The 56095-nt window shown below is 69.3% G+C and carries 51 protein-coding genes, 2 pseudogenes and 1 riboswitch (2 of these 54 only partly in view); of the genes and pseudogenes, 24 read left to right on the top strand and 29 right to left on the bottom strand.

The features are described from left to right. From BLQ76_RS10265 to BLQ76_RS10280, 4 genes are all read left to right on the top strand, one after another. Positions 1-775, top strand: partial view of an efflux RND transporter periplasmic adaptor subunit gene (locus BLQ76_RS10265; protein ID WP_090673328.1) — the end only. The gene continues 917 nt to the left of window position 1, outside the view; only the last 775 of its 1692 coding nucleotides appear in the window; its start codon lies beyond the left edge, outside the window; it ends in the stop codon at positions 773-775. Between the two features lie 10 nt (positions 776-785). Further along, positions 786-3932 (top strand): efflux RND transporter permease subunit, encoded by a 3147-nt coding sequence (locus tag BLQ76_RS10270; RefSeq protein ID WP_090672820.1) that lies wholly within the window; start codon positions 786-788, stop codon positions 3930-3932. 19 nt (positions 3933-3951) lie between these two features. Beyond that, positions 3952-4317, top strand: a complete 366-nt coding sequence (locus BLQ76_RS10275; RefSeq protein ID WP_090672821.1) for a hypothetical protein — start codon at positions 3952-3954, stop codon at positions 4315-4317. Between the two features lie 74 nt (positions 4318-4391). After that, on the top strand, positions 4392-4841 hold the full coding sequence (locus BLQ76_RS10280; RefSeq protein WP_061934877.1) for a DUF305 domain-containing protein: 450 nt from the start codon (positions 4392-4394) through the stop codon (positions 4839-4841). Between the two features lie 63 nt (positions 4842-4904). On the opposite strand, the gene BLQ76_RS21700 is transcribed toward BLQ76_RS10280, so the two are convergent. The 7 genes from BLQ76_RS21700 to BLQ76_RS10315 all read right to left on the bottom strand — a co-directional run bounded on the left by BLQ76_RS21700 (position 4905) and on the right by BLQ76_RS10315 (position 9765). After that, on the bottom strand, positions 4905-5213 hold the full coding sequence (locus BLQ76_RS21700) for a hypothetical protein (protein ID WP_061934878.1): 309 nt from the start codon (positions 5211-5213) through the stop codon (positions 4905-4907). A gap of 127 nt (positions 5214-5340) precedes the next feature. Beyond that, positions 5341-6501, bottom strand: coding sequence for an MFS transporter (locus tag BLQ76_RS10290; RefSeq protein ID WP_090672825.1), 1161 nt, complete (start codon positions 6499-6501; stop codon positions 5341-5343). A 17-nt stretch (positions 6502-6518) separates the two neighbouring features. Further along, positions 6519-7823 carry an arsenic transporter gene (locus BLQ76_RS10295; protein ID WP_061934880.1) on the bottom strand — a complete coding sequence of 435 codons (1305 nt, stop codon included), beginning with the start codon at positions 7821-7823 and terminating at the stop codon, positions 6519-6521. Positions 7824-7845: 22 nt separating this feature from the next. Next, entirely contained in the window at positions 7846-8571 is a 726-nt protein-coding gene (gene arsH / locus BLQ76_RS10300) for an arsenical resistance protein ArsH (RefSeq protein ID WP_061934882.1), read from the bottom strand. Continuing rightward, positions 8568-9011: a GNAT family N-acetyltransferase gene (locus BLQ76_RS10305; RefSeq protein ID WP_061934884.1), complete on the bottom strand. Its 444-nt coding sequence runs from the start codon at positions 9009-9011 to the stop codon at positions 8568-8570. The genes arsH and BLQ76_RS10305 overlap by 4 nt, the downstream gene beginning before the upstream one ends. After that, the gene (arsC, locus tag BLQ76_RS10310) at positions 9008-9415 is read right to left on the bottom strand and encodes an arsenate reductase (glutaredoxin) (RefSeq protein WP_061934971.1); all 408 of its coding nucleotides are present in this window, start codon (positions 9413-9415) and stop codon (positions 9008-9010) included. The genes BLQ76_RS10305 and arsC overlap by 4 nt, the downstream gene beginning before the upstream one ends. Further along, positions 9412-9765: an ArsR/SmtB family transcription factor gene (locus BLQ76_RS10315; protein ID WP_061934886.1), complete on the bottom strand. Its 354-nt coding sequence runs from the start codon at positions 9763-9765 to the stop codon at positions 9412-9414. The genes arsC and BLQ76_RS10315 overlap by 4 nt, the downstream gene beginning before the upstream one ends. Positions 9766-10050: 285 nt before the next feature. Here BLQ76_RS10315 and BLQ76_RS10320 point away from each other — a divergent pair. Then, positions 10051-10601 (top strand): annotated as a pseudogene (locus BLQ76_RS10320) (HAD-IC family P-type ATPase); the annotation flags it as partial. 102 nt (positions 10602-10703) lie between these two features. Here BLQ76_RS10320 and BLQ76_RS10325 read toward each other — a convergent pair. The 3 genes from BLQ76_RS10325 to BLQ76_RS10335 form a co-directional block, all read right to left on the bottom strand. Next, on the bottom strand, positions 10704-11306 hold the full coding sequence (locus tag BLQ76_RS10325; RefSeq protein ID WP_244519575.1) for a hypothetical protein: 603 nt from the start codon (positions 11304-11306) through the stop codon (positions 10704-10706). Between the two features lie 200 nt (positions 11307-11506). Next, positions 11507-11944, bottom strand: a complete 438-nt coding sequence (locus tag BLQ76_RS10330) for an EamA family transporter (RefSeq protein WP_061934890.1) — start codon at positions 11942-11944, stop codon at positions 11507-11509. An 88-nt stretch (positions 11945-12032) separates the two neighbouring features. Further along, positions 12033-13868, bottom strand: coding sequence for a DUF190 domain-containing protein (locus tag BLQ76_RS10335; RefSeq protein WP_090672826.1), 1836 nt, complete (start codon positions 13866-13868; stop codon positions 12033-12035). 88 nt (positions 13869-13956) lie between these two features. Beyond that, a riboswitch (Fluoride riboswitch) is annotated at positions 13957-14031 on the bottom strand. 244 nt (positions 14032-14275) lie between these two features. Here BLQ76_RS10335 and BLQ76_RS10340 point away from each other — a divergent pair. Both BLQ76_RS10340 and BLQ76_RS10345 read left to right on the top strand, forming a co-directional pair. Beyond that, positions 14276-15337 carry a molybdopterin-dependent oxidoreductase gene (locus BLQ76_RS10340; RefSeq protein ID WP_061934975.1) on the top strand — a complete coding sequence of 354 codons (1062 nt, stop codon included), beginning with the start codon at positions 14276-14278 and terminating at the stop codon, positions 15335-15337. Between the two features lie 112 nt (positions 15338-15449). Further along, on the top strand, positions 15450-15632 hold the full coding sequence (locus BLQ76_RS10345; RefSeq protein ID WP_139183988.1) for a hypothetical protein: 183 nt from the start codon (positions 15450-15452) through the stop codon (positions 15630-15632). A gap of 26 nt (positions 15633-15658) precedes the next feature. Here the strand turns inward: BLQ76_RS10345 and BLQ76_RS10350 are convergent, their stop codons facing one another. Beyond that, positions 15659-17041 (bottom strand): YncE family protein, encoded by a 1383-nt coding sequence (locus tag BLQ76_RS10350; protein ID WP_061934897.1) that lies wholly within the window; start codon positions 17039-17041, stop codon positions 15659-15661. Beyond that, positions 17038-17442 (bottom strand): DUF305 domain-containing protein, encoded by a 405-nt coding sequence (locus BLQ76_RS10355; RefSeq protein ID WP_090672828.1) that lies wholly within the window; start codon positions 17440-17442, stop codon positions 17038-17040. Before BLQ76_RS10355 ends, BLQ76_RS10350 begins: the two co-directional genes overlap by 4 nt. A gap of 195 nt (positions 17443-17637) precedes the next feature. Between BLQ76_RS10355 and BLQ76_RS10360 the strand changes: the two genes are divergently transcribed. Beyond that, positions 17638-18789 carry a TDT family transporter gene (locus BLQ76_RS10360; protein WP_061934901.1) on the top strand — a complete coding sequence of 384 codons (1152 nt, stop codon included), beginning with the start codon at positions 17638-17640 and terminating at the stop codon, positions 18787-18789. Between the two features lie 25 nt (positions 18790-18814). Here BLQ76_RS10360 and BLQ76_RS10365 read toward each other — a convergent pair whose 3' ends face one another. The 10 genes from BLQ76_RS10365 to BLQ76_RS10410 all read right to left on the bottom strand — a co-directional run bounded on the left by BLQ76_RS10365 (position 18815) and on the right by BLQ76_RS10410 (position 29197). After that, positions 18815-19480, bottom strand: a complete 666-nt coding sequence (locus BLQ76_RS10365; RefSeq protein WP_061934903.1) for a uracil-DNA glycosylase family protein — start codon at positions 19478-19480, stop codon at positions 18815-18817. Beyond that, the gene (locus BLQ76_RS10370) at positions 19477-20370 is read right to left on the bottom strand and encodes a LysR family transcriptional regulator (RefSeq protein WP_061934905.1); all 894 of its coding nucleotides are present in this window, start codon (positions 20368-20370) and stop codon (positions 19477-19479) included. The genes BLQ76_RS10365 and BLQ76_RS10370 overlap by 4 nt, the downstream gene beginning before the upstream one ends. Next, entirely contained in the window at positions 20367-21176 is an 810-nt protein-coding gene (locus BLQ76_RS10375; RefSeq protein WP_061934907.1) for an anti-sigma factor family protein, read from the bottom strand. The genes BLQ76_RS10370 and BLQ76_RS10375 overlap by 4 nt, the downstream gene beginning before the upstream one ends. Next, complete coding sequence (locus tag BLQ76_RS10380; RefSeq protein ID WP_055851749.1) at positions 21173-21688, bottom strand: RNA polymerase sigma factor; 516 nt, start codon at positions 21686-21688, stop codon at positions 21173-21175. The genes BLQ76_RS10375 and BLQ76_RS10380 overlap by 4 nt, the downstream gene beginning before the upstream one ends. A gap of 3 nt (positions 21689-21691) precedes the next feature. Further along, the gene (locus BLQ76_RS10385; RefSeq protein ID WP_061934909.1) at positions 21692-22108 is read right to left on the bottom strand and encodes a nuclear transport factor 2 family protein; all 417 of its coding nucleotides are present in this window, start codon (positions 22106-22108) and stop codon (positions 21692-21694) included. 350 nt (positions 22109-22458) lie between these two features. Continuing rightward, the gene (locus BLQ76_RS10390) at positions 22459-23859 is read right to left on the bottom strand and encodes a UvrD-helicase domain-containing protein (protein ID WP_061934911.1); all 1401 of its coding nucleotides are present in this window, start codon (positions 23857-23859) and stop codon (positions 22459-22461) included. Between the two features lie 6 nt (positions 23860-23865). Beyond that, positions 23866-25761 (bottom strand): ATP-dependent nuclease, encoded by a 1896-nt coding sequence (locus BLQ76_RS10395; protein ID WP_202814956.1) that lies wholly within the window; start codon positions 25759-25761, stop codon positions 23866-23868. Between the two features lie 317 nt (positions 25762-26078). Continuing rightward, positions 26079-27692, bottom strand: coding sequence for an AAA family ATPase (locus BLQ76_RS10400; RefSeq protein ID WP_244519576.1), 1614 nt, complete (start codon positions 27690-27692; stop codon positions 26079-26081). A gap of 349 nt (positions 27693-28041) precedes the next feature. Beyond that, positions 28042-28377 carry a hypothetical protein gene (locus BLQ76_RS10405; protein ID WP_061934917.1) on the bottom strand — a complete coding sequence of 112 codons (336 nt, stop codon included), beginning with the start codon at positions 28375-28377 and terminating at the stop codon, positions 28042-28044. A gap of 202 nt (positions 28378-28579) precedes the next feature. Next, the gene (locus tag BLQ76_RS10410) at positions 28580-29197 is read right to left on the bottom strand and encodes a hypothetical protein (protein WP_061934919.1); all 618 of its coding nucleotides are present in this window, start codon (positions 29195-29197) and stop codon (positions 28580-28582) included. 230 nt (positions 29198-29427) lie between these two features. Between BLQ76_RS10410 and BLQ76_RS10415 the strand changes: the two genes are divergently transcribed. Beyond that, positions 29428-29757, top strand: a complete 330-nt coding sequence (locus BLQ76_RS10415; protein WP_061934921.1) for a helix-turn-helix domain-containing protein — start codon at positions 29428-29430, stop codon at positions 29755-29757. 456 nt (positions 29758-30213) lie between these two features. Here BLQ76_RS10415 and dinB read toward each other — a convergent pair whose 3' ends face one another. After that, on the bottom strand, positions 30214-31359 hold the full coding sequence (dinB, locus tag BLQ76_RS10420; RefSeq protein ID WP_061934923.1) for a DNA polymerase IV: 1146 nt from the start codon (positions 31357-31359) through the stop codon (positions 30214-30216). Positions 31360-31625: 266 nt separating this feature from the next. Between dinB and BLQ76_RS10425 the strand changes: the two are divergent. The 9 genes and pseudogenes from BLQ76_RS10425 to BLQ76_RS10465 form a co-directional block, all read left to right on the top strand. After that, positions 31626-32270, top strand: a pseudogene (locus BLQ76_RS10425) (DinB/UmuC family translesion DNA polymerase); the annotation flags it as partial. A 72-nt stretch (positions 32271-32342) separates the two neighbouring features. Beyond that, positions 32343-33110: a LamB/YcsF family protein gene (locus BLQ76_RS10430; protein ID WP_090672830.1), complete on the top strand. Its 768-nt coding sequence runs from the start codon at positions 32343-32345 to the stop codon at positions 33108-33110. Then, positions 33107-34726, top strand: coding sequence for a 5-oxoprolinase subunit PxpB (pxpB, locus tag BLQ76_RS10435; RefSeq protein ID WP_090672832.1), 1620 nt, complete (start codon positions 33107-33109; stop codon positions 34724-34726). The genes BLQ76_RS10430 and pxpB overlap by 4 nt, the downstream gene beginning before the upstream one ends. Continuing rightward, the gene (locus tag BLQ76_RS10440; RefSeq protein ID WP_090672834.1) at positions 34723-36444 is read left to right on the top strand and encodes an acetyl/propionyl/methylcrotonyl-CoA carboxylase subunit alpha; all 1722 of its coding nucleotides are present in this window, start codon (positions 34723-34725) and stop codon (positions 36442-36444) included. The genes pxpB and BLQ76_RS10440 overlap by 4 nt, the downstream gene beginning before the upstream one ends. Before the next feature lie 14 nt (positions 36445-36458). Beyond that, a complete protein-coding gene (locus tag BLQ76_RS10445; protein WP_210285855.1) occupies positions 36459-38159 on the top strand; it encodes a peptidase M14 in 1701 nt (566 codons plus the stop codon). Positions 38160-38255: 96 nt separating this feature from the next. Then, positions 38256-38777 carry a (2Fe-2S)-binding protein gene (locus BLQ76_RS10450; RefSeq protein ID WP_090672838.1) on the top strand — a complete coding sequence of 174 codons (522 nt, stop codon included), beginning with the start codon at positions 38256-38258 and terminating at the stop codon, positions 38775-38777. Beyond that, the gene (locus tag BLQ76_RS10455) at positions 38774-39760 is read left to right on the top strand and encodes an FAD binding domain-containing protein (protein ID WP_090672840.1); all 987 of its coding nucleotides are present in this window, start codon (positions 38774-38776) and stop codon (positions 39758-39760) included. The genes BLQ76_RS10450 and BLQ76_RS10455 overlap by 4 nt, the downstream gene beginning before the upstream one ends. After that, entirely contained in the window at positions 39757-42054 is a 2298-nt protein-coding gene (locus BLQ76_RS10460; protein ID WP_090672843.1) for a xanthine dehydrogenase family protein molybdopterin-binding subunit, read from the top strand. Before BLQ76_RS10455 ends, BLQ76_RS10460 begins: the two co-directional genes overlap by 4 nt. Before the next feature lie 86 nt (positions 42055-42140). Then, a complete protein-coding gene (locus BLQ76_RS10465) occupies positions 42141-42974 on the top strand; it encodes an aldo/keto reductase (protein WP_090672845.1) in 834 nt (277 codons plus the stop codon). 34 nt (positions 42975-43008) lie between these two features. Here the strand turns inward: BLQ76_RS10465 and BLQ76_RS10470 are convergent, their stop codons facing one another. The 6 genes from BLQ76_RS10470 to BLQ76_RS10495 form a co-directional block, all read right to left on the bottom strand. Beyond that, complete coding sequence (locus BLQ76_RS10470) at positions 43009-44841, bottom strand: ABC transporter ATP-binding protein (RefSeq protein ID WP_090672847.1); 1833 nt, start codon at positions 44839-44841, stop codon at positions 43009-43011. A 147-nt stretch (positions 44842-44988) separates the two neighbouring features. Continuing rightward, the gene (locus BLQ76_RS10475) at positions 44989-45912 is read right to left on the bottom strand and encodes an isoaspartyl peptidase/L-asparaginase family protein (RefSeq protein WP_090672849.1); all 924 of its coding nucleotides are present in this window, start codon (positions 45910-45912) and stop codon (positions 44989-44991) included. A gap of 24 nt (positions 45913-45936) precedes the next feature. Further along, a complete protein-coding gene (locus tag BLQ76_RS10480) occupies positions 45937-46695 on the bottom strand; it encodes an SDR family NAD(P)-dependent oxidoreductase (RefSeq protein WP_090672851.1) in 759 nt (252 codons plus the stop codon). Beyond that, complete coding sequence (locus BLQ76_RS10485; protein ID WP_244519577.1) at positions 46686-47708, bottom strand: ketopantoate reductase family protein; 1023 nt, start codon at positions 47706-47708, stop codon at positions 46686-46688. The genes BLQ76_RS10480 and BLQ76_RS10485 overlap by 10 nt, the downstream gene beginning before the upstream one ends. Beyond that, the gene (locus BLQ76_RS10490; RefSeq protein ID WP_090672853.1) at positions 47705-48406 is read right to left on the bottom strand and encodes a creatininase family protein; all 702 of its coding nucleotides are present in this window, start codon (positions 48404-48406) and stop codon (positions 47705-47707) included. Before BLQ76_RS10490 ends, BLQ76_RS10485 begins: the two co-directional genes overlap by 4 nt. After that, a complete protein-coding gene (locus BLQ76_RS10495) occupies positions 48372-49403 on the bottom strand; it encodes a GntR family transcriptional regulator (protein WP_090672855.1) in 1032 nt (343 codons plus the stop codon). Before BLQ76_RS10495 ends, BLQ76_RS10490 begins: the two co-directional genes overlap by 35 nt. A 158-nt stretch (positions 49404-49561) precedes the next feature. On the opposite strand from BLQ76_RS10495, the gene BLQ76_RS10500 reads away from it, so the two are divergent. The 6 genes from BLQ76_RS10500 to BLQ76_RS10525 form a co-directional block, all read left to right on the top strand. After that, on the top strand, positions 49562-51136 hold the full coding sequence (locus BLQ76_RS10500) for an ABC transporter substrate-binding protein (protein WP_244519578.1): 1575 nt from the start codon (positions 49562-49564) through the stop codon (positions 51134-51136). Between the two features lie 69 nt (positions 51137-51205). Further along, the gene (locus BLQ76_RS10505; protein WP_090672857.1) at positions 51206-52186 is read left to right on the top strand and encodes an ABC transporter permease; all 981 of its coding nucleotides are present in this window, start codon (positions 51206-51208) and stop codon (positions 52184-52186) included. Beyond that, positions 52183-53091 (top strand): ABC transporter permease, encoded by a 909-nt coding sequence (locus BLQ76_RS10510; protein WP_090672859.1) that lies wholly within the window; start codon positions 52183-52185, stop codon positions 53089-53091. The genes BLQ76_RS10505 and BLQ76_RS10510 overlap by 4 nt, the downstream gene beginning before the upstream one ends. Then, positions 53088-54074 carry an ABC transporter ATP-binding protein gene (locus BLQ76_RS10515; protein WP_090672861.1) on the top strand — a complete coding sequence of 329 codons (987 nt, stop codon included), beginning with the start codon at positions 53088-53090 and terminating at the stop codon, positions 54072-54074. The genes BLQ76_RS10510 and BLQ76_RS10515 overlap by 4 nt, the downstream gene beginning before the upstream one ends. Beyond that, complete coding sequence (locus tag BLQ76_RS10520) at positions 54071-55090, top strand: ABC transporter ATP-binding protein (protein ID WP_090672863.1); 1020 nt, start codon at positions 54071-54073, stop codon at positions 55088-55090. The genes BLQ76_RS10515 and BLQ76_RS10520 overlap by 4 nt, the downstream gene beginning before the upstream one ends. Then, positions 55087-56095, top strand: the 5' portion of a protein-coding gene (locus BLQ76_RS10525; RefSeq protein WP_090672865.1) for a carboxypeptidase M32. It continues 500 nt past the right edge of the window; 1009 of the gene's 1509 nt are visible here — the first part of the coding sequence; its start codon is at positions 55087-55089; the stop codon falls past the right edge of the window. The genes BLQ76_RS10520 and BLQ76_RS10525 overlap by 4 nt, the downstream gene beginning before the upstream one ends.

The raw sequence follows: 56095 nt of genomic DNA on the forward strand, positions 1-56095 counted from the left end.
GGTCGAGGCGGGGGATATCCTTGCCTACGTCGCGTCGGCGATCCAGACGATCGATCAGTCGGACCTCCAACAGCGTCTCAGCGAACTCGACCAGGCGATCTCGATCGCCGAGCAGAGGGTCCGCCGGTCCGAGACGCTGGTGAGGAGCGGGGCGGTCGCCAAGACGACGCTCGACGAGACGAGGATCGAGCTCCAGGGCCTTCGCGACCGCCGCGCCGCGATCGACCACGTCCAGGTGAGGCCGGAGCCTCTCGTCGCCCCCGTCTCAGGCGTCGTCGCCGCGGCCAACGCCGTCGCCGGCCAGATGGCGGAGAGCAACGCCGTCGTCTTCCACATCGTCGATCCCGCCCGGCTCTGGGTCGAGGCACTGGCCTACGGCTCCTCCGGGGCGTTCTCGGCGGCCTCGGCGACGGGCGCGGGCACGGAAGGCCTCTCGCTGAGGTTCGAGGGCGCAGGGTTCGCGGACCGCTCGCAGGCGCTTCCGGTGCACTTCAGCATCGAGCGCGGCGCCAAGGGCCTCCGTCTCGGCCAGATGCTGACGGTCCTTGCTGAGACCGAGGAGACGCGGACGGGCGTGGCGCTGCCGCGCACGAGCGTCCTCCGCGGCTCGAACGGCCAGGACATCGTCTTCCTTCACACCGGGGCCGAGCGCTTCGAGCCGAGGGAGGTGCGTGTCCAGCCGCTCGACGCCGAGCGCGTCCTCGTCGCCGCGGGCATCGAGGCGGGCAGCCGCGTCGTGACCGAGGGCGCCGAGCTCCTCAACCAGATCCGTTGAGGCCGCGCCCATGTTCACGTTCCTCGTCACGCAGTCCCTGCGCAACCGCATGCTCGTGCTCGCGATCGCGGCGGTCCTCGTCCTCTACGGCGCGTTCGTCTCCTCGCGGCTTCCCGTCGATGTCTTCCCCGACCTGAACAGGCCGACCGTCACGCTGATGACGGAAGCCGAGGGTCTCGCCCCGCCGGAGGTGGAGCAGCTCGTCACCTACCCGATCGAGACGCAGATGAACGGCCTGCCGGGCGTCAGCCGCGTGCGGTCGGTTTCGGGCGTCGGCCTGTCGATCGTCTACGTCGAGTTCGACTGGGACACCGACATCTACATGAACCGCCAGCAGATCGCCGAGAAGCTGGCCCTCGTGCGCTCCCAGCTCCCGGCCGGGGTGACCCCGCAGATGGGGCCGATCTCCTCGATCATGGGGCAGGTCATGCTGGTCGCCATGACGGCGCCCGAGGGGGTCTCGCCGATGGCGCTGCGCGAGGCCGCGGACGCGGTCGTGCGTCCGCGACTCCTCTCCGTCCCCGGCGTCGCGCAGGTGATCCCGATCGGCGGCGAGGTGCGGCAGTACCGCGTCGCGCCGAACCCGGCGGCGCTCCGCGCCCTCGGGGTCACGCTGGAGCAGGTCGAGGCGGCCCTGACCTCCTTCGGCGCGAACACGGGCGGCGGCTTCACCGACCAGTACGCGCGCGAGTTCCTGATCCGGAACGTCGGCCGGAGCCTCAGCCTCGACGACCTCAGAAGCCTCGTCGTCGCGACCGTGGGCACCCAGCCTGTCCTCCTCGCCCAAGTGGCCGACGTCTCGTTCGGGGCGCGCCAGAAGCGTGGCGAGGCGGGGTACATGGGCAAGCCCGCCGTCGTCGTCTCGATCGAGAAGCAGCCGAACGTCGACACGGTCACCCTGACCCGGCAGTTGGAGGCGGCCCTCGGCGAGGTCACCGCCTCGCTCCCCGACGGCATCAAGGCCGACCAGGTCCTGTTCCGCCAGGCCGACTTCATCGAGACCTCGGTCAAGAACGTCGAGACCGTGCTCCTCGAGGCCATCGCCGTCGTGGCGGTCGTCCTGTTCGCCTTCCTCCTCAACGTGCGCACGACCGTCATCTCGCTGACGGCCATCCCCGTCTCGATCCTTGCGACCGGGATCGTCTTCCACCTCATGGGCCTGTCCATCAACACGATGACGCTCGGGGGACTGGCGATCGCCATCGGCGAGCTTGTCGACGACGCGGTGGTGGACGTCGAGAACATCTTCCGCCGCCTCCGGGAGAACCGCGAGCTCGGCAACCCGCGCTCCGTTTTTGACGTCGTCGTCTCCGCCTCGCAGGAGGTGCGCTCCGGCATCGTCTACGCGACGGTCATCATCGTCCTCGTCTTCGTGCCACTCTTCGCCCTATCGGGGATCGAGGGCCGGCTCTTCGCCCCGCTGGGGCAGGCCTACATCGTCTCGATCCTGGCCAGCCTCGTGGTTTCCATCACGCTGACCCCGGTGATGGCCTACTACCTCCTGCCGAGCCTCAAGCGCCTCGAGGAGCACGAGAGTTTCCTCGTGCGCTGGCTGAAGGCGGGCAACCGCGTGCTCCTCGACCGGGCCTTCCGCTGGCCGCGGCTCCTGATGGCGTGCGCGGTGCTGGCGGTCGGCGTCGCGGCGGTGGCGGCGACCGCGCTGCCACGCGCGTTCCTGCCGCCATTCAACGAGGGCACGCTCACCATCAGCATGGCCTTCAACCCCGGCATCTCGCTGGCGGAGTCGCACCGCGTCGGGCTGATCGCCGAACGCCTCATCATGGAGGTGCCGGAGGTCTCCGTCGTCGGGCGCCGGACGGGACGCGCCGAACTCGACGAGCACGCCGAGGGCGTGCACTCGTCCGAGATCGAGGTCGACCTCGAGCCGGGGCGGCCGAAGGCGGCGATCGAGGCGGACATACGCTCGCGCCTGTCCGTCCTGCCGGTCTCGGTCAACGTCGGCCAGCCGATCTCGCACCGCCTCGACCACATGCTGTCCGGCGTCCGGGCGCAGATCGCCCTGAAGGTGTTCGGTGAGGACATCGACACGCTGCGCAGCGTCGCCGAGAGCCTGAGGGCGCGGCTCGCGACCGTCCCCGGCGTCGTCGACCTCCAGGTCGAGAAGCAGGTCCGCATCCCGCAGCTCGAGATCAGGGTCGACTACGCCCGGGCCGCGCTGTTCGGGATCCAGCCGGCCAAGGTGACGGAGGAGCTGGAGCAACTCTCCAACGGGCGCGTCGTCTCGCGCCTCGTCGACGGCAACCGGACCTACGACGTCGTCATGCGGCTCGGGGACGCGGAGCGCACGACGGGCGCGCTCGGCGACCTCCTGATCGAGACGCCGGCCGGCTGGGTTCCCGTCCGCGAACTGGCGGAGGTCAGGGAGACGGACGGGCCGAACCAGATCCTGCGCGAGAACGGGCAGCGCCGCGTCGTGGTGCTGGCGAACGCGTCCGGCGACGCGGACATGGCCGGGATCATCGAGCGCATCCGGGCCGAGGTCGCCGCGGCGGCCCTGCCGCCCGGCTTCTCCACCAGCCTCGAGGGCACCTTCCAGGCGCAGGAGGAGGCGAGCCGCACGATCGGGCTCCTGTCCTTGGTCTCGCTCGCGATGATCTTCGCGATCCTTTACAGCCGCTACCGCTCGGCGGTCTTCACGCTGATCATCCTCGGCAGCATCCCGCTTGCCCTGATCGGCTCGGTCGCGGCGCTGTGGATCTCGGGGCAGCCGCTCTCGGTCGCCTCGATGATCGGCTTCATCACCCTGACCGGCATCGCGGCCCGGAACGGGATCCTGAAGATCAGTCACTACATCAACCTGTCGATCCACGAGGGGATGCCCTTCGGGCCGGGCCTCGTGATGCGCGGCAGCCTGGAGCGGCTCACCCCGGTCCTGATGACCGCGCTGTCGGCGGGCGTCGCGCTGGTACCGCTGATGATCGATGCCTCGGCACCGGGCAAGGAGATCCTCCACCCGGTCGCGGTGACGATCTTCGGCGGCCTCGTCTCCTCGACGCTGCTCGACACCTTCCTGACCCCCGTCCTCTTCCTTCGCTACGGCAGGAAGCCGCTGGAGCGACTGGTCGAGGCCGCCCGCCAAGCCGTGCCGGAGGAAGCCGACGCGGCTTCCGGCCCGGCCTCCGCACATTCCTTCTGACCCAACGGAGATCCCGACCATGACCATCCGCGCACTTGCCGTCGCCGCCGCCTTGCTGGCCGCCGGGGCGGCCCAGGCCCACGAACCCCGCAAGGGCCCGAACGGCGGCACGCTCGTCGACGCGGGCTCGCACCACGTCGAGCTCGTGGCCGCCGGGACGGAGGTGAAGGTGTTCGTCAGCGACATCTCGGACGCCCCCCTCGCACCCGACGGGTTCAAGGGCACCGCCGTCGTCCTCGTCGGCGGCAAGCCGACCCGCGTCACGCTCGCGCCGGCCGGCGGCTTCCTCTCGGGGACGCTCGCCGCCCCCACCGAGGGCCCGGTGAAGGGCGCCGTCCAGCTCACGGGCCCCGACGGGAAGACCTCGCAGGCCAAGTTCGACTGAACCTCCGGGGCGGCGAGCCGCCGTCCCGCGACAGACACCCCCAACGGCCCGAGGGCCAACCAAGGAGAACCACCATGCGCAAGATCCTCATCGCCGCCGCCGTCGCCGCGTTCCCGCTCGCCGCGGCCGCCCAGGATAGCCACTCGATGGCCGGGCACGGCGACGCCGCCATGGCGCTGCCGGCGGCCTGCGAGGCCGCGGCCGGCTCGATGGACATGTCCAAGATGATGGAGGGCATGCAGGCCTCGATGTCGGGCGGCCAGATGGACGAGGTCCAGAAGGCCAACCACGAGGTCATGATGCAGATGCACGGCCCGATGATGAAGGCGGCCATGATCAAGGACCCGGACCTCGCCTTCAACTGCGGGATGATCGCCCATCACATGGGGGCCATCGCCATGTCCGAGGTCGAGCTGAAGATGGGCAAGGACGAGAAGTCCAAGGAGATGGCCCGGATGATCATCGACGCCCAGAGACAAGAGATCGAGGAGATGACGACCCGCGTCGAGGCGCTCGCCAAGTAGGCCGGGTACGCGTCATCCGAGGGAGCGGCCCTCGGGCCGCTCCCGAATGCGCTCCGGCGCTGTCTACTGGCCGTTGGCCGGGGGTGTCGCGGGCATGTCCATGCCGGGCATGGCGTCGCCCTTCGTTTCCGGCATCTTCATCGATGCCATCTTCGCGCAGCAGGGGCATCCGCCCGCGCCCTCGGCGGACTGGCCGGGCGTCGACTGCGGTGCCGCCTCCGCGGACTTGCCGCACATCATTCCCTCGGCGGCCGGCGCGGCCTGGGACATGCCCGGCGCAGCGGCCTGCTCCATCATGCCGCATCCGGCCGCGGCGGCCGGGAACGTGCCGATCGCCGTGAATGCGGCGGCGGCGAAGACCAGGTTTCTCATGGGTATGCCCTCTCGTTTCGGTCGTGCGACCATGCCGACATTCCCGATGATCCGCCAGCGTCCCCGATGACGCGGACGATGCCGGGGAAGGAAGTCGGGCCCATTCGCCGTATGGCTCGATGCGAGGCTAGATGTGCCTCCCGCTGTGCGGGTCGATCCCACGCTCTCTTAGAAGCGGCACGACGCCCAAGGCGGCCATCGACAGCACGGCCAAGGTGACGAGCGTCGCATGGGGTCCCATCCGGGCGAGGAGCACTGCCCCGACGGTCGGCGCCAGCGCCTGCGCGACCTGGGCCGGGCGCGCCAGCCGACCCATGACGCTCGCGTAGCCGTCCGGTCCGAACAGCGCCAGCGGCACCGTCCCGCGGGCGATGGACAGGATCCCGTTGCCCGCCCCGTAGAACACCATCGCCGCGGCGACGGGGAGGATGTCGAAGGCAAGCGCGCACACGCCGACGGCGGTGAGCGCGACGGCGGCCCGCAGCGTCCACAGCGGGTGGTGTCGCCCGCGCCCGGCCATCTCAATGACACGAGCACCGACCTGCGAGGGGCCGACCATCGCGCCGAACGCCACCGCCGCCGCGAGCGTCTCGCCGCGGGCCTGGAGGAGCGTCAGGAGGTGGACCGAAACCAGCCCGAAGATCGTGCTGCACAGGACGAGGACGCCGACGAGCAGCAGGAAGTCGCGGCGTTCCCCGGCCGACTGAGACAGGGGTTCGTCGCGCCGTGCGGACGGGAGGGCCAAGCCCGCGCCGCTGGGGACGAAGAGCAGAGCCAGCGGAAGCGTGACGCAGACATGGAGCGCGGCATAGGCGAGGCAGGCGCCGCGCCAGCCGACGTGCTCGACCATGAACGCGGACAGCGGCCAGCAGACCGTGCTGGCGAACCCGCCCCAGAGGGTCAGCGTCGTGATGGCGGACCGGGCATCGGCCCCGTAGAGCCGCCCGAGCGTCGCGAAGGCCGGATCGTAGAGGCCCATCCCCATGCCGAGGCCGACGACGACCCACCCGGCGAGGAATACGGGCAGGTTCGGTGACAGGCCGAGGACGGCAAGGCCGAGCGCCAGCAGCACGGCGCCGAGTGCCAGCACGGGACGCCCGCCGCGCGCGGAGATGGTCGCGCCGACCCGGGGCGAGGCCGCGGCCGAGACGAGAAGACCGACGCTGACCCCGCCGACGACCCACGGAAGGGGCCAGCCCGTGTCCCGCGAGATCGGGAGCGCCAGCACGGCAGGGAGATAGACCGACGATCCCCAGGCCAGGATCTCGAAGACCCCGAGCGCCGAGATGACCTGCTAGCGCGGCCTCACGACACGACCGGAAGCCAGACCCAAAGGGCGACGAGCGTCGCCAGCAGCACGGGCGGGGTCAGGACGAGGCCGACCCGCATGTACTGGCCCCAGGTGATCCGCTGCCCCTTGCCCGCGAGGACGTGGAGCCACAGGAGGGTCGCGAGCGAACCGATGGGCGTGAACTTCGGCCCGAGGTCGTTCCCGACGACGTTGGCGTAGACCATGAGCTCGCGGGTCAGGGGCGCGACGTCCGCCCGGTCGATGGCGAGCGCCCCGACGAGCGTGGCAGGCATGTTGTTCATGACGGAGGCGAGCGCCGCCACCACGAAGCCCGTGCCGACTGTGGCGACGAGCGCGCCCTGCTGGCCGAGCCAGACAAGGACCCCGGCGGCGATGTCGGTCAGCCCCGCGTTCCCGAGGCCGTAGACGACGAGGTACATGCCGATCGAGAACAGGACGATCTGCCACGGCGCCCCGCGCAGGACCTTCGGCAGGTCGACCACCGCCCCCTGTCCGCCGGAGAACCAGCGTCCAGCGATGGCCATCAGGACAAGGGCGGCGGCCCCGGTGACGAAGGCGATCGGCACGCCGAGCGGCCCTGTCACGAAGTAGGCAACGAGCAGGAGCGCGAGGAGCGGGAAGGCCGCGCGGAATACGGCCGGGTCGCGGATCGCGCTGCGCGGCTCCTCGAGCTGGCGCACGTCGTAGGTCGCCGGGATGTCCTTCCGGAAGTACGCCCACAGGACGAGGAGCGTCGCCGCCAGCGAGACGAGGTTCACAGGCACCATGACCGCGGCGTAGCGGCCGAAGGACACGTCGAAGAAATTCGCGGTGACGATGTTCACGAGGTTCGACACCACGAGCGGCAGGCTGGTCGTGTCGGCGACGAACCCGCAGGCGACCACGAAGGCGAGCGCCCCGGCGGGCGGGAAGTCGAGGCGCAGGAGGATGGCGAGCACGATCGGGGTGAGGAGCAGCGCGGCCCCGTCGTTCGCGAAGACGGCGGCGATCGCCGCGCCCAGAAGGACGACGAGCGGGAACAGCCGCCGCCCGTTGCCTCCGCCCCAGCGGGCGACGTGGAGCGCGGCCCAGGCGAAGAACCCGGCCTCGTCGAGGACGAGCGAGATGACGATCAGCGCAACGAAGGTGAATGTCGCGTCCCAGACGATCTCCCAGACCGTGCCGACGTCGCCCCAGCCGACGACGCCGGTCGCCAGCGCGACGGCGGCGCCGGCGAGCGCCGACCATCCGATGCCGAGGCCCCGAGGCTGCCAGATGACGAGGACGAGGGTGGCGACGAAGATCGCGAGGGCGAGCATGGACGGTCCGGGGACAAGAGGATCAGAGGGTGCGCTGGTTGACGCGCGTCGCGAGTTGCTCGGCGCTCTCGACGCGCTCGGAGTAGCGATCCGTCAGGTAGTCCGAGCGACCGCGCACCAGCCAGGTGAACTTCACCAGTTCCTCGCAGACGTCAACGACGCGGCTGTAGAGAGCCGACGGCTTCATGCGTCCCGCCTCGTCGAACTCGAGGAACGCCTTCGGTACCGACGACTGGTTCGGGATCGTCACCATGCGCATCCAGCGGCCGAGGATGCGCATCTGGTTCACGGCGTTGAAGGACTGCGAGCCGCCCGACACCTCCATGACGGCCAGCGTCTTGCCCTGCGTCGGGCGCTTGGCGCCGAGAGCCAGCGGGATCCAGTCGATCTGCGCCTTCATAATCCCGGTCATGGCGCCGTGGCGCTCAGGAGTGACCCAGACCATGCCCTCGGACCAGTCGGCGAGGTCACGCAGCTCCTTGACCTTCGGGTGATCGGGTTCCGCCCCGTCGGGGAGCGGCAGGCCGCGGGGATCGAAGGTGCGCACCTCGCAGCCGAACCAGCGCAGGAGGCGACCAGCCTCCTCGGATAGAAGGCGCGAATAGGATCGCTCTCGGATCGAGCCATAGAGGACAAGGATGCGCGGCGAGTGCGTCGGGGCGCCGGGGCCGGCGAGCGCATCGACATCGATCGCCTGGAGCTGGTTGAGGTCGACGGAGGGCAGGTCGAGGGCAGCGGGGTCCGTCATCGTCCGGTCTTCTTCCACCAAAGCACGGCCGAGGCCGCACAAAGGCCCGTGGCCTGCCGGGTCGCAAGGACTGCGGCGGGTGCCTTCGTCCGTTCGACGCGCTGGAAGCCGAGCGCCGCGAGGAAGGTCCGTTCCCCTGTCGTGAAGGCGAACGCGTCGGCCGCGCCCTGGACGCGGCCGCGCTCCATCAGGTCCGCCGTGATCGCGCCGCCGACGCCGCGCCCGCGGTGTTCGGGGACGACGGCTATGGATCGCAGGAGGACGGCGGAGCCGAGGGGTTCGAAGCCGCCGATCCCGACAAACTCGCCGTCCTCGGTGGCGTAGCGCAGGAACACTCGGCCGGGCTCGGTCACGTCCTCGGTCGGCAACCCTGCCGTGGACAGGAGGCCGACGAGACCGGCCGAATCGTCGACGGCGGTCGTGACGAGCGCTGGGGTCATGCCCGGGTGCCTCCGACGGTCTCCCCGTCCTCCTTCGTGAAGGTGGCAACGGGGTTCGCAAGGAGCGGCAGCACCTTCTCGGACGGGCGGCAAAGCGTGGCACCCTTGTCCGTGACGACGATCGGGCGGTTGATGAGGATCGGGTGCTTGATCATCGCCGCGAGCAGTTCCTCGTCTGTCAGCTTGGGGTCGGCAAGCCCGAGTTCGGCGTAGGGCGTGCCCTTCTCGCGCAGGATGTCCCGCGGCTTCATGCCCATCATGTCGAGGAGTTCGGCCAGGACCTCGCGGCTCGGTGGATTCTTTAGGTACTCGATCACCTGCGGATCCTCGCCGGACTGGCGGATCATCTCCAGCGTGTTGCGCGACGTGCCGCAGGCGGGGTTGTGGTAGATCGTAACGGTCACGAACAGGTCTCCGACGAGCATGAGGGGGCGAGGAGGTCGGCGCTGAGGTTCCCGCAGATCTCCGGGTTCCCCGAACAGCAGTCCTCTGTCAGGAAGGCGAGAAGCTGGCGCATGTCGTCGTAGCTCGCCGCATAAAGGATGCGGCGTCCGTCGCGCCATGAGCGCAGGAGCTTGGCGCGCTCCAGTGTCGCGAGGTGGAAGCTCATGCGCGTCGGCGGGATGGACAGCGCCTCGGCGATTTCCCCCGACGCCATGCCGTTCGGGCCGGCGCGGACGAGCATCCGAAAGGCCGAGAGACGGTCGGCGTGGGCAAGGGCAGACAGGGCAGCAACGGCTGAGTCGTCGTTCATCGCTACGATATTGCAAACATCATTGTAGTGTTCAAGCTGGGCGTCTCGGATGTCCGCTGCAAGGTCGGACGCGAGCTACGCTAGACGTCTCTTACGCCAGACGTCTCTAAAGGGTGGATAGCTGTCAGTCCGCTCTGGAGACGCAGGTACGGACAGCCGACATTGTCGGTCTTACTGAAGCTGTACTCAGTGAGCTCCGGCAGCGCATTGGATGCTCGCCCGCCCGCCGCCCGCGGCGACGTCGTCCAGCATCTCGCCGACGAGAAAGAGGAGCACGACCGTCGCGGCCTCTTCCTCGGCGTCGATGAAGACGGTGCCTATGGCGGCAATGCTCATCAACGTCTGAGGGCGTCCGGCACCCGATCCGCCAAGCTAACGGGCGACAACAGGCGCACCGCGGAGGCGGTCGCCGCAGGCCTCGGCATCGAAGGGCGCGCCGACCTCTTACCGCAGAACAAACAGCGCATCGTGCGCGAGCTTCAAGCGGATGGCTTCACGGTCGCCAAGATCTGCGACGCCATCAACGACGCACCGGCGCTGGCTGCCGCCGAAACGGTATCGCAATGGGCGGCGGAACCGACTTCGCGTTGCAGGCGGCCGGCGCGGCCGTCCCGCACGGACGGCTTCAAGACATCCACGACATGATCGCACGGTGGAAGAGCATCATGGGCAACATTCGGACGAACATCGCCATCGCGCTGGGCCTGGAGATGGTGTTCCTCGTCACCACCGTCGTCGGCATCACGCGCCTCTGGCCGGCCATCCTAGCCGACACGGGCGCGATCGTCCTTGCCACCGCGAAGGCCATGCGCCTTCTCGGCTGTAGGCCCGGTTAGCCACGCCAACCAAACCCTGCGGTCGCTCCGTTTGTGGGTCAAGGCCTTCGCTGGGCGCTGACACCAGCGGAGAGGGCATTGCCTCTACGGCCGATTTGAGGACTAGGCAGGGTCGTCCTCGACGGCAGCGGTCGATCCGACGGCGGAACCGCCGCCCCCGCCCATGCCACCCCCTGCGCTGCCACCTCCGCCACCGCCGCGCGCGCCATCACCCCTCTCCCGATCTCCTTTGCTCCGTCCGCCCGAACCCGACGGGTGGGCCGGACCTTGCCGCGGCAGGACAAGACCGACCGGGACCGGATCGAGATCGAGCGCTTCACGGATGAAGTCGCGCAGCGATGCCACGAGCCTGTGCGTATGGGCGGGGCGCCCGGCAACCAACTCGCGGGCCGCCTTCTCGGCGAGCCTGACATGCTCTTCCGTCCCGAGCAGGATGATGTCGGCGAGCGAAGCCTCCACCGCGTCCCGGATCCGACGTCCGCGGTCCCATGCTGTCGGGTCCACGATAACGACGTCGGCCGTTCCGGCACCCATGGCTTCTCCTGCTGAAGCGCTCTGGCGCATCAAGTCGCAGAGATGCCGGGGATCGACCGTCAGGGTACCCGTGAAGGATCCTCCGAGCACCTTGTAGGCCGCAATCAGGGTGCGCAGGCGCTCGTTGATCTGGCGGTTCAGGCGCTCGCGCTTCTGCTGAACCGTCAGCATGACCAGCAGTCGGATGCCGACACCGACGAGCGTGACAAGCGCCAGACCGAGGAGAGAGACGAACAGGCCCTGCCGAACAAGAGGTCGACGTTGCGCAAGGAATTCTCCTGTCAGCTTTCTGGTGCAATGCACGAACGGCTGACGAGACGTTTATGGGCCGGCTCAGGCACAATCTTTTGGTCGCCAGGGCGTTCATCCGTTCACCCTCGATAGGCAACGAGGATCGCTCCCGCGGCTATGAAGGCAACGCCCAACCAGTTCGGCGCGGACAGTCGCTCGCCGAGGAAGACGACGCCGAACACCGCGACAAGGACGACGCTCAGCTTGTCGATCGGCGCGACCCGGGCGGCGTCGCCGAGCTTCAGGGCACGGAAGTAGCAGAGCCAGGATCCTCCCGTCGCGATCCCCGAGAGCACCAGGAACAGGTACGTTCGCCCCGAGATGGATCCCGGCGACTGGAACTGGCCCGTCATCGCGAGGATCGCGCCGAGCACGATAAGGATGACGACTGTCCGGATGAAGGTGGCGAAGTCGGAGTTGACGTTCTCGATCCCGATCTTCGCGAAGATCGCCGTGAGGGCCGCGAAGGCCGCGGACGAGAGTGCCCAGAACTGCCAGGAGGCGACGGCGAACTTCATCGGGATTGCTCCATTTTGAGAGGCGACAGCGGCGGAGGTGGTTGCCGCCGGTCGCGTCCGGGAATGCCAGTGGACTTCGTCATCCGATCTACGGAATGGGGCCGGCTGCCCCATCTTCTGCGACGGTGGTCTCCTCAAGGGACTCGTCACCCTCTCCGACCGTCCAGTGCTCGATGTGCTTGAACACGATCACCTTGTCGCGGAGGAGCGAGCCATGCTCGCGGCAGAAGGTCTCGAGCACCGGACGGTGCCCGACCAGTTCGACACACATCGTCAGCTCCGGATTGGAATACTCCCCGCTCGGCTCCTGCGCGACGCCGTGGTTGCTGTAGCCGTAGTGGGTGTGGTGGGCGATGGCGTTCATGATCCCGGCCTTCTTGGCGAGGAGCACGAGCTCGCGGTAGAGGGGCTTGCCGCCCCACAACGCGAACCGCCCCGACCCCGACGCCTTGTCGCCGGGCTTCAAGTAGATCCGGAGCATCCCGATGTCGCTCGGGCTGAGGTGGTGCGAATGGGTCATGTCGGTTCCTGTCGAGGGAGTGAAGGAGAGTGGTTCGGCAACCCGGGCTGCCCGACGGCGGCCAGGCAGGGAGAAGTCGGGCGTCGGCCTGCCGATGGTGCGCACCTCCCGCAGCGAGACGTCGGGCGGCAGGAAGCCGTGGTCGATCTTCGGCACGCCGACGCGCTGGGATAGGTAGATGCCGGAGTGGCCGCTGAAGACGTAGGCGAGGAAACAGGCCGTCGCGATGTAGACGGCGTTCTCCGCGCCGAAGAGCTCGATGCCCATGATGGTGCAGGCGATCGGCGTGTTCGAGGCGCCGGCGAAGACGGCGACGAAGCCGATCCCGGCGAAGAGGTCGACGGGCGCGCCGATCGCATGGCCGATCGCGCTGCCGAGGCCGGCTCCGATGAAGAAGAGCGGGGTGACCTCGCCGCCCTTGAAGCCGCAGCCCAGCGTCACGACGGTGAAGAGCAGCTTCCACGCCCAGGCCCACTCGTTGGACCGGGCAGGATCGAAGAAGCCGGAGATCGTCGCGTCCGCCGGGTTGGGGGACCAGACGCCGAGGCCAAGATACTCGCGGGTCCCGAGGACGTAGACGAGACCGATGAGGAGGAGGCCGCCGAGGACGGGACGCAAGGGGGCGAAGGGCAGGATGCGCTTCACGAGGCCCTGCACGGCGTGGAGGCTCTCGGCGAAGAACTGGCTGACGAGGCCGAAGGCGACGCCCGCCAGCGCGACCTGGGCGAATAGGAGGATGTCAAGCCTGAAGCCTTGCATCCCGTCCCCGAAGCCAATGAGGAAGTGGGTGTGCTCGATGCCCCATTGCAGGCAGACCCAGTCGCCGACGACGGCCGCGACGAGGCAGGGCACCAATGCCTCGTACTGGATGCGACCGACCGTCAGGACCTCAAGCGCGAAGATCGCGCCGGCGATTGGTGTTCCGAAGACCGCGCCGAAGCCTGCGGCGATGCCGGCCATGAGGAGGAGGCGGACCTCCTTCTGTCCCAGCCGCATCGCCTTGCCGAAGGCGGACGCAAGGCTGCCGCCGAGCTGGACCGCCGTCCCCTCGCGTCCCGCCGATCCGCCGAAGAGGTGGGTGACCACCGTTGAGACCAGGATCAGCGGCGCCATGCGCAAGGGCACGCCGCCGCCCGGCTCGTGGATCTGTTCGACGATCAGGTTGTTGCCGCCCTCGGCCGACCGACCGAACCAATGGTAGGCAAGGCCAACGGCGAGACCGGCGACGGGAAGCCAGTAGAAGAGGTCGGGGGTCTCGAACCTTGCTTTGGTGGCGACGTCGAGAGCCCAAAGGAACAGGGCGCAGGCCGAGCCGACGGCAGCGGCCATCGGCAGGACGAGCAGCACCCACTTGGCGAGGACGATCGCCTGGAGGGTTCGGGTGGCAAGGGCATTCGGCGGCATGATCTGGCTCCGGTGCGGGCGGAGCGATCAGGCAGTCTGCATCGGGTGGGATGCGGGCCGGACATCACTACTCGCCCGCCATGTTGCGGGTGGAGTAGGAGTCATCAGCCCATCGGAAGGCGGTTCGGCACGAGGCCCGGCAGAATCCATTGCCGTCCCGGACGTCTACGCGATCGTCGCGAGCGCTGTCAACTAGGGTTTCATGTGCCGTCGGACACGCCTTCAGGGAACTGGTGATCGAAGGGAATGTTGCTCTGTTTCATGCAACTTACTGCCTTGGAGATGTCACGATGCCCACAAGACGGACCGTGCTCCAAGGAGCGAGTTGCCTCTTGGTGACTCATACGACATGGTCCACTTTGGCTGCTTCGGCGGCCACCGCTGCACCGACCGAGCCCGCCAGCGACCTGCTCGTCCACAGCAAGCTTCCTTTGAACGCCGAGACGCCGATCGCCAAGCTCCGGTCCTCCTTCGTCACGCCCCAGGCCGATTTCTACATCCGCGACCACGGCACCGTGCCGAAGATCGACGAGACGGGCTACAGGCTGAAGATCGGCGGCAAGGTGGAGACGCCCGTCGAACTGTCGCTTTCGGATCTCAAGTCACGCTTCCCCGAGCGGAATGTCATGGCCGTCATGCAGTGCGCCGGCAACCGCCGGGCAGACATGGTCGATGTCGGGTATGTCGAGGGTGACCTCTGGGGCCCCGGCGCGATCGGCAATGCGGAATGGACCGGCGTCTCGCTAGCTGACGTCCTCAGCGCCGCAGGCGCCGAAGACGGCACAGGGCTCCATGTGGCGTTCTTCGCGCATGACGAGGTCGTCATGAAGGATGATCGTTTCGACTACGGCGTCTCGATCCCGCTCGAGAAGGCGATGACCCCGGATGTTCTCCTCGCCTGGGCCATGAACGGCGAGCCCTTGATGGCCGAGCACGGCTTTCCCCTACGCGTCGTGGTGCCCGGCTACGCCGGAACTCGCAGCCCCAAATGGTTGGCCTCGATCATGGTGCAGGACGAAGAGGCCGATACCCCGATCCAGCGAAAGGAGTATCGGCTCTTTCCTCCGACGACGACGAAGGAGTCGGCCGACAAGGATCCGAACGTCGTCATCAACGACATGCCCTCGAACGCTGCGATCTGCATTCCGGCTGCCGGGGCGACGTTGAAGCCGGGAACGACGAAGATTGAGGGCTACGCGATCGGGACGCAAAATGGCGTCGCCAAGGTCGAGGTCTCCTACGATGGTGGCGAGATTTGGCACGAGGCTACTATCGACAAGCAGGCTGATACCCAGTGGGCGTGGATCTTCTGGTCTGTCGTCCTCGACCTACCGACCGGACAGCACCAGCTCGCCGTCCGTTCCTTCGACGGTGTCGGCGGTTCGCAACCCGACGACATCGCGAAGATCTGGAATTGGAAGGGTTATCTCGCCTATTCGTGGCATCGCGTCTCGATCAGAGTCGGCTGAGGCTTCGCAAAGGGACGAAGGCCGCGAACGCGTCCGATCGGCTAGCGCACCAACACGTCCGATCGTTTCTGCGGTTGGTCGATGATGCGAGCAGATGAAAGGCGGGATTGCCATGAGCAAGCAGCATGGACCGGAAGATACAGACGAGCTGGAGATGGAAGAGCTGGCCCAAATCGAAGATGGGCCATCGAGCGCCAGAGATGTGTCGAAGGCTCGCGACTCAGGTCTTTCATGGGTTCTCATCGCAGGTGCGTTGCTGGCCGTCTGCGTCGTCCTGTGGAGCACGCTTGGCTAGCAACGCAACTCTGGACCCAGCCGTCTCTAGCGGCTGGTGAGGACCGGGCTGGCCGTACCCTTCAGACCCTCGACCACGACCAGCCGCGGCTCCTTGCCCGCCGCCGGCTCCCCCGGGGCGCCGATCGTGCGCACCGGGCCGATGCTGGAGGCCATGCCGGCGCCCTTGTCGTTGGTCTTCAGCACCACGACGGGCTCGTCCTGCCCTTCGAAGAACACGCCGTATTCGGTCACCGGCTTCAGCTTGGCGAGGCTGACGTCGATCGCGTCAACGAGGCCGAGATTGCGCGAGACGACCATGCCGGAACCGTCCGCGCCCTCGGGCGCCTTCAGCGATAGCGTCAGGTTCTCTGGACCCGCCTTCAACGGCACAAGGTTTTCGGTGCCCGCGCCCACGGGAACCGCGCCTGGCACGAAGACGAGGGCCTGCGGGGCCTGTCCGGTCGGGATCTCGGCCACGACCTTCTGCTCGGCCGTGTCGATCACGTCGACCTTGTCGCCGTTCTCGAGCCCGACGAAGATCCGGCTGCCGTCCTCCGAACCCCAGATGCCGTGTGGCAGCGCCCCGACCGAAATCGTTGCAACGAGCTGCGTCTTCTCGCCGGGCTTGTAGACCTTCACGACGTTCTCGCCGCCGATCGTGACGTAGACCAGCGTCTCGCCGTCCACCGTTCCGAAGCCGAGATGGTTGGAGATCGGCCCGCTGTCGATCACCTCCTTCACCTCGAGCGTCTTGGCATCGACGCGCGTGACCTTGCCGACGTCCTTGTGCGTCAGCCAGACGTTGCTGCCGTCAGGGCTCACCTGTACGAAGGGCACGAAGGGCGAGATGACCGGGATCCGCTTCACCAGCGCATGGCTCGCGACGTCGAAGACCTCGAGCACCGGGTTGAACGAGTTGGCGACGAAGGCGAGCTTGCCGTCGCGCGAGAACTTGGTCATGCCGGGGCCGCTTGTCGTCGGGATGCGGCCCGTCTCTTTGAAGGTCGTGGCATCGATCACCGAGAGGTAGTCCTCTCCGCGCACCGTCGCCCAGACTTCCCTCCCGTCCGGCGTGAAGAAGGCCTCGTGCGGGTTGCGCCCGACATAGGTCGTGCCCTTCACGGCATTGGTCGCCGTGTCGATGAAGGTGACGGAGTTCGTCACCGTCGAGACGACGACGAGCGTCTTGTGGTCCGGCGAAAATCCTAGGCCGTGGACGTTGACCTCGCCCTTGTAGAGGGGGCTCAGAACGTCCGGCCGCGGATTGCCGAGCCGGATCTGGCCCAGCAGCTTGTTGGCGACGGGGTCGATGACCGAGACCGTGTTGGAGTTCTGGTCGGCGGTGTAGACGCGGTCTGAGGCGGCGGGCAGCGCGAAGGCCGACGTCGAGACGAGGAGCGCGGCGGCGAGAATGGCGGTGCGGGTCATGGGGTTGTCTCCGGAACGGGCTTTGGTTTGTCGGCAGATGCGGCGAGCATCGAGCGCATCAGCGTAATCTCGTAGGTCTGTTCGGTGATGATGGACTGCGCGAGGTTGCGGATCGCCGGGTCCTCGGTCGAGCCGAGGACGGCCTTGGCCATGTCGATCGCGCCCTGGTGATGCGGGATCATCTGGGACAGGAAGTCGTGCTCGGGATCGCCGGTCACCGGGGCCGACATCATACCGGCGTGCATCCTCTCCATCGCCTCGGCGGTCGCTTCGGCATAGTGTGAGCCGTCGGGTGTGGCCGGCACCATCGCCGAGTGCTGATGAGCGGGCGCGTCCTGCGCCTCTGCCGAGGAGAGTGACGCCCCGGCGAAGGCCAAGGTCAGGAAAAGCGTCTTCAGCATGGAATCACAGGGTCCTCGAAGTACGGGTTCGACAAGAAGACGCGTGCGGATGCCTTTCATTCCCGTGGCAGCAACATTTATTCGGGGCGAGGCGCCTGAAGCATCCATCGCCCCCATCGATCGGAATGACCAAAACAACGCGTTGGATCGAACGATTGCAGTGGCGCATGGTTCGGACAGGATAAGGACCCGCCAATGACCTTCGAACAGATGCGTGCCGTCACCCTTGGCCTCCAACCGCTGTCGCGCCTCGACAGCCCTCGCGAGGTCGTGCGCCAGTTCACCCCGAACTGGTTCGCCGCCACGATGGGTACCGGGATCCTCGCGATTGCGCTGTCGCAGTTCCAGGCTGACGTGCCGATGCTGCATCCGGTGGCCGAGGGCCTCTGGATGTTCAACATCGCGCTCTTCGCGCTCTTCGCTGGGCTCTACGCTGCCCGCTGGATCTTCTTCTTCGACGGGGCCAAGCGCATCTTCGGCCATTCCGTCGTGTCGATGTTCTTCGGCTGCATCCCGATGGGCCTCGCCACCATCGTCAACGGCTTCCTGATCTTTGGCCTGCCGCGCTACGGCGAAGTGGCGGTCGGGATCGCAGAGACGCTCTGGTGGATCGACGTCGCGATGGCGGCGGCCTGCGGGGTCGCCATTCCCTTCATGATGTTCACGCGCCAGAGCCACACGATCGACCAGATGACCGCGGTCTGGCTCCTGCCGGTGGTCGCGGCCGAAGTCGCCGCCGTCTCCGGGGGACTGCTCGCGCCGCATCTCGTCGACCCGCATTCCCAGCTCGTGGTGTTGACCCTCTCCTATGCGCTCTGGGCGCTGTCGGTGCCGATCGCGCTCAGCATCCTCGTCGTGCTCCTCCTGCGCATGGCCGTCCACAAGCTGCCGCACGCCAACATGGCGGCGTCGAGCTGGCTGGCGCTCGGGCCGATCGGCACTGGCGCGCTCGGGCTCATGACGCTGGGCGGCGCGGCGCCCGCGATCCTTTCCGCCAACGGGCTGGAGCGCTTCGGCGCCTTCGCGGAAGGGCTCGGCCTCTTCGGCGGGCTGCTGCTCTGGGGCTACGGGCTCTGGTGGCTGGCGATGGCCGTGCTCGTGACGCTGCGCTACCTGCGCGACGGCCTTCCCTTCAACATCGGCTGGTGGGGCTACACGTTCCCCCTTGGTGTCTATGCCGTGGCCACGCTGAAGCTCGGCACCCTCCTGCCGCTCGCTGCCATCCACGTCTTCGGCGCGGTGCTCGTTGCGGTGCTGGCGGTGCTTTGGGTGATCGTCGGAACGAGGACGGTGCGCGGTGCCTGGAGGGGCGATCTCTTCGTCTCGCCCTGCCTCAAGGCCGATTGAGAGAAGTAGGGGCAACCACTGGCGGTCAGTCGTCGAGGAAGGCGGTGACGCCGGCCCGGAACCGGATGGCGCCGCCCTGGGCGGGGTGGCGCACGTAGGTGGCGGGGATACCGAGCCCGTCCGCCGCACGCTGCGCCATCCGGCCGATGCAGAGGATTCGGCGCGGCGCGAAGATCGCGACGATCATCTCCAGCACCTTCCGATGTTCGGCGATCTCGGTCCGCGTCGGCGTCCGGTTGCGCAAGGGCAGAACGCCGCGATGGGGATGGAAGAGCACCGCGTTCCAGAACAACGGCAGCGGGTCGGGCACCGCGTTCCAGATCTCCCGGGAGGTTCCAGACTCCAGTGTCGGCAGGGTCCCGCGGGTCGCCCGCGCTAGCGGCGGATCGAGGCCGAGCCGCTGCGACAGGTCGGCGAGACGCCCGTCACCCGTGAACGGCACGCCTGTCCGACGCGCTCCAAAGCGCGAGGGTGCTTCGCCGAGCCAGAGGTCACGGACGTCGCGATTCGCCATAGCGGCGAGATAGCGCCCGAGATTGCGACGGCGAGTTACCGGCGCGTCCGCGCCCTCGATCTCCGCGTCGAACCCGGCATACGGGTTGAACAGGTTGGCCTTGCCGGGCAGCGCCGAGAGACGCTCGACGATCGCGTCGACTGAATGTCGTCTGGACGTGGTCGATCCATCGATCACGCCCGCGGAACCTCGATCGTCGGCAGCTCGGCCAGAAAGGCGGCGACGGCGCGGCTCGGGTGACGGTCCCTTGCCAGCACCGAATGGAACCCGCGCGACGGCAGGTCGAAGGGCAGCGCCACCAGCTTCCCCGTGCGAAGGCCGGCATCCGCAACCACTGCGGGGAGGATCCCGACGCCGGCGCCCGCCTCGATCGCCGCGCGCACGGCCTCGTTCGAGGGCAGTTCGAGTTCGACCGAAAACGCGGTGGGATCGACACCGAAGGCTTCGAGCGCGCTTTCAAGGATCGCGCGGGTGCCCGAGCCCCGTTCGCGAAGCACCCAGCGCGCCGACACGAGATCTCCGGTTGCGACGGGAAAGCCGGAGCCCACGCGCATGGATGCCGCGACCAGAATCAGCCGGTCGTCGGCGACGCGTTGCGTTCCCAGCCTGGCATCGCCGAGTTCGTCCTCCACGAAGCCGAGATCGGCCGTGCCATCCAGCACCGCCTCGGCCGTGCGCGCCGTGTTGGCGATGCTCAGCCGAAGTTCGATGCCGGGATGGCGGGCCTTGAAGCCCGCGAGCACCGGCGGCAGCCAGTGGTTCGCCACCGTCTGGCTTGCGACGATGCGGAGACGACCCCGCTTCAGTCCGGCAAGTTCGGAAAGCATGAGGCCGGCATCCTCGGCCCGCGCAAGCACCGCGCGGGCCTCGGGCAAAAACAGGCGACCCGCCTCGGTGAGTTCGATCCTCCGCCCCACGCGGTCGAACAGCCGGACGTCGTGGCGCTCCTCCAGTGCGGCTATGGCGGCGCTCGTCGCCGACTGCGTTAGGTTCAGCGACTTCGCCGCCTCCGTCACGTGCTCGCGTTCGGCAACGGCAACGAAGATGCGAAGCTGATCGAGCGTCACAGCGTACCGCCTGAGAGGCCCGGGGCGGGGCGGTTCAGGCTGTCGTAGACGGCCGTCGCCACCTGCATCAGCCGTTCGCGCGGCGCCTCGGCCGACACGACGTAGCCAAGGCCGGCGTCGCGCCAGAAGAAGGCTGAGATGCCGTTCTCCTCGACGAACTGGAACGACGTCTCGTCCTTCTCGTCGGTCTTGATGAACAGCGTCAGCCGCGTGCCCTGGTCGTCGTCGTACATCAGCATCGCAGCGGGACCCGCGCCCGCAGGCAGGAGGCGCCCGCCCATTAGCCGATAGCCGAGCCCCGTCAGGTCCGGAGCCGACAGCCGCGTTCCCAGCCGCTTCGATAGCCATTGCAGGAGATGCGCCTCCTCGTCGGCCCGCACTTCGACGGGATGGACCACCTCGACCACGAAGGTGCGATGCGCCGCGATCGCCTCGTCGGCCATGACCGCCACACGAGCCATCTGCGGCGGCACGCGCAGGACGTCGTTCGCCAGCCACCCGCCGGCGCTACCGAGGATCAGCCAGCCCATGACGGCCGCGATGCGCAGACGTGTGGCCGCGAAGCGACCGCGACGGGCCTCGCGGATGTTTGCCATGCGCAACCGCGCGGGAATCGGCTCCTCGGCCTTGAAGGCAAGCCGTTCGCGCAGTGCCCGGGCGATCTCGCGGTCGCGAGCGAGGGCCGCGGCGATCTCCGGTCGCTCCGTGAGATAGGCTTCGACTACGGGCAGCCGCTCGGCCTCGAGCCGTCCGTCCACATAGGCTTGCAGGTCGTCCTCGCCGACGGGCGTGTCCCTGCGCCTCATTTGACTCTCCTCAAGGGCGCGCGGATCCCGGTCTCCAGGATGGCGCGCAGCTTCTCGCGCGCCCGCGACAGGCGCGACATGACCGTGCCGACCGGCAGCCCGATCACCCGCGCCGCCTCGTCGTAGCTCATGTCTTCGACGCCGACGAGAAGGAGGACGGTGCGGTGCTCTTCACTCAGCGCATCGAGCCCCGCGAGAACGTCGCGGAGCCCGGCGCGACCGTCCTGGTCGCCATCCACCGCCGGCGGCGAGGCCATCTCGTCGAGCGCCACGTGGGGCCCACGCCGCTTGTGCTGGCGCAGGCCCGAGAGGTGGAGGTTGCGCAGGATGGCGAACAGCCAGGCGCGCAGGTCGCCGTCGGGCCGGCGTAGGTGCCAGCGCCCGACGGCACGCTCCAGGCAGTCCTGGACGAGATCGTCGGCGGCGTCGCCATCGCGCACCAGCGCATAGGCATAGCGCCTCAGGCCCGGAATGAGCGGTTCGATCCGCGCCGCGATCTCGTCGGTCGACATGCTTTACTTCGCCAGCGTTGGGTCGATCTGCCAGATCTCGTCGGTGAGCTTGCCGTCCCGGAACATCATGACGTAGCGCACCGGGATCTTGTTGTCGTTGGCGAAGACGACATCGGCGACGACGGTGGCGCCCTTCGGGTTCATGCTCTCGCGCATCTCGACGACGGTGGCCTTGAGGCCGGTCTGCGCCTTGGCGAACTTTGCCCAGGTCGCGGCGATCTCGGGGCCCGTGTAGGTGCCATCGAGCGGACCGCCGACCCAGTGAAGCGTTGCGGACGGGGCATAGGCGGCGGTGACCGCGGCGCTATCGCCCTTGGTGATCGCTTCGATATGCGCCTTCGCCATGTCGCCGGCGGGACCCGCAAGCGCGGTCGAGGCCCCGGCGGAAAGAATGGCGATGGCTGCAAGGAGGGTCTTCATGGCTCGGTGTCCTTCGGTTCGGCCGCGATTGGCCAACGGAAGACGTCCGGGAACGGCGCTTATTCCCAAAGGATTGAAAATTAGAGACGAGCAGGTTCAGTTCGGCGTCCAGACGGAACGTCCGCTAACGGCGCAAGCTGAAAAGGCACCAAAGGGCTTCGTTGGGTCGATAGCGGAAGCGCCGCTTCACTCAATCGCGCGGACAGGATGCACAGCCTACACAGACGTAATCACGGATCGGCGTCCTCACCAAGCTCCCGGCCGGCCGGGCGCGTTGAGCCACGTTTCCCAACCCGGGACGGTCGCATGCCGCGCAGTCCGATCACTGGCTTCAGCGCCCAGTTGGTGCCTTATCCGCCTGACCGCCGGCCCGGCTCCGCATGCCGCGAACACACGACGAGACGTCGGGCACCACGGGTGAAGGCCACGTATAGGTTCTTGGGCGACAGCTCGTCGGCATCGAGCACCACAGCGACGTCGGCCTCCAGCCCCTTCAGCAGCAGAGTGCTTCCGACCGCGCGCCGGGGAAGTTCGCGGCCGAGGTGGCGGTTCGCCTCGCGCACGCGGACGACGGACGCGCGGAAGTCACCGTCCGGGCAGTGCCGTAGGGCCTGAAGGCAAGCTTGATGGATCGTCGGACGGTATACCCTGACGTCAGGTTGCCCCGCGATCCGCATGAGGAGTTCCGCCGCCGCCTGCGGATGCCTGTCCCTCTCGAAGGTCAGCGCCGCCGCCTCGGCATCGGACGGTGCGCTGCGCTGGCGGCCGCTGCGCAACGTGCCAAGCCGTTTGAGGAAGGCGCCCTGCCCGACCCCCGTCATCACGCTCGCGGCGAATGCGAGGATGGTGTCCGTGGCGTCGGGCGATCCGAAGTCGAGACAGGCCGCGAAGCGCATCAGGTCCCTCAGCTCCACCCCCTCGACGGTGACGGCCCTGTGCGCCCGGCTGGCGAACCCATGGCGGACCGACGCCTTCTGGCCATGGCCGATGATCAGCACACGGCCGTTCTCGGGCGCGCGCGTGTTGCATGCCCCCAGCCGCTTCCGATGGTCCTCCGCGCCGCCGTCGAGACGGACCCATTCGACGCCCCTCACCCCGCGGAGGTCAGGCCGGAGTCCCGTAGCGAGCCGTTCCCGCGCGTCGAGCAACCAGTGCCCGAGCGGCTCGGCGCCCGCATTGATCCAGCGCCATGGCTTTCGGAGGGTGTGCGCCTCCGGAAAGGCCCGCAAGGCCTGGCCGTCCCAGTCCACGATCGGGTCGTCGTCGGCGAAGTCGAAGATCGCCTGCATCGGGTCGCCGAGGACGGCGGTCGGCAGGACGTCGGCGAGCCCGACCGCCAGTGAATGCTGGAGCCGCGAGCAATCCTGGTACTCGTCGATCACAACCCTTTCGTAGGTGGACGCGAGGATGTCGCAGAGATGTCCGCTGCGGATCAGCGCGTCCGCTGCGGCGCGGATCAGCGGGTAGTCCGGCTTGGCGCCGAGGACGAGAGGGTCATGGCCGCTTCGAGCTGGAAACGTCGAGATCAGGCGCATGGCCCAGCCGTCGATCGTCGACACCCGGAACGCACGGGGAGACACGCCGTCGCGGGCCGTGCGCGCCCGCAGGGCAGCCGCGCCGGCGTTGGTGTGCGTCAGGACGAGTATGGGCAGGCGGCCGCGGTGCTGCTTGAGGGCAGCGGCGATCAGCTCCGTCTTCCCGCATCCCGCCGGCGCAACGACGGAGCCCCTTTCGATCGAGAGCAGGTCCATGCCGCCCTAAGCCCCCGCGAGCCACCCGAAAACGTCATTCACGACTTTCACGAACTCGGGGTCGGCGGACGACAGGTCCGGTCCCACGACGTCCGACGCGACGTCCTGCATGTCGGTGATCGTCTTGAACCACTTGCCTTTGTTGGCCGCCTTGCCGAGGAAGGCACGCGTTTCCCGATCAAGGGCGCCGCAAACGATGTCGAGTTCCACGTTGTCCAGCGTCGTCTTGCCGTTCGACAGCGAGCGGATGTTGCTGTCGACGTGTTCCCGGGTCCGGCAAGATGCGGCAGCGTCCAGCATGCTGCCGACCGCGCCGTCGGTCAGTGCGGCGAAAAGTTCGTCCTCGGTCGCGTTTCCCTGGCGCCATGCAAAAGTCACGCCGCCGCTTCGCGCGAAGGCGGCTGCTTCGGTAGGGTCGGGTTCCTTGTCCCGATCACGCAGGATCGCGGTCCGGTAACCCAAGGCCTGGAATGCTAATGCGCGGCGATACGTGTTCTGCCCATTGCCGTCCACGAAGGCGACGCCGAGCGCGCCGGCCGGCGCCGAACCTCCGGCAGTGCGGAAACGGTCCAATCCCCGGACGAGGCCGATCTCGGTCGGCCCCTCGCACACCAGCACGGTTCGCGAAAGGAGGGCCTCGGAACAGGCGCGCACTGCCTTCTGCATCTCCTCTGTCGCCGCGACGCGCCGCAAGCTGGCGATCCCCTCGCGCGACCGACGCGCGACATGCAACTGTCCGACCGACAACTCCTTGACCACGACAGGCGAATGGGTTGTCGCGAAAACCTGTAGCGGCTCCCTCCTGTCCGCGGCGCCGAGTTCGGACAACAGGCTGTGGATGCGGTGCGGCTCGAGGCCATGCTCGAGTTCGTCGACGAGGACGATGGAGGAACCGGATCCCGCCTCGCGCTGCATCCCGGCGACGAGGAGCCGGGACGAGCCGAGTCCCAACCCCTGGAGCGGAACGCCACCCTCGTCGTGAAGGGAGATGGTGCCGTTGCCGAACGCCATCGACCGGGCGTCGAGCATCGCGGTGACCCCGTCGCCGACAGGGACGCCCAGCCGTACGGAGAGCGCGTGGACAGATGCCAGTGCCTTGGCGAGGTCGCTGCCCGCCTCGGTTCCCAGCGACGACCTCGTCTGGCGCGCGGCGCGCGACACGGCGGCCGAGACGTCCGCCCGCTCGTCGGAGAGCCTGTTCAGGATCGAGCCGCGCGACCAGCCCAGGTGGTGCCCCCCCGCGCCGGAGAGGCGCGTCGGGGCAAGCTTGAGCCTGTCCCGCCAAGAGAGCGACCTCTCGACGCCCGCACGCGTCGCGCGGTCGGACACGAGGCACCAACGCGGCTCGAGGTCGTCGCCCACGCGCAGCTCGACGGTGAGCACCGTATCGAGGCCGTTGCCGGGCTCGTCCTCGACCGATCCCAGCAACGGGTCGTAGCCCCGCAGATGGTGTCCGTGCGCCTCGAAGGACTGCAAGTCGGGAGGCAGATCCCCCACGGTCGCCCGGATCGCGACGGATCGGTCGCAGTCCAGGCCGTGGAAGTCGGAGTCCGTGAACTGGGGATTGCGCCGTGCCCCGAGGCACAGGTCGATGGCGTCCAGCACCGTCGACTTCCCTGCGTCCCCAGGCCCTACCAGGCAGTTGAATCCCGGCGACGGATGCCACTCAAGGCCGCGGATCCCGCGGAAGTTCTCGATCTCCAGTTTCCGTATCCTGGCCATGCCACTGATTCGCCCCGTTCCGAAGGGCGAGCTTACGGGCTGGGCGCGAAAACGTAAGGCGGGCGGTTCAGGCCTGCGTCGTACGGGGTTCGGGCCGGCTGTCCGTCCCCTTCGCGGTGCGAACGCACCCTGCGCCAGCGTGTTTGAGGATTGGAGGCCTTGGTGCTGCGCCCCCCGCATAGCGAGACGCAACATCCCTCTCGGGAAGGTCGCCGTCCGCGTCCGTCAGGTGGTGGAAGTTCGTGTGGAGGGCCGTCTCCCCGGAGATGGCCTCAATGCGGCAGCACCCCATCGAGAACTGCCAAACCGTCACTGTCGCAGTTGCAAGAAGACGATTCGTCAGGCCTACAACTCGACACGCTCGGCCTCGAGCTTTCCCGGTGCGGTTCCCCTGTTCACAACGAGCGCCTCAAACTGCTGATTGGTGATCACGACCCACGCTCGCCGACAGGGACGGTCAAACTCGTTGGCGCAACGATCGCGAGCCAGCCGGTACGTCATGGCGCCGCTGAGGAGCTGAGAGGTGACGCAACGTCGACCCCCAGGGCGAACTCCTGCGCCTCGACGAGCCGCGCGGCCACACGTTCGACATCCGGCCTTCGCCGCTCGACGATCAGCTTCGCCTCTGTCAGGCACCTCGTCAGCATGTCTTCGACCCGTCTCGACAGGTCGAGGTCGTCCAAGGCAGCGACCCCGTCCTTCGGCATCGACGACAGTCGCTCGCCAAGGCCAAGCGAGCGCTGCGCCGACCGCGCAAGCTTCGTCGCCCTGACAAGGTCCGCATCCGCGCTGCCTCCCGAGAGGGCGCCCCTTGAGCCGAGGACGACCTCCTCCGCCGCGAGGCCTGCCATGAAAACCATGAGTGTCGCCTCCAGGCTTTCCCGCGTACTGTCAAACCCCTCGTCGACCCTGAAGTCGGTCTTGTTCTCCTTGCCGTTCCGAACGCGGCGCCGGACCGACGCGCCGGTTGGGACGAGGCCCGAAACGGCGGCCAGTTCCAACCCGACGACAAGGTGCCCAGCTTCATGGACACATGCCCGCCGGAACGACGCCTCGGAGAGTTCGGTGCCCTTCGGCAGGGCAGTCCAGAGATCGGCCTCAAGCAGGGACCTGGTGTCCTGCCGGGCAGCGGCTCGAGCCTCGCGCACGAGTTGCGCCAGCACTGCACCTGAAGCCTCGCCGATTTCGTCGGCGAGGCTTTGGAGGTCGACGTCGGCCAGGTCCCCCCGAAGGTGGTGTCGGAGAATTGCGACCCGCCCTGCGACGTCGGGAAGGGTGATCTCGACGATGCGACCCAGTCGACCCGGCCGGAGCACCGCCCGGTCGATGGCGGCGATGTGGTTGGTTGCCGCGACGACCACGACGCCGCCGCGGCCGACGGTGCCGTCGAGGGATTCCAGGAGACCGTTGACGACTTGGCGCTGGTAGGAGGCGTGGTCTCCTAACGGCTCTTCGCGGTTCCCCACGGAGTCGAGCTCGTCGATGAACAGAACGCACGGGGCAGCCTTCCGAGCCTCGTCGAAGGCGGCGCGAAGCGCCTTGAGCAGGTCTCCCAGATGGCCCTTGGCCTGCCACGAGGCGAAGGAATGCGAAAACAGCGGGACGCCGCAGGACCCCGCCAGCGCGCGCGCGAACAGCGTTTTTCCCGTTCCCGGCGGCCCGTGGAGGACGGCACCGTTCTCCACGTCGCTCCACGGCAGTGAGCCATCGCGGTAGCGGGCTAGGTCGGCAGCCAGGGACAGGCCCCATCGCTGGGCTTCGCCCATGCCCGGCATGTCTTCGAGACGCTCGGGATGCCTTTCGTTGGTCGATCGGGTTGGCCGGGTAGCTCCCGCCTTCTTGGTCCGCTTGTCGTCCTGCGGACTTGGCTTCCTGTCCCCGTTCGACTTGACGGTTCGCCGCAGGCGCCCGGCGACGGTCCACATGCGCTCGCGGGACGCCCCCGGCCTCAAGACGAGGTTGAGGTACGTGAGCGGCAAGGCCGACAACCGCGCCACGAGCGCCGTGTCGGGCAGGAACTTGCCGATCTCCTCCACGAACGCCTCGACAGTCCCTTTGCGGTCGGCGAGCGGCAGGACGGCGTCGGCGACCGCTTCGACGACGGTGGGCACGTCCGCTCGGCGCCGGCAAAGGACGATAACGGTACGCGTGGCGACGCTGGCCTCGTTCAGAAGGCGCTGGACATAATCCGGACGCTGGGCATCCAAGTCCGTCCAGTCCCGCACCCTGGCTTCCACGCTCCAGGCATCATCCTCGGTTCCGCCGATCAGGTCCTGCGCGGCGAGGTTGAGGATGGCCGCGTCGTCGGGACGAACCCCGTAGACGACGACCAAGCTCGCCTCCCGCGACAGCGCCTTCGGAAACCCACCTTGGGTGAACGTCGCACGTAGGAGTTCGTCCGCGATCCTCGTCGCTGGCATCAGGCGTCCGGCGATCGAGTTGGGTTCGATGTCGAGGCGCCTAGACATCGGACACCCCCGCCGCGGCGTTGCCCAAGCGCCAGAAGCGGCTGGCGGTTCGGGCGAAACCTTGTTCGAGGGACAGAAGGCACAGCGGGGACGTCACGGCAGCCTTTCGTCCGGAGACGTGTGGATGGCCGTGGGGGCGTCCCACGAGACAAGGGACCTTGCGCGCCGCCGGGGACCAGTCGTCGAGAAGGGGCGCGGCGGCAAGGATGTGACCCGGGGGCAAGCCGTGATCGCGAAGGTGGCAAAGGTCGCGCAGGAGGTCGGAAATTTGCTCGATCTCGGTGTCGAGCTGGTCCCGCCACCCATGGGCGGTCAGAAGGATGGTCATGGGGTGTGCTCTCGCTTTGGCCGCTCGCGGCGGCGCGGTACCGACGGGGGTGGGCGTCAGTTGGCGAGGCATATCCGTGCCGTGGGGTTGGCTAGACCCGGCGTCGCTCGGTGCCGCAGGACCCGGCCAGGTGTCGGTCCCCTGTGCGGCGCCTGCGGGGCGCTTGCCTCCGCCAAGCCTGCCTTCGGAACGAACCGCACGGTCAGTCCACCTCGGCCGCCAGGCGGCCAACCCTGAGGCGGAACTCGTCGGCGAACGCGTCCACGCGCTCCCTGGCCGACGGCATCTCGGTGATTGCGTAGGGCAGCCGCCTGAAGACGCCGACCTGGGTCGCGGCATAGGCGGACCATGCCGCGGCCTGCCAGACGAGCACGCTGCCGTCGCCCTCGAGGTGCCAGTCCTGTACGTAGGCTGCAAGCGCGGCTTCCGCGGCAACGGCATGCGCGGCGTCGATGTCGCCCAGCAGTGCGGCGTAGATCACGCAGCGGAGGCGAATGCTACCGTCGGCGTCCGCTTCGGACGACAGGCGGCATGCCCGCAGCGCACTCAGGATGGCGGCGTCGTCCGCCTCACCGTCCTGCTTGCCGACGCGAGATGCCTCCGCAAGCCGGCGCAGCGAAGCTGCGGCCTCCTCGTCCGTCAGCTCTACAAAGGCGCTATCCACGAATCCTACGATGTCGCGCCTGATGTCGTTCCCGAGGAGCGGATGGCCGCGCAGGAGCTCGTCGGCGGACGGAAGGCGTGCCCCGAGCGAAGTCTCCCGACGGTTCGCCTCGTCCGCATGGCGCGCGGACCTCCGGTCGCGGCGTGCCTGGGCCATTCCAAGGATCTCTTCGTGAATGGATGGGACTGGGGGCACGTCACCGACCTCCGCTCGCGCGCCCCGCCGCGGACGGGGTCGTCCCCCGCGAATCGGCGACGCCGTCGTTCGATGGCGATTCCTTACGATGTGGAGGCGAGAAATGCAACGGACTGCACTCTCACGCTAATGGACTGCACCTCAAGTGCAACCGAGCGCAGGACCGCCCTAATTGTTGACAAGGACGACACATGGGCGATGCTCAGGCGCAGATGCCCTTCGATCCGAACCTTCTCCAAGCCGCTCGGCTGCTGGCCAAACTCTCCCTCGACGAGTTGGCGGAACGGTCCCAGGTGTCGCGCCGCTCGCTCCTGAACTTGGAGGCGGGCAATCCCGACTGCCTGCTCTCCACGTTGGAGATCTTGAAGGAGGTCTTGGAGGAGGAGGGCGTGATCTTCTTGGGGGAGACGGAGTCGCACGGTCCCGGCGTTCGCGTCTCTCGCGAAACCGGTATGGATTGGACGCGGAAACGAGCTGACCAGCGCCGCAGCCGGATGAACCAAGCCGAACCCGAAACCTGATAGCGGTCCGCCCGCCACCTCCGTTCGAGAGCAGCCTGATCCAACTGGACTCCATGTTCGGCGCGCGGCACGTCCTGCGTCCGGTCGTGACGACTGCGGATGGGACGGGAGGTCAGCACCTTGGCTTCACGATGATGGCAGGGGCATGCCGGCCACGCTCGGGGCCGCAAGGAGGACTGAGCCTGAATCCTCGACCGCGGCTAGCGTCCGGAGGCCGGGGCCGGCGCGGGAGGAACGGGCAGGCATCCGCCATGCTCCGTTCGGATGCCCGCACTGCCCACTGGCGGGCACGCGGGCGTTGGTCAGGGGCGCCCGATGGGACAACAACCGGGCGAAGCGCATACCGGTCGCCGCCCGAGCCGAACGTGCACCGCCGCCGATGGCGCGCATGTCGCACGTTACGGGTCGTAAGCGGAGGTGACCGGGATCCTCGCGCCGGCGCCTGGTTCGGCTTTCCTAGAGCCCCAGCGAGAGCTGCGGGCCATCATCCGTCACGGCCTCGTCGGCCTCGGTGTTGAGACCCGAAAGGGACACGCCGAGGAGACGGACGGGCCTCGGCATGGGGAAAAGACCCGCGAGCAGCTCTCCGCTGATCCGGGCGATGCCGTCCCTACCCTGGACCTCGTCCTGCACCGACCGGCTTCGCGTGATCTGCTGGAAGTCCTGGTACTTGACCTTCAGGGTGACGGTACGACCGCGTATCCCGGTCCTCGCGCAATGGTTCCATACCTTGTCGATGATTGGAGCCAGGACTTCCGTCATCTCCTCGTAGGAGGAGAGGTCACGCTCGAAGGTGTTCTCGGCGCCGACGGACTTCCTGATGCGATCCGGGCGGACCGGCCGATCATCGATGCCTCGGGCGATCCAATAGTAGTGGCTCCCCGACTTGCCGAAGTTTTGTCGAAGGGCTTCAATTGACATGGCCCGTAGATCTAAGCCAGTGAAGATTCCGAGGCGATTCATCTTCTCCTCGGTCTTCTGTCCGATGCCATGAAACTTCCCGACCCGGAGACCCGCAACGAAAGACGGAGCCATATCTGGCGTGATCACGAACTGGCCATTCGGCTTGTTCTGATCGGATGCCATCTTGCTCAAGAATTTATTCACGCTGATACCAGCGGATGCTGTCAGGCTGGTTTCCTCCCAGATGCGAGTCCGTATCTCCCTCGCGATCTGGGTGGCGTACTCTACACCCTTCAGGTTTTCGGTGACGTCGAGGTACGCTTCGTCAAGCGACAACGGCTCGATCAAGGACGTGTACTCGGAGAAGATCGCCCTGATCTGGAGCGAGACCTCCTTGTACACGTCGAAGCGCGGCTTCACGAACACGAGCTCGGGGCACGAGCGCTTTGCGGAGACTGACGGCATGGCAGAGTGAACCCCGAAGCGCCTCGCCTCGTAGCTTGCCGCCGCGACCACGCCTCGTTCCCGCGATCCGCCGACAGCGACGGGTCGGCCGCGCAGCTCGGGGTTGTCCCTTTGCTCCACGCTTGCATAGAAAGCGTCCATGTCGACATGGATGACTTTGCGCTGACGCGTCGGCTTAAGGGGCGCATCCGACGAGAGTGCGGCCTGCGTATGGTCCGGGTCGGTGGCAGGCATTGCTGGACCTCGCGTCCCCCCAGGTTTGGGCTTCCCCACGTGCTCCATGTTCACGAAATGTACTCTACGGACGAACGTGGCTCAATCGGGGCCAGTCACGCGATCCACAACTGATTGGGTGTTGGTCGAAGGCTCCCCCATCGGTGCGTACTCCCAGATTACGCCGTGGCCCGCTGAATTTAGTTTACGTTTTTTCGTAAACTGTCCGAAAAACCCGAACGATCTCAATGGTCTCTCTCTCAGTTGACAGCCGAACCTACTTATAAAAATTCCTCGCCAAGCTCGCCTCCGACCACCGCAAGCCCGACGGGCTCTTCGTGGTGACGCCGCAGATGGGCGCCGACTTCGTGGCAGATCTGGCCGTCGGGCGCTTCCATGGCGTCGGCCCTGCGACGGCCGCCAAGATGGAGCGGCTCGGCATCCGCACGGGCCGGGACCTTCGCGAGTGCACCGTCGCCTTCCTCGCCGAGCATTTCGGCAAGATCGGGCCCTACTACCATGGCATCGCGCGCGGCATCGACGAGCGGCCCGTGCGCGCCAACCGCATCCGCAAGTCGGTCGGCGCCGAGAACACGTTCTCGCGCGACCTCTTCGAAAAGGCCGAGATGCGCGAGGCGCTGGCGCCCATCCTCGACAAGGTGTGGCGGCACTGCGAAGCGTCGGGCACGCGCGGACGCACGGTCACGCTGAAGGTGAAGTACGCCGACTTCCGGCAGATCACCCGCGCGCTCTCGGGAACGCGCCCGGTCGGCAGCCGCGCTATGCTCGAGGAGCAGGCCTTTCGCCTGCTGGCGGACCTGGCCCCCGACCCGCGCGGCGTGCGCCTTCTCGGCGTCACGCTCTCGGCGCTGGCCGAACCCGCCGCGAACGAGGGAAGCGCCGTGCCCGTCCAGTTCGCCCTGCCCTTCTAGCCGCCGTCCCCTGTTCAGGCTTTGCGGCACGCTCTAGCCTTCGGCACCCCGGCACAACGGAGCCCGCAGCCTTTGTCCCCTACGATCGATCTCAACAGCGACCTCGGCGAAAGCTTCGGTGCCTGGCGCATGGGCGACGACGAGGCGATGCTCGGGATCGTGTCCAGCGCCAACGTCGCCTGCGGCTTCCACGCGGGCGACCCGGCGGGCATCCTGCGCACGCTGCGGGCGGCCGCCGGGCGCCACGTTTCGGTCGGCGCCCATGTCGGCTATCGCGACCTCGCGGGCTTCGGCCGGCGCGCCATGGACCCGTCGAGCGAGGAGCTGGTGGGCGACGTGATCTACCAGATCGGCGCGCTGCAAGGCATGGCGCGGGCGGCCGGCACGCGCGTCACCTACGTGAAGCCCCACGGCGCGCTCTACAACACGATCGCGCAAGGCGGGCGGCAGGCCGCCGACGTCGTGGCGGCGATCCGCGCAGTCGATCCCGCGCTGCCGCTGGTGGCGCTGGCCGGCTCGCCGCTCGTGGGCGAAGCCCGCGCGGCGGGGCTTCAGGTCGTCGCGGAAGCCTTTGCGGACCGCGCCTATGCGCCGGATGGCCAGCTCGTGCCCCGCAGCCGGCCGAGCGCGGTGATCCACGACGCCGACGCCGTGGCGCGCCGCATGCTGATGCTGGTGCACGAGGGCGCGGTGGAGACGGCGGACGGAACGCGGGTACCGGTGGACGCGCAGACGATCTGCGTCCACGGCGACAACCCGGCGGCGGTCGCCATCGCGGCCGCGCTGCGATCGGCGCTGGAGGCGGAGGGCGTCGCGATCCGCCCCTTCGCCCCCGCATGACGGCGTCGGAGACGAGCGCCACCGGCCTTCGTATCCTGCCTCTACGCGCGGGCGCCGCACTGGTGGAGCTGCCGGATCTCGATGCGACGCTCCGGCTGCTCGCGGCCCTGCGCGCGCGACCCGTCGCAGGCGTCCATGAGCTCCTGCCCGCCGCCCGCACGCTTCTGGTCGGCTTCGACGACGCGGCCTTGAGCCTCGACGCGCTGGCCGCAATGCTGCGCGAGCGCCGAACCGCCGAAGCGGACGCGGACGGCGCCGGGCGCCTCGTCGAGATTCCGGTGGTCTACGACGGCGAGGATCTCGGCGAGGTGGCGCGGCTGACGGGCCTCGCCGTCGAGGAGGTCGTCCGCGCCCATCGCGCGGCGACCTACACCGTCGCCTTCACGGGCTTCGCGCCGGGCTTCGGGTACCTGACGGGCGGCGATCCGCGCTTGGCGGTGCCGCGCCGCGCGAGCCCGCGCACGCGCGTGCCGGCCGGCGCGCTCGGCCTCGCCGGCCCGTTCAGCGGCGTTTATCCGAAGGCAAGCCCAGGCGGCTGGCAGCTGATCGGGCGCACGCCGCTCGCGCTGTTCGATCTCGCGCGCGAGCCCGCCGCCCTGCTCCAGCCGGGCGACCGCGTGCGCTTCCGCGAACTCCGGGACATGCCCGCCGTCTCGCAGCGCGGGCCCGCGCCGCGCGCGGCGCCCCCTCCCGGCGCCGCAGTGCTGGAGGTGCTGGGGCTCGGCCTGCCGGTGCTCGTGCAGGATCTCGGCCGCCCGGGCCTCGCCGCGCAGGGCGTCGGCCGGTCCGGCGCGAGCGACCGCGCGAGCCTGGCGCTCGCCAACCGCCGCGTCGGCAACCCGGCCGGGGCGCCTGCGCTGGAGGTGACGCTGGGCGGGCTGCGCCTGCGCGCGCACGGCCGGCTGACGATCGGCCTTGCGGGCGCGCGGGCGCCGCTGGACATCCGCGCGCGCGACGGGTCGATCGTCGACGCCCTCCCGGGCCGCGCGATCGCGCTGGAGGACGGCGACACGCTCGCGATCGGAGCACCCGATGCGGGCCTGCGCACGTATCTTGCGCTGCGCGGCGGGATCGAGGTGCCCCTGGTCCTCGGCAGCGCCGCGCGCGACACGCTGGCCGAGATCGGGCCGGAACCGTTGCGCGTGGGCGACCGACTGCCGGCGGGCCGCATGCGGCCGCTTTCACCCGTCGCGCTGGACGAGCCGGAGCCCTTCGCCCTGCCGCGCGCCGGGGCGTGCGTCACGCTCGACGTCGCGCTCGGCCCCCGCGCGGACTGGTTCACGCCGGACGCCCTCGTCCGCTTCCTCGCGCAAGCGTGGCGGGTCTCGGCGCAGGCGAGCCGCGTCGGCCTGCGCCTCGAGGGCGAGCCGCTGGAGCGGCGCGTGTCCGCCGAGTTACCGAGCGAGGCGACGCTTTTCGGCAGCGTGCAGGTGCCGCCCGGCGGACAGCCCGTCCTGTTCCTCGCCGACCATCCTCTCACCGGCGGATATCCCGTGATCGCGACGCTTCTCGCCCACCATCTCGACCTCACCGGGCAGATCCCGCCCGGCGCGCGGATCCGCTTCCGGGCGGCGCAGGACTTCGCGCCCCTCCTTGTGCCCGGAGACGAGCCGTGAAGCGGGTCCTGATCGCCAACCGCGGCGAGATCGCCGTGCGCATCGTCCGGGCCTGCCGCGACTGTGGCCTCGACTCGGTCGCGGTCTATGCCGACGGCGACGCCGACGCGCCCTTCGTGCGCATGGCGGACGAGGCCCATGCGCTGCGCGGTACGAGCGCTGCCGAAACCTACCTTCACGTCGACAAGCTGATCGAGGCCGCCCGGCGCTCCGGGGCCGACGCGGTGCATCCGGGCTACGGCTTCCTGTCGGAGCGCGCGGAGTTCGCCCGGCGCGTCCTCGCCGAGGGGCTGACCTGGATCGGACCGGACCCGGACGTGATCGAGGCGCTCGGCGATAAGGTCGAGGCGCGGCGCATCGCGCGCCGCGTCGGCGCGCCGATGGCGGAGGGCAGCGAGGGACCGCTGGCGGGCCCCGACGAGGCCGTCGCCTTCGCGCGCCGCTTCGGCCTGCCAATCGCCATCAAGGCGGCTCATGGCGGCGGCGGGCGCGGGCTGCGGATCGCGCGCGAGCTCGGCGAGGTCGAGGACCTCTTCCGCTCGGCCGTGCGCGAGGCCGAAGGCGCCTTCGGGCGCGGCGAATGCTTCGTGGAACGCTTCATCGAGCGCCCGCGCCACGTCGAGGCGCAGGTGCTGGCCGACCGGCACGGCCATGTCGAGGTGGTGGGCACGCGCGACTGCTCGCTCCAGCGTCGCAACCAGAAGCTCGTCGAGGAGGCGCCCGCCCCCTTCCTGACGCCCGAACAGCGCGAGCGCATCGAGACGGCGGCCCGCGGCATCTGCCGGGAAGCCGGCTATGTCGGCGCGGGCACCGTCGAGTTCCTGGTCGGCGCGGACGGCACGATCTCCTTCCTCGAGGTAAACACGCGCCTTCAGGTCGAGCATCCCGTCACCGAGGAGACGACGGGCATCGACCTCGTGGCGGAGCAGTTCCGCATCGCGGAGGGCCTACCGCTGACGATCCGCGAGACGCCGGAGCCGCGCGGCCACGCGATCGAGTTCCGCATCAACGCCGAGGATCCCGGGCGCGGCTTCCTGCCGGCTTCCGGCACGATCACACGCTTCTCGGCTCCGTCCGGCCCGGGCATCCGCCTCGACAGCGGCGTCGAGGCCGGGTCCGCCGTTCCCAGCCAGTTCGACTCGCTGGTCGCCAAGCTCGTCGTCACCGGGGCGACGCGTGACGAGGCGCTGGCCCGCGCGCGCCGGGCGCTGCGCGAGTTCGTGGTCGAGGGCGTGCCGACGGTCATCCCGTTCCACCGCGCCGTCCTCGACCATCCCGACTTCGCAGGCGAGCGCTTCGCCGTCCACACGCGTTGGATCGAGACCGAGTTCATGGCCGGGGAGGCCGCTGCCCGTCCCGCCCCGCCCCCGCCGCTCCTGCGCGCATCGATCGAGATCGACGGGCGGATGGTGGAGATCGGCCTGCCGCCCGCCCTGCTGGGGCTCCTCGGCTCCGGCGGCCTCGTCGCCGCACCGGCCGATGCATTGCCGGAGGATCCGAACGCCGTTTGCGCGCCCCTGCCCGGCACGCTCGCGCAGTGGCGCGTATCGGATGGGGCCTCGGTGGAGGCGGGCGAAACACTGGCCGTGATCGACGCGATGAAGATGGAGACGCCGGTCGCGGCACCCGCCGCCGGCATCCTGCGTCGCCTCGCGCCGGAGGGCGCGGGGGTTGCGGCCGGCGAGACCATCGCCCGCGTCGAGCCGGTCACGCCGTGACCGTTATCGGAGAGATGCGCTTCGAGCGCACGCTGGACCGGCTTCTGCAGGACGCGCGGCCGGGCGAGCGGTTCGAGGCCTGGACCTTCGACGACCGCGCGAGCCGGGTTCGCGCCGAGCGCGCCCTTGCCGAGCGCGGCATCGAGGCCCGCATCCGCAGCGCCTACAAACCGCTCGTCCATGCCCTTCGCGAGGAGATCGACCTCGCCGGGGTCGAGCGGATCGAGCTGCACTATCCCGTGCACGCCGACGCCCCACCCAACCGCTTTCGCCTGGAGGCCTATCCTCTGGCGGCCCTCGTCGGCAACCGGCCGCTCGACATGGCGCCGCACGCGGCGGGCGATCTCGTCTACCGCCTGCGCCTCCACCGCGCGGACGGGATCGAGGTGCGCGAGGTCTTCGCCCCGAACCGCGTGCACCGCGACGAGGCCGGCACGCGTCTCCTGTCGCCGACCGGCTGGCTGCGCCGGGCCGGCGAGCCGGACGGTCGGCGGCTCGCGACCGACTACGAGGCGGTCTTCGACGAGGCCCTGCGTCTGGTGGCGAACCATGCCTTCGGTGCCGGCGAGCCCTTCTTCGAGGAGCTCCACGTCGGCATGACGCTGCCGGCTGCCGACGAGCCGCTGGGCTTCGCCGAGGAGGCGTCGAGCCTGCGCGAGGCGCTGCACGAGGACCTCTACTTCTCGCTTCTCGCCCATTTCGGTCGGCGCTCGGGACACGCAGCCGGCGAGCGGCGGCTGCGCCCCGGCCAGATCGTGCCGGAGGTGGCGATGGGGCCGGAAGCAAGGCTGCGCGTCGCGCTGCGATCCTTCCAGCCGACGCGTCCCGCGCCCGCGCACGAGGAAATCGTGGAGACGGCGAGAGAGCCCCTGTCGCCGCAGGCCGTGGCGCGGGCGCTGGAGCGGATCGGCGGCGAGCGGTTTCTGGCGCAGAGCCGCGCCGGCCGCCCGGTCGAGGCCCGCTACCATCGCGGGACGGACGCGGCGGTCGTGATCAGTGGCGGGCAGCACGCCAACGAGACCACCGGCACGGTCGGCGCGCTGCGCGCCGCTCTGCGCCTGGCGACCCGGCCCGGCGCGCATTTCACGGTCTCGCCGCTGGAAAACCCCGACGGGACGGAGATCCATCGCCGGCTGCGCGCGCAAGACCCCGCCCACATGCACCACGCCGCGCGCTACACCGGCTTCGGCGACGATCTCGAGCACCGGGAGCTGGCCGACGGCGAAGGTGAGGAAGCGGTCCGCCGCATGGCCGTCGCGGCGAGCGGGGCGTGCCTTCACCTCAACCTGCACGGCTATCCCGCGCACGAGTGGACGCGGCCCCTGTCGGGCTATGTTCCCGCCGGCTTCGCACAATGGACCCTGCCCAAGGGCTTCTTCCTGATCGCCCGCCACCATCCCGGCTGGGAACCGCAGACCGAAGAGCTTCTCGACCGCGTCACGCGGCATCTGGCCGCGATGCCCGCGCTTCTCGCCGAGAACCAGCGACAGATCGCGCTCTACGAGCGGCATGCCGGCGAGACCGGCTTCACCTATCGCAACGGCTGGCCCTGCTTCGTCTCGGCCGACAGCCGCGCCGCGGTTCCCGTGACGCTCGTCACCGAGTACCCCGACGAAACCATCGGCGGCGAGGCCTTCGCCGCCGGGCACGCGGCGCAGATGGAGGCGGTGCTTGCGGCCTATGAGGCATGGCAGGCGATCATGGCGCTCGGCTGAGCGGCCCTGCGACGATCAGCGCCCCTGACGAATAAGCCTTGGCGTAACCGCCACGTCCGCCCTAGTTTGGAACGCGTCCAGATCAGGGGGTTCTCAATGACCATCACGATCAACGGCCGGGCGGTCGAGGCGCCGGACGACCCGCGCGTCTCGCTTCTCGACCTCCTGCGCGACCGCCTCGGGCTGCCGGGAACCAAGAAGGGGTGCAACCAGGGCGCCTGCGGCGCCTGCACCGTGCTGGTGGACGGCGAGCGCATCGTCTCCTGCCTGGCTCTCGCGGTCCAGTTCGAGGGACGCTCCGTCACCACGATCGAGGGGCTGGCGGGCGCAAACGGGCTGCATCCGCTCCAGCGCGCCTTCGTCGAGCACGACGGCTTCCAGTGCGGCTACTGCACGCCGGGGCAGATCGTGTCGGCGGTCGGCATGGCGGGCGAGGCAGCGCGCGGCGTGCCGAGCGCCGTCACCGCCGACGTGGCGGCATCTGGCATCACGCTGACGCGCGAGGAGATCGCCGAGCGCATGAGCGGCAACCTCTGCCGCTGCGGTTCCTATAACGGCATCGTCGAGGCCGTGGCCGAGACCTTCGCCACGCGCGAGCGCGACGAGGTGGCGGCATGATCCCGTTCGAGTTCCAGCGCGCAAGCGACGCGCAAGGCGCGATCGCGGCGGCGGCGGCGGCCGGCGCGAAGTATCTCGGCGGAGGCACCAACCTTGTGGACCTCATGCGCGAGGGCATCGAGCGCCCCGCGCGCCTCGTCGATGTCACGGGTCTTGCCGGCGACATCCGGGACACGGCGGATGGCGGGCTCCTGATCGGCGGGGCCGTGCGCAACACGGCACTGGCGGAGCACCGCGCGGTGCGCGAGCGCTATCCCGCGCTCGCCCGCGCCATCCTGTCGGGCGCCAGCGGTCAGATCCGCAACATGGCGACGGTGGGCGGCAACGTCCTCCAGCGCACGCGCTGCACCTACTTCTACGACGATGCCGCGCGCTGCAACAAGCGCGAGCCAGGCGCGGGCTGCGACGCGCGCGAGGGCTTCAACCGCATCCATGCGATCCTCGGCGCCTCCGAGGCCTGCGTCGCGACCCATCCGTCCGACATGTGCGTGGCGCTGGTCGCCCTCGACGCCGTGCTGCACCTGGAAGGTCCGCAGGGCACGCGCACGATGCCGCTGGAGCAGTTCCACCGCCTGCCGGGCGAGCACCCGGAGCGGGAAACCGAGCTGCAGCCGGGCGAGCTGATCGCGGCGGTCGAGCTGCCCGCGCTCCCCTTCGCCGCGCGCTCGACCTACCGCAAGGTGCGCGACCGCGCGTCCTACGCCTTTGCGCTGGTCTCGGTCGCCGCCGCGCTCGACGTCGGGCCGGACGGAACCGTGCGCGACCTGCGCTTGGCCTTCGGCGGCGTCGCCCACAAGCCGTGGCGCGCCCGCCGCGCCGAGGACGCGTTGCGGGGCGCAAAGCTCGACGAGAGCGCGCTGCGCCGCGCGGCCGAGGCCGAGTTCGCGGATGCCAGACCCTTGCGCGACAACGCCTTCAAGATCGAGCTCGCGCGGCGCACCATGTCCGCGACGCTTCTGGGACTGTCGGGAGACCGCGCATGAGCAGCCTCGCCTCCAAGAACGCGCCCACCGGCCTTGCGCCGGCGGCCTGGGCGACGGGTGCGGGCACCGACCCGCTGGCCCGCGCCCAGCACGGTCAGGTCGGCGCCTCGGTGTCGCGCATCGACGGCCCCCTGAAGGTGCGGGGCGCCGCGCCCTTCGCGGCCGAGGCTCCGCTGGAGGGCCTGGCCTACGCCTCCGTGCGCTATGCCACGATTCCCAAGGGCCGCATCGCGTCGCTCGACACCGCCGAAGCGGAAGGCGCGCCCGGCGTCCTTCTCGTGATGACGCATCGCAACGCCCCGCGCATGAAGCCGATGCCGGTCTTCGGGTCCGCGCCCAAGGCCGCCGGCGGCAACGACCTGCCGATCCTCCAGGACGACCGCGTCCACTGGAACGGCCAGCCGGTCGCCGTGGTGCTGGCCGAAACGCAGGAACAAGCCGACCACGCCGCCTCGCTGATCGCGATCGGCTACGAGGGCGAGCCGGCGCTGACCTCGTTTGCCGAGGCCAAGGCTCGGGGCACCGAGCCGGCGAAGTTCATGGGCCAGCCGCTCGGGCTCGAGATCGGCGACCCCGACGCGGCACTCGGCCACGCCGCGTACCGGGTCGACGCCGTCTACCGGACGCCGCGCCACAGCCACAACCCGATCGAGCCGCACGCGGCGACGATCCACTGGGACGGCGTGAACCTGCGCGTCCACGACGCGACGCAGGCCGTCAGCCATACCGCCTGGTCGCTCGCCCAGATCTTCGGGCTCGACGAGGCCAACGTGCACGTCACGTCGCCGTTCGTAGGCGGCGGGTTCGGCTCCAAGACGCTGTGGGAGCACCAGGTGCTCGGCGCGGCCGCGGCCAAGCTGGCGGGACGGCCGGTGCGCATCGCGCTCTCGCGCGAGGGCGTCTACCGAACGGTCGGCGGGCGCACGCTTACCGAGCAGCGCGTCGCCATCGGCGCGGCTGAGGACGGTGGCTTCAAGGCAATCGTCCATACCGGCACAATCGCCACCACGGCGCATAACGGCATGCCTGAGCCCTTCATCCTCGCGACCATGAACCTCTACCGCGCCGACAGCTTCCGGCTCGGCGTCGACACGGTCGAGCTCGATATGATCGCCAACACCTTCATGCGCGCGCCCGGCGAGGCGGTCGGGACCTTCGCGCTGGAATCGGCGGTGGACGAGCTCGCCCACGAGATGGGGATCGACCCGATCGAGCTACGGGTGCGGAACGAGCCCGAGCGCGACCCGATCAAGGGCACGCCCTTCTCCTCGCGCAACATCGTCGCCGCCTACCGGGCGGGCGCGGAGCGCTTCGGCTGGTCGCGCCGCCGCGCCGAACCCGGCACTTTGCGCGAGGGCGAGTGGCAGGTGGGCCTTGGCTGCGCCACGGCGACCTATCCCTACCACCGCATGCCCGGCGGGGCCGCGCGCCTCACGATCCGGCGCGACGGCACGGCGGAGGTCGCGATCGCCGCGCACGAGATGGGCATGGGCACGGCGACGGTGCAGACGCAGATCGCCGCCGAGCGTCTCGGCCTGCCGCTCGACAGCGTCTCCTTCGCCTACGGCGACTCCACCTTGCCCGGCATGGTGCTCGCCGGCGGCTCGCAGCAGACCGCCTCGATCGGCGCCTCGGTGATCGCCGCCCAGCGCGCGCTGGTGGCCGAGCTTCTGAAGCTCGCCGGCAACGACACGCCGCTCGCCGGCCTGTCGCCGGACGAGGTGGGCGCCTTGAACGGCGGCCTCGCCAAGCTGGACGAGCCGGATCGCTTCGAGAGCTATGCCTCGATCCTCGAGCGCGCGGGCCGCGACGCGGTGGACGCCGTCGGCGAGGCCGTGCCCCCGAAGGAGACCGAGCGCTTCTCGATGCACTCCTACGGCGCCCTGTTCGCCGAGGTGCGCGTCAACGCCGTGACCGGCGAGCTTCGCGTCTCGCGCTTCCTCGCCTCCTACGACTGCGGCCGCATCCTCAACCCGAAGACCGCGGCGAGCCAGTTCCGCGGCGGCATCATCATGGGCCTCGGCCTGGCCCTGATGGAGGAAACGCAGTTCGACGAGCGGACGGGGCGCATCATGAACCCGAGCCTGGCCGAGTACCATGTACCGGTGCATCTCGACGTGCCGCCGATCGAGCTGATCTGGGACGACAAGCCGGACCCGCAGGCCCCGATGGGCGCGCGCGGCATCGGCGAGATCGGCATCACGGGCGTGGCGGCAGCCATCGCCAACGCCGTGTTCAACGCGACCGGCAAGCGCGTGCGCGACCTGCCGATCACGCTCGACAAGCTGATGTAGCCAAGGAAAGTCGGGGCGCGAGGCGCCTCGACTTCCCGGCCCCGCGCCCGACATGACGGCTCCTGACCCCATCCGGAGCCGATGACGTGAGCGAGCAGACGCATATCAAGCTGAACGATGGACGCGAGATCCCGCAGGTGGGTCTCGGCGTCTTCAAGGTTCCCGACGAGGACGCCGCTGCGGCCGTGCGCACGGCGCTGGAGGCGGGCTACCGCCACGTCGACACGGCGGCCGTCTACAAGAACGAGCGCGGCGTCGGCGAGGGCCTGCGCGCGGCCGGCGTGCCTCGCGACGAGGTCTTCGTCACCACCAAGCTCTGGAACGAGAGCCAAGGCTTCGACGCGACGCTTCGGGCCTTCGATGAGAGCCTCGAGAAGCTCGGCCTCGACGCGGTCGACCTCTACCTCATCCACTGGCCATCGCCCGCGCGCGGCCTCTTCGTGGACACGTGGAAGGCGTTCCGGCGCCTTCACGAGGAGGGACGCGCCCAGTCGATCGGCGTCTCGAACTTCACGGCCGAGCATATCGACCAGATCGTCGCCGAGACCGGCATCACGCCGGTCCTCAACCAGATCGAGCTTCACCCGCGCTTCCAGCAGCGCGCCTTGCGCGAGGCGATGGACCAGCGCGGCGTCGTGACGGAGTCCTGGAGCCCGCTCGGCCAGGGCGGCGACATGCTGAAGGACCCGGTTCTGGCGCGCATCGCCGAAAAGCACGGCAAGACGGCGGCGCAGGTCGTGATCCGCTGGCACGTCGACAACGAGCTCGTGGTGATCCCGAAGTCGGTGACGCCGAGCCGCATCGCGGAGAACATCGACGTCTTCGGCTTCCGCCTGGACGACGAGGACCTGGCTGCGATCGGCGGGCTCGACGCCGCGGACGGCCGCATCGGCCCCGACCCGATGACCGCGAAGTTCTGACGACGCCGGGAGCCGGGCGACGCCTGCCCGGCTCCTACTCCGCCGCGTCCATGAAGCCACCGGTCTGGCGGTGCCAGAGCCGGGCGTAGAGCCCGCCGCGCCCCACCAGCTCGGCATGGGTGCCGGTCTCGACGATGCGTCCGCGATCCATGACCACCAGCCGGTCGAGCCGAGCTATCGTGGACAGGCGGTGCGCGATGGCGATCACGGTCTTGCCCTCCATCAGCTCGGTCAGGCTCTCCTGGATCGCGGCCTCCGCTTCCGAATCGAGCGCGGAGGTCGCCTCGTCGAGGATCAGGATCGGCGCGTCCTTGAGCAGCACGCGGGCGATCGCGATGCGCTGGCGCTGGCCGCCCGACAGCTTCACGCCGCGCTCGCCGGCATGGGCGTCGAAGCCTCGGCGTCCGCGATAGTCCACGAGCGTGTCGACGAAGCCGTCGGCGCGGGCGCGCCGCACGGCCGCCAGCATCTCCTCATCGCTGGCGCCCGGCCGCCCGTATTTCAGGTTGTCGCGGATCGAGCGGTGGAGGAGCGAGGTGTCCTGCGTGACGACGCCGATCGCCGCACGAAGCGAGTCCTGCGTGACCCCGGCGATGTCCTGACCGTCGATGGTGATGCGTCCGCCCTCCAGGTCGTAGAGGCGCAGGAAGGTCGAGACGAGCGTGGACTTGCCCGCCCCCGACGGCCCGACGAGGCCGATCTTCTCGCCCGGCCGGATCGTGAGGTTGAGGTGGTCAAGCGCGCCGCCGCGCTTGCCGTAGTGGAACGACACGTCCTCGAAGCGGATCTCGCCGCCCGACACGACGAGGGCCGGCGCGGCCTCGCGGTCGAGGATCGTGTGGCCGACCGCGATCGTGGTGATGCCGTCCTGCACGGTGCCCACGTTGTCGAAGATCGCGGTGAGCTCCCACATGATCCAGCCGCTCATGTTGATGATGCGCACCACGAGGCCGCTCGCCAGCGCGATCGCGCCGACGCTGACCTCGCCTCGGCTCCACAGCCAGACCGCGAGCGCGCCGGTGGCGAGGATCAGAAGGGAGTTGGCGAAGCTGATCAGGAGCGACATGCCGCTGATGAAGCGCTGCTGGGTGTAGAACTTCGTGGTGTGGTCGGTGAGCGCGTGGCGGGCGTAGTCGTCCTCGCGCTCGGCATGGGCGAAGAGCTTCACGGTCTGCATGTTGGTGTAGCTGTCGGTGACGCGGCCGGTCAGCGTCGAGCGCGCTTCGCTCATGACCTGGGCGGCGCGCGCCACGCGCGGGATGTAGTGGCGCATCACGAGAACGTAGGCGACGAGCCAGACGGCCAGGGGCACGGTCAGGCGCCAGTCCGCCTCCAGAAACAGGAACAAGGCACTGACGACGTAGACCAGGACGAACCAGAGCGCGTCGATCACCTTCACCGCCGAGTCGCGCAGGGCCGGCCCGGTCTGGATGACCTTGGCCGCGACGCGGCCCGCAAAGTCGTTGTTGAAGAACGAGATCGACTGGCGCAGCACGTGCCGGTGGTTCTGCCACCGGATCATGTTGGTGACGCCCGGCGCGATGGTCTGGTTCTTGACGAGGTCGTGCGCGGCGTTGAGGAGCGGGCGCGCGATGCCGATCACGAAGCCCATCCAGAGGAACGTGCCGCCATGCTCGGCCCAGAGGCGCTCGGGCGTCGTGGAGTTCAGGATGTCGACGATCGCGCCGATGTAGCGGAAGATCGCAACCTCGATCAGGGCAACGAGAAGGCTGAACACCGCGAGCGCGGCGAAGCTCGGCCAGACCTGGCGCAGGTGGTGCCAGAAGAAAGCGCCGAGACCCCGCGGTGGCTCCTGCATCGGGTAGGACCGGAACGGGTCGATGATGGATTCGAAGAAGCGGAACATGGCGGGAACCCGGCGGCGAAGCCGGGTGAGACGGACCCGACCATAAGGTTCAGATAATATCCTCGCGACCTAGAAGCGGAGTGCGGCGGGAACGGGGCTGCACACGCCCGCCGCGAAGAAAAACCCAAGCTTCCGGTCGGGCCGTGGTCAGTAGATCGCGGTCACCGGCTCGGCGTCACCTTGGACGAAGCCGCGATACATGCCTTCCGAGTTGAAGGGCAGCGCGACGCGGCCGTGGCGGTCGACCGCGATCAGCCCGCCCGAACCGTCGTTGGGCGCGAGCACGCGCTGGACGACGTGCTCCGAGGCCGCCTCCAGGCTTTCGCCGAGATAGCGCATGCGCGCCGAGATCTCGGCCGCCGCCTGAAAGCGGATAAAGACCTCGCCGTGGCCCGTTCCCGAGATGGCGCAGAGATCGTCGGCCAGGGTGCCCGCGCCGATCACCGGCGTGTCGCCGACGCGGCCCGGCGCCTTGCCGGTCATGCCGCCGGTGGAGGTGGCGGCGGCGAGGTTGCCGTTGCGATCGCAGGCGACGGCGCCCACGGTCCCGTGCCGCACCGCCGGGTCGGCCGAGGTCTCGCCCTTCCGGGCCAGCGCCAGCATCTCCTGAAGCGCGTCCCAGCGCTTCTCAGTGAAGAAGTAACTCGCCTCCTCGAAGGCGAGGCCCGCCTCTCGCGCGATGCGCTCGGCGCCCGCGCCGATCATCACGACATGAGGGCTGCGCTCCATAACGGCGCGTGCGGCCAGAACCGGGTTGCGCGGCCCGAACAGGCCCGCCACCGCCCCGGCGCGGCGGTCCGCGCCGTTCATCACGGCAGCGTCCATCTCCTGGCGTCCCGCGCTCGTGAAGACTGCGCCGCGCCCGGCGTTGAAGAGCGGCTCGTCCTCCAGCGCGCAGACCGCGGCGGTCACGGCATCGAGCGCCGCGCCCCCGTCCCGCAGGACGGCGGTGCCGGCGTCGAGCGCGCGGCGCAGACCCGCATGGGTGGCGGCCTCCAGCTCGGGCGTCAGCGCCGAGCGGCGGATCGTTCCGGCCCCGCCGTGGACGGCGAGCGCGAAGGTCGTGGTCATCAGCGTTTCCTCGAGCGATGAAAATCAGGCGCGGCCGCCGTCGACCGACAGGATCTGTCCCGTGATCCAGCTGGCCTCGGCGCTAAGCAGGAACAGGACGGCGGCCGAGATGTCCTCGGGCGTGCCGAGGCGGCGCATGTGCGTGCCCTCGATCACTTGGCCTTGGCGCTCGGGGCCGAAGGCCTCCCATTGCCGCTCGGTGGAGGGATTGGACAGGACGAAGCCCGGCGCGACCGAGTTCACGGTAATGCCGGCGGGGCCGAGTTCCAGCGCCAGCTGGCGCGTCAGGCCGACCAGCGCGTGCTTGGCCGCCGCATAGGCCTGGATGCCGGTGAGGCTGGGCCGGAGCCCCGCGCCCGACGAGATCGTGACGATACGCCCCGCTTGCGAGCGCTTGAGGTAGGGCGTTGCGGCCTGGGCGCACCAGAGCGCGCCCATGAGGTTGGCGTCCATGATGGCGGTGAAATCCGCCTCGCCCACCGCCTCCAGCGGGCGACCCACCTGACCGCGCACGCCGCCGGCGGCCGTCACGATCCCGTCGAGACCGCCGAGCCGCGCGGCAGCTTCCGCGATCGCGCGGTGCGCGTCCTCGCGCCGGCCGAGATCCACGGGGATGCGCGGCAGCGTCTCCTCGCTCCCCTCCAGCGCCCCGAGCCCGTCGGCGTCGATGTCGAGCGCTGCGACGCGCGCGCCGCTGGCGACCAGCCCATGGACGATGGCGCGTCCGATGCCCTGCGAGGCGCCGGTGACCGCGAAGCGGCGGCCTTCGAGGGTCAGGCGCATGCGCTGAGCATCTCGTCGAGGGTCTGGAGCGACTGCTCGCGGCGTCCCGCCTCGAGGTCGTGGACGAGCGCCACGAGGCGCGCGAGGGCGGGCGTCGGAACGCCGTGTTCGGCGCCGATCGCGGTGAGCGGCAGGACCTGCGCGTCGACCTCGGTGCGCCGCTTGCGCACGGCGAGATCGCGCCAGATGCCGGAATGGGTCTTGGCGGTGTGGCGGTTGTGCTCGGTCATGGCGGCGACCGAGCGACGCGCCGCCTCGCTGACGGACCCGTTCGAGAACGCGGCCGGGTCGAAGCCGTTGAAGCCGAGCGGCTGGATATCCTGCGCGCGCGCCAGGCTCATCACCTCGCGCCCCAGCGCGTCGTAGACCGGGAAGTAGCGCTCGCGGGCGAGCGCGTCGGCCATGGAGTCGTTGGTCAGCGCGGTTGCGAACAGAAGCGCCCCGTAGCCGAGCTTGCCCCAGAGATAGCCCCAGATATTATCGGTCATCACCGCGTCGGGCTCGACCAGCCGGAACAAGGCGTGCATCTCGGCCAGGCGCTCCGTCGTGCGCCCGTCGAGCTCGCCCAGCGCCACCGCCGCGCGATTGCCGTAGAGGATGCGGCCCGGCGCCTGCCAGTCGGCGCCGAAGTTCACGAAGCAGCCCATCGTGCGCGACGCGCCGATCGTGTCGGCGATGACGCTCTCGTTGAGGCCGTTCTGCGCCGAGACGACGAAGCCGTCGTCGGCCAGATGCGGCACGAGCATGCCGAGCGCGTTCGGCGTGTGATGGGCCTTCACGGCGAGGATGACGCGGCGGAACCGCCCCTCGACCTCGGCCGGCAGGGCGGCGCGCACGCTCTGGCGGAACTCTTCGACCGGCCCCTCGATCAGGAGCCCGTCCCGGTTCATCGCCTCGACGTGGTCGCCCGCCACATCCACTAGGAGGACGTCGTGGCCCGCACGCTGAAAGTAGGCGCCGAGGACCCCCCCGATCGCGCCCGCGCCCCAGATGAGGATCGGGTCCGCGCTCACCGCCAGTCCCCTTCCAGAAGCGCGCGCGTTTCCTCGACGCCGACCTTCCACAGCGCCTCCATCTCGGCGTCGTCGCGCTGGTAGTAGCCGCCGTAGTTGCCGTCGCCGACGAGCTCGCGCACGGCCTCCGCCGAGCGGTCCTTCAGCCGGTCGAAGTCGGCCATGGGCTTCTGGTGATTGGGGAGCGGACGGCCGGGCAGGCGCGTCCAGGGGAAGTTCTCCATCCAGGAGGCGTGGCTGGCCTTGGGGTCGATCTCCTGCACCTTGGCCCAGGCGCCGGGCGCGTTCCACCAGTTGTGGAAGCGGGCGCGCGCGCCCTCGCGCTCGTCCATCCACTCCATGGTCACCGGCTGCACCGGCGAGTTGCCGCCGTGGCCGTTGACGATCAGGACGCGCCGGAAGCCGCTGCGGTAGAGACTGTCGAGGATGTCGCGAACGACGTTCATGTAGGTGACGGTGCGCAGCGTCACCGTGCCGGGATAGGCGTTGAAGTAGGGCGTCAGCCCGTAGGCGAGCACCGGGAATACCGGGACGCCCAAGGGCTCGGCAGCTTCCGCCGCCATGCGCTCGGCCAAAATCGAGTCGACCGAAAGGCTGAGGTAGGCGTGCTGCTCGGTCGAGCCGAGCGGCAGGACGCAGCGATCGTCGCCCTTCAGGTAGGCTTCAACCTCGAACCAGTTGCTGTCGGCTATCTTCACCGCTCGTCTCCTTCATGGGGGTTGGCGCCTCGCGCTGCGCCTCGACGGCGGGCAGGAGTTCGGCGCGGATGGCGTGGGGGTCGGGTGTGTGGCGATACTCGATCGCGTTCTGGCCGGGGCCGAGCCGCTCGCGCACGCTTTCGGCGCCCGTGGCGTAGATCAGGACGTCGCAGCGCCCGAGGACGGCGTCGATCTCGGGCGCGTCCCAGAGGCAGGCCTCGCTGGCCGACACGTGCGGCGCAAAGCGCAGGATGCCGGCGCGCATCAGCGCCAGGAAGTCGGCGAAGTAGGAGACGATGGCGACGCGCGCCTCGGGCGCGATGCGCGCAAGCTCGATGCGCGTCTGCTCGGTCGGGATGAAGGTCATGCCCACCACGGGAACGGCGGGAAACAGGCGCTGCGCCTCGGCCTGGACGTTGCGCGGCGTCACCACGAGGTCGATCCCCTCGGGCAGCGCCTCGCGCGCCCCGGCCAGCGTCGCGGCCACGACCTCGTCGCGCGCGGGCAGATGGGTGCGCAGGATCGCGGCGTAGCTTTCGGTCGCCTCGGGAAAGATACCGAGCATGAGGATGCGAAGGGATCGGCGCCGGCCGCGCGCGTTGGCGACGCGCATCGCAAGCTCGCGTCGGTCGAGGCCGATCGCCTCCGCGGCCTCCACGAGATCCTCGATCTGCGCCTGGAGGAGGCGGTGGACGTCGAGCTCGCTCTCCGTCGGCGAGGCGCCGGGCGTCACGAAGCTGCCCGCGCCGACGCGCCCCTCGACCAACCCCGCGACGCGCAGCGCCGCATAGGCGTTCGACACGGTGACCGGCGAGACCTTGAGATGGGCGGCGAGCGCGCGCACGGAGGGAAGCTGCGAGCCGGCCGGGATGAGACCCGAGGCGATGCCGTATTCCAGCGCGCCGCGCAGCTGTACGGTGACGGGCACCGCCAGCGCACGGTCCACCGCCGCCGCGATGCGCGCCATCACCTGGGCCTGTTGGTCCGCCTCGCTCATGACCGTATCAGTGCATCAGAACGATTTTTGGTTCAAGCCGGCGCTACGCCTCCAAACTGTGCAGTTGCAGCATCGAAATGCCTGCTATTTCGGCTTGACCCGCGTTCGCATCCGTTTCTAGTGTTACATTCATCAGTAACACTTGAGGGGGTTTCGACGTGCTGATCAACCGGTTCCTGAAAACCACGATGACGGCGCTCGCGCTGGTCACGGCCGTGCCCGTCCTGGCCGGCGCGCAGACCCTCACCATGGGCGTGCGCGCAGGCCCCGACTCGATCGACCCGCACTGGTCGACGCTCGGCAGCCAGGCCGAGACGCTGCGCCATGTCTTCGACACGCTGGTGGGCGTCGACAACAACCTCCAGCTCCAGCCCGCGATCGCCACCTCCTGGAAGCCGACCGGCGAGGATAGCTGGGAGTTCAAGATCCGCGAGGGCGTCAAGTTTCACAACGGCGAGCCGCTGACGGCCGAGGACGTGAAGTACTCGATCGAGCGTATCCCGAAGGTCACCGGCCCGATGTCGACGACCATCTACACCAAGCGCGTGAAGTCGGTGGAGGTCGTCGATCCCTACACGTTGCGCGTTGTCACCAACAGCACGGCGCCCTCGCTGCCCAACGACTTCATCCGTCTCTTCATCGTCCCGAAGTCCACCGGCGAGGCGAAGAACGACGAGTTCAACTCCGGCGCCAAGGCGATCGGCACCGGTCCCTACAAGTTCGTGTCCTGGACGCCCAAGGGCGACTTCGTGGCCGAGCGCAACGAGGACTACTGGGGCGAGAAGCCCCACTGGCAGCGCATCGTGCGCCGCGAGATCCCCGACGACGCCGCGCGCGTGGCGGCGCTGCGCTCAGGGGGCGTCGACCTCATCAACTACGTGCCGGCGAGCGACTACCAGTCGATCAAGGGCGACGGGAGCCTCCAGACCTTCATCTCCGACTCGCTCTACATCCTGAACGTCCAGCCGGTTCAAGGCGCGACCCTGCCCCAAAAGGTGAAGGTCGACGGCAAGGTGATCGACGCCAACCCGTTCGCCGACCTCAAGGTGCGCACCGCGCTCGACAAGGCGATCGACCGCAAGACGCTGGTGCGCGTCGTCTTGGAGGGTCTCGGCAAGCCCGCCAACCAGCTCATGCCGGAAGGCTTCTTCGGCTACTCGGCCGAGCTGCCCGAGCCCCAGTACGACCTCAAGGGCGCCAAGGCGCTGCTCGCCGAGGCCGGCTATCCCAACGGCTTCGAGTTCGACTTCACCTGCACCAACAACCGCGTGCCGGGCGACTCGGTGGTCTGCGAGGCGCTCGCCCAGATGTGGTCGCGCGCCGGCCTGAAGGTGAACGCCAACGCGCTGAACGGCACGGTCTTCTTCCCCGCCTCGCAGCGCGGCGACTACTCGGTCCAGATGTCGGCCTGGGGCACGATCACGGGCGAGGCGTCCTACACCTACGGCTCGATGGTCCACACCGCCGACAAGGAGCTGGGCCTCGGCGCCTTCAACCGCACGGGCTACTCCAACAAGCAGTTCGACACGCTGTTCGAGGAGGGCCAGCGCACGCTGGACGACGAGAAGCGCCGCAAGATCTTCGAGGAAACCTCGAAGATCGCCATGGAGGACCGCGCACTGATCCCGACCGTGATCCTGCAGACCGTCTGGGCCGCCAAGGCCGACACGGTCGACTTCCAGCCGCGCATCGACCAGGAAACGCTGGCCTACCTGATCAAGCCCGCGAAGTAACGCGCAGCAGTCCCGGCGCCGCCGATCGCGCGGCGCCGGCCTTAATCGTCCCCTTATCGAAAGTCCGCGATGGCCGGCTTCGTCCTCCAGCGCCTCGCCCAGGCCGTGATCGTCGTCTTCGCCATGTCGATCATCGTGTTCGTGGGCGTCTACGCCATCGGCAATCCGATCGACGTCTTGATCGATCCGGGCGCCGACCAGGCGACCCGCGCGGCGCTGATCGCGCAATACGGCCTCGACCAGCCGCTCTGGCGCCAGTACGCGAACTTCCTGGCCGGCGTCGCCACCGGCGATCTCGGCCGCAGCCTCATCTACAACGTGCCGGTGGTGGAGCTCATCTTCTCGCGCCTGCCCGCGACGCTGGAACTCGTTCTCGTCTCGGTCGCGATCGCGACCGGCCTCGGCGTGCCGCTCGGCCTCTACGCCGGCTACCGGCCGGAATCGGCCCCCGCCAAGGCGATCATGGCCTTCTCGGTGCTCGGCTTCTCGGTGCCGACCTTCTGGATCGGCATGATCCTGATCATGACCTTCGCGGTGGAGCTCGGCGTCCTCCCGTCGGGCGGACGCGGCGCGGTCGGCTCGCTCCTCGGCATTCCCACCTCGCTCGCCACCGCCGACGGCTGGGCCCATGTGATCCTGCCCGCGGTCAACCTGTCGCTCTTCAACATGGGCCTGATGATCCGCCTGACGCGCGCCGGCATGGTGGAGGCGATGGGCGCCGACTACGTGCGCTTCGCCCGCGCGCAGGGGCTCTCGGAGGGGCGCATCGTGCGCTCGCACGTCCTCAAGAACATCTCGATTCCGCTGGTCACCGTGTTCGGCCTCGAGCTCGGCTCGACGCTCGCCTTCGCGGTGGTCACGGAAAGCGTGTTCAACTGGCCGGGCGTCGGCAAGCTGATCATCGACTCCATCCTCCAGCTCGACCGCCCCGTGATGGTCGCCTACCTCGTGCTCGTCGTGATCCTCTTCGTGCTCATCAACTTCACGGTCGATCTCGTCTACGCCCGGCTCGACCCGCGCGTGCGGCTGGGCGGGGGAGCGGGCGAATGAGCGTCGCCGCCATCTCGCCGCCCGCCGAAACGCGCACGCTGCGCCTTCGCCAGATCTGGAGCGACTACCGCCGCTCGCCCGTGGCGGTGCTGGCGCTCGTCGTGATCGCACTGCTTCTTGTCGCCGCCTTCGGCGCGCCGTGGCTGACGCCGCAGGACCCCTACGACATGGCCGCGCTCGACTGGGCGGACGCCTTTCTGCCGCCCGGCGAGGTCGGCTCGGGCGAGTACGTGCACTGGCTCGGCACCGACAATGTCGGTCGCGATATGCTGTCGGCGATCCTCTACGGGTTGCGCACGAGCTTCGTGATCGGCCTCTCGGCCAACCTCCTGGCGCTCGCCGCCGGCGTCGTGGTCGGCCTCAGCGCCGCCTATTTCGGTGGCCGGCTGGAGGCGTTGCTGATGCGCGTCGTCGACCTCCAGCTCTCCATGCCCGCGATCCTGCTTGCGCTGGTGCTCGTCGCCGTGCTCGGCCAGGGGCTCGCGCAGATCATCGTCGCGCTGGTGATCGCGCAATACGCCTACTTCGCCCGCACCACGCACGGCGCGGCCACGGCCGAGCGGCGCAAGGACTATATCGAGGCCGCGCGCTCGACGCCGCTTCCGACGAGCCGCGTCCTCTTCCGCCACCTCCTGCCCAACGTCCTGCCGCCGCTGATCGTGGTGGCGAGCGTGCAGGTGGCGAGCGCCATCGCGCTGGAGGCGACGCTCTCGTTTCTGGGCGTCGGCCTGCCCCTCACCGAACCCTCGCTCGGCTCGCTCATCTCCAATGGCTTCAAGTACATCCATTCCGACCGCCACTGGCTGTCGATCTATCCCGGCGTCGCGCTCATGATCGCGGTGGTCGCGATCAACCTCGTGGGCGACCGGGTGCGCCACCTTCTCGACCCGAGGCGCCGCCGATGAGCGCGGCGACGCAACCCAGCGCCGCCCTCGACGTGCAGGGTCTCGTCACGCGCTTCGAAACGCGCGCGGGCAAGCTCACGGCCGTGAACGGCGTCAGCTTCCGCGTCGAGCGCGGCCGCATCCTCGGCCTCGTGGGCGAGAGCGGATCGGGCAAGAGCGTGACGGGCTTCTCGATCCTCGGCCTCGTGGACGAGCCGGGCGAGGTCGCCGGCGGCGCGGTGCGCGTCGAGGGCGTCGACATGCGCGCCCTGTCCCGGCCCGAGCAGCGCCGCATGCGGGGCAACCGCGTCGCCATGGTCTTCCAGGACCCGATGATGACGCTGAACCCGGTTCTGACCGTCGGCCACCAGATGCGCATGGCGGTTCAGGCGCACGCCAAGGTCTCGAAGGCCGAGGCGCTCGAGCGCGCGCGCCAAGCGCTGGAGACGGTCGGCATCCCCTCACCGGCCGAGCGCCTTCGCGCCTATCCCCACCAGCTCTCGGGCGGCATGCGCCAGCGCGTGGCGATCGCCATCGCGCTTCTCCACAAGCCGGCCGTGATCATCGCCGACGAGCCGACCACGGCGCTCGACGTATCGATCCAGGGCCAGATCCTCGCCGAGATCCGGCGCCTGGCCGACGAGACCGGCACGGCGGTGGTCTGGATCACGCACGATCTCGCCGTCGTCTCCAGCCTCGCCGACGACATCTGCGTCATGTATGCCGGCCGCATCGTGGAGCGCGGGCCCGCCGAGGCCGTGATCGCGACCCCGCGCCACCCCTACACGCGCGGCCTGATCGACTCCGTTCCCGGCCGGACCGAGCCGGGCAACCGCCTGCCGCAGATCCCGGGCTCGACGCCCTCGCTTGCCCATCTGCCCGAGGGCTGCCCCTTCCAGCCGCGCTGCGCGCGCCGCACGGACCAGTGCCGCCAGGAGCCGCCGAGCCGCGACTTCGGCCCGCAATCCGTTCGCTGCCACCACCCGCTGGAGATCGCCGCATGAGCGCGGAGATGCTTCTCGAACTCTCCGGCGTGTCCAAGCGCTTCACGCGCCGTCCGGGTCTGGCCGAGCGCATCGCCGGCCGGCTCGGCGGCGGGACCGCTCAAAACGTCACGGTGCGCGCCGTGAACGCGGTGGACCTCACGGTCCGCCGGGGCGAGGTGGTCGGCATCGTCGGCGAGTCGGGCTGCGGCAAGTCCACGCTCGGGCGCATGGTGTCGGGCATCACCGTGCCGAGCGACGGACACCTCGCCTTCGACGGCGCGCCGGTGGCGACCGAGCGGCGCGGCCACGTGGTGAAGACCACGACGCGCGTCCAGATGATCCACCAAGACCCCTTCGCCTCGCTCAACCCGCGCCGCAAGGTGGGCGACACGATCGCCGAGGGGCCGCGGGTGCACGGGCTCGTCGCGCGGCGCGATGTCGACGCCTACGTGCGCGAAATCCTTCACAAGGTCGGGCTAGGCGCCGACTATGCCGACCGGCTGCCGCACCAGTTCTCGGGCGGGCAGCGCCAGCGCGTCGCGATCGCCCGCGCGCTCGCCATGCGTCCCGACCTCCTCGTCCTCGACGAGCCGGTCGCCTCGCTCGACGTGTCGATCCAGGCGCAGGTCCTCAACCTCTTCCAGGACCTTCGCGCCTCGCTGGGCCTCACCGCGCTCTTCGTCAGCCACGATCTCGGCGTCGTGCGCCATGTCAGCGACCGCGTCGCGATCATGTATCTCGGCCGCATCGTGGAGCTGGGATCCGTCGAGGCGATCTACCGGCAGCCGCTCCATCCCTACACGCAGGCGCTCTTCGAGAGCGTGCCGCGCATCGGCGCAGGCCGCGCACGCTTCCGGCCGATCCAGGGCGAGATCCCCTCGCCGATCGATCCGCCGGCGGGCTGCACCTTCCACCCGCGCTGCCCCCATGCGGGGCCGCGCTGCCGCGTGGAGGTGCCCAAGCTCAAGGCGGCGGCCGGCGCGCACGAGGCCGCCTGCCATCTGCACGACGGGGGAACCGGAGGAACGGCATGAGCGAGACGGCACGAACGCTGGCGGCCGAGGTCGCGGCGGTCAACGACATCCTGTGCGCGGTGGCGGTGCTCCAGTGGGACAACCGCACGGTGATGCCGGCCGGGGGTGCCGAGACGCGCGGTCAGCAGATCGCGACTCTGAAGGGGCTGGCGCGCGAGCGCATCCTGTCCGGCGCCATGCGCCGCGCGGCCGAACAGGCGCTCGCCGAGACCGAGGGGCGCGAGGAGCGTGACCTCGAGCGACGTGCGGCGAGCCAAGTCCTGGCTGCGATCCGGCATCACGAGCGCCTCGACCCGCGCCTTCTCCAGCGGCAGGCCGAGCTCGGGCCGGTGGCCGGCGCGGCGTGGGCCGAGGCGCGCGCAGCGTCCGACTTCGCCAGCTTTCTTCCGTTCCTTGCCGAAAGCGTCGCGCTGGCGCGCGAGAGCGCCGAGGCGATGGGCCATGACGGCCATCCCTACAGCGCCATGGTCGCGCTCTACGAGCCGGGCGAGACGGCGGACTCGATCAAGCGTTTCCTGGATGAGCTGCGCGCCGGTCTCCTGCCGATCCTCGACCGGGCGCGGGGCCGCCCGCGCGACGCGCTGGTCGACCGGCTCGTTCCCGTGGAAGCGCAGCGCGCGGCCTGCCGCGGGCTGGCCGAGCTCGTCGGCTACGACTTCGGCCGCGGCCGCCTCGACACGGCGGTGCATCCGTTCGAGATCTCGTTCACGCGCAACGACGTGCGCATCACCACGCGCTACCGCGAGGACTTCCTGCCGGGCGCGCTCTTCGGCACGCTGCACGAGGCGGGCCACGGGCTCTACGAGCAGAACGTGGCGGAAGCTCTCACGCGCAGCGTCTTCGCCACCGACCTCATCCTTCTCTATGCGGTGGGTGGCACGAGCTTCGGCGCGCACGAGTCGCAGTCGCGGCTGTGGGAGAACCATGTCGGGCGCTCGGAGGCCTTCTGGCGCCTCAACCTGTCGCGTCTCCAGGGCCATTTCCCCGGCGCGCTCGACGACGTCT

Source organism: Aureimonas jatrophae (assembly GCF_900104035.1).
In the GTDB taxonomy this organism is placed as follows: Bacteria; Pseudomonadota; Alphaproteobacteria; order Rhizobiales; family Rhizobiaceae; genus Aureimonas; species Aureimonas jatrophae.

Bases quoted from the DNA above. Each gene is read 5' to 3' on its own strand.
- BLQ76_RS10355 (WP_090672828.1), bottom strand. From the start codon at position 17,442: ATGCTGAAGACGCTTTTCCTGACCTTGGCCTTCGCCGGGGCGTCACTC.
- BLQ76_RS10325 (WP_244519575.1), bottom strand. From the start codon at position 11,306: ATGCTGACGGTTCAGCAGAAGCGCGAGCGCCTGAACCGCCAGATCAAC.
- BLQ76_RS10395 (WP_202814956.1), bottom strand. From the start codon at position 25,761: ATGCGGGGGGCGCAGCACCAAGGCCTCCAATCCTCAAACACGCTGGCG.
- BLQ76_RS10515 (WP_090672861.1), top strand. From the start codon at position 53,088: ATGAGCGCGGCGACGCAACCCAGCGCCGCCCTCGACGTGCAGGGTCTC.
- BLQ76_RS10470 (WP_090672847.1), bottom strand. From the start codon at position 44,841: ATGTTCCGCTTCTTCGAATCCATCATCGACCCGTTCCGGTCCTACCCG.
- BLQ76_RS10305 (WP_061934884.1), bottom strand. From the start codon at position 9,011: ATGACCCCAGCGCTCGTCACGACCGCCGTCGACGATTCGGCCGGTCTC.
- BLQ76_RS10375 (WP_061934907.1), bottom strand. From the start codon at position 21,176: ATGAGGCGCAGGGACACGCCCGTCGGCGAGGACGACCTGCAAGCCTAT.
- BLQ76_RS10495 (WP_090672855.1), bottom strand. From the start codon at position 49,403: ATGAGCGAGGCGGACCAACAGGCCCAGGTGATGGCGCGCATCGCGGCG.
- BLQ76_RS10475 (WP_090672849.1), bottom strand. From the start codon at position 45,912: ATGACCACGACCTTCGCGCTCGCCGTCCACGGCGGGGCCGGAACGATC.
- BLQ76_RS10350 (WP_061934897.1), bottom strand. From the start codon at position 17,041: ATGACCCGCACCGCCATTCTCGCCGCCGCGCTCCTCGTCTCGACGTCG.
- BLQ76_RS10415 (WP_061934921.1), top strand. From the start codon at position 29,428: ATGGGCGATGCTCAGGCGCAGATGCCCTTCGATCCGAACCTTCTCCAA.
- BLQ76_RS10335 (WP_090672826.1), bottom strand. From the start codon at position 13,868: ATGCCGCCGAATGCCCTTGCCACCCGAACCCTCCAGGCGATCGTCCTC.
- dinB (WP_061934923.1), bottom strand. From the start codon at position 31,359: ATGCCTGCCACCGACCCGGACCATACGCAGGCCGCACTCTCGTCGGAT.
- BLQ76_RS10390 (WP_061934911.1), bottom strand. From the start codon at position 23,859: ATGGACCTGCTCTCGATCGAAAGGGGCTCCGTCGTTGCGCCGGCGGGA.
- BLQ76_RS10295 (WP_061934880.1), bottom strand. From the start codon at position 7,823: ATGCTCGCCCTCGCGATCTTCGTCGCCACCCTCGTCCTCGTCATCTGG.
- BLQ76_RS10480 (WP_090672851.1), bottom strand. From the start codon at position 46,695: ATGCGCCTGACCCTCGAAGGCCGCCGCTTCGCGGTCACCGGCGCCTCG.
- BLQ76_RS10450 (WP_090672838.1), top strand. From the start codon at position 38,256: ATGACCATCACGATCAACGGCCGGGCGGTCGAGGCGCCGGACGACCCG.
- BLQ76_RS10520 (WP_090672863.1), top strand. From the start codon at position 54,071: ATGAGCGCGGAGATGCTTCTCGAACTCTCCGGCGTGTCCAAGCGCTTC.
- BLQ76_RS10380 (WP_055851749.1), bottom strand. From the start codon at position 21,688: ATGTCGACCGACGAGATCGCGGCGCGGATCGAACCGCTCATTCCGGGC.
- BLQ76_RS21700 (WP_061934878.1), bottom strand. From the start codon at position 5,213: ATGAGAAACCTGGTCTTCGCCGCCGCCGCATTCACGGCGATCGGCACG.
- arsH (WP_061934882.1), bottom strand. From the start codon at position 8,571: ATGACGGACCCCGCTGCCCTCGACCTGCCCTCCGTCGACCTCAACCAG.
- BLQ76_RS10345 (WP_139183988.1), top strand. From the start codon at position 15,450: ATGAGCAAGCAGCATGGACCGGAAGATACAGACGAGCTGGAGATGGAA.
- BLQ76_RS10330 (WP_061934890.1), bottom strand. From the start codon at position 11,944: ATGAAGTTCGCCGTCGCCTCCTGGCAGTTCTGGGCACTCTCGTCCGCG.
- BLQ76_RS10445 (WP_210285855.1), top strand. From the start codon at position 36,459: ATGCGCTTCGAGCGCACGCTGGACCGGCTTCTGCAGGACGCGCGGCCG.
- BLQ76_RS10315 (WP_061934886.1), bottom strand. From the start codon at position 9,765: ATGAACGACGACTCAGCCGTTGCTGCCCTGTCTGCCCTTGCCCACGCC.
- BLQ76_RS10275 (WP_090672821.1), top strand. From the start codon at position 3,952: ATGACCATCCGCGCACTTGCCGTCGCCGCCGCCTTGCTGGCCGCCGGG.
- BLQ76_RS10360 (WP_061934901.1), top strand. From the start codon at position 17,638: ATGACCTTCGAACAGATGCGTGCCGTCACCCTTGGCCTCCAACCGCTG.
- BLQ76_RS10270 (WP_090672820.1), top strand. From the start codon at position 786: ATGTTCACGTTCCTCGTCACGCAGTCCCTGCGCAACCGCATGCTCGTG.
- BLQ76_RS10455 (WP_090672840.1), top strand. From the start codon at position 38,774: ATGATCCCGTTCGAGTTCCAGCGCGCAAGCGACGCGCAAGGCGCGATC.
- BLQ76_RS10460 (WP_090672843.1), top strand. From the start codon at position 39,757: ATGAGCAGCCTCGCCTCCAAGAACGCGCCCACCGGCCTTGCGCCGGCG.
- BLQ76_RS10385 (WP_061934909.1), bottom strand. From the start codon at position 22,108: ATGAAGACCCTCCTTGCAGCCATCGCCATTCTTTCCGCCGGGGCCTCG.
- BLQ76_RS10505 (WP_090672857.1), top strand. From the start codon at position 51,206: ATGGCCGGCTTCGTCCTCCAGCGCCTCGCCCAGGCCGTGATCGTCGTC.
- pxpB (WP_090672832.1), top strand. From the start codon at position 33,107: ATGACGGCGTCGGAGACGAGCGCCACCGGCCTTCGTATCCTGCCTCTA.
- BLQ76_RS10280 (WP_061934877.1), top strand. From the start codon at position 4,392: ATGCGCAAGATCCTCATCGCCGCCGCCGTCGCCGCGTTCCCGCTCGCC.
- BLQ76_RS10405 (WP_061934917.1), bottom strand. From the start codon at position 28,377: ATGACCATCCTTCTGACCGCCCATGGGTGGCGGGACCAGCTCGACACC.
- BLQ76_RS10510 (WP_090672859.1), top strand. From the start codon at position 52,183: ATGAGCGTCGCCGCCATCTCGCCGCCCGCCGAAACGCGCACGCTGCGC.
- BLQ76_RS10410 (WP_061934919.1), bottom strand. From the start codon at position 29,197: ATGGCCCAGGCACGCCGCGACCGGAGGTCCGCGCGCCATGCGGACGAG.